This is a genomic window from Phenylobacterium sp. (genome assembly GCF_030645195.1).
In the GTDB taxonomy this organism is placed as follows: domain Bacteria; phylum Pseudomonadota; class Alphaproteobacteria; order Caulobacterales; family Caulobacteraceae; genus Phenylobacterium.
The window spans coordinates 1-54,739 of the sequence record NZ_JAUSLW010000204.1 but is presented as its reverse complement, the minus strand read 5'-3'; the positions used below and the strand labels follow the sequence as shown (position 1 = coordinate 54,739).

Annotated in this window: 56 protein-coding genes, 1 tRNA gene and 1 riboswitch; of the genes, 29 read left to right on the top strand and 28 right to left on the bottom strand. The window is 64.3% G+C overall.

The genetic code is table 11. The annotated features are described in order from the left end of the window. Positions 1-570 precede the first annotated feature (570 nt). The 3 genes from Q7T09_RS18765 (at position 571) to Q7T09_RS18755 (ending at position 2,199) form a co-directional block, all read left to right on the top strand. Complete coding sequence (locus tag Q7T09_RS18765; protein WP_304701725.1) at positions 571-792, top strand: hypothetical protein; 222 nt, start codon at positions 571-573, stop codon at positions 790-792. Then, positions 789-1,133 (top strand): DUF3768 domain-containing protein, encoded by a 345-nt coding sequence (locus Q7T09_RS18760; protein ID WP_304701724.1) that lies wholly within the window; start codon positions 789-791, stop codon positions 1,131-1,133. The genes Q7T09_RS18765 and Q7T09_RS18760 overlap by 4 nt, the downstream gene beginning before the upstream one ends. Positions 1,134-1,488: 355 nt before the next feature. Beyond that, on the top strand, positions 1,489-2,199 hold the full coding sequence (locus Q7T09_RS18755; RefSeq protein ID WP_304701723.1) for a hypothetical protein: 711 nt from the start codon (positions 1,489-1,491) through the stop codon (positions 2,197-2,199). Between the two features lies 1 nt (position 2,200). On the opposite strand, the gene Q7T09_RS18750 is transcribed toward Q7T09_RS18755, so the two are convergent. Then, positions 2,201-2,572 carry a hypothetical protein gene (locus tag Q7T09_RS18750; RefSeq protein ID WP_304701722.1) on the bottom strand — a complete coding sequence of 124 codons (372 nt, stop codon included), beginning with the start codon at positions 2,570-2,572 and terminating at the stop codon, positions 2,201-2,203. 214 nt (positions 2,573-2,786) lie between these two features. Between Q7T09_RS18750 and Q7T09_RS18745 the strand changes: the two genes are divergently transcribed. Further along, complete coding sequence (locus Q7T09_RS18745) at positions 2,787-3,374, top strand: tyrosine-type recombinase/integrase (RefSeq protein ID WP_304701721.1); 588 nt, start codon at positions 2,787-2,789, stop codon at positions 3,372-3,374. Here the strand turns inward: Q7T09_RS18745 and Q7T09_RS18740 are convergent. Genes Q7T09_RS18740 through Q7T09_RS18730 form a run of 3 tightly spaced genes read right to left on the bottom strand, consistent with a single transcriptional unit; the run spans position 3,357 to position 4,871 of the window. Continuing rightward, entirely contained in the window at positions 3,357-4,097 is a 741-nt protein-coding gene (locus Q7T09_RS18740; RefSeq protein WP_304701720.1) for a hypothetical protein, read from the bottom strand. The genes Q7T09_RS18745 and Q7T09_RS18740 overlap by 18 nt on opposite strands. Beyond that, on the bottom strand, positions 4,097-4,564 hold the full coding sequence (locus tag Q7T09_RS18735; RefSeq protein ID WP_304701719.1) for a hypothetical protein: 468 nt from the start codon (positions 4,562-4,564) through the stop codon (positions 4,097-4,099). The genes Q7T09_RS18740 and Q7T09_RS18735 overlap by 1 nt, the downstream gene beginning before the upstream one ends. Before the next feature lie 16 nt (positions 4,565-4,580). Next, positions 4,581-4,871 carry a hypothetical protein gene (locus Q7T09_RS18730; protein ID WP_304701718.1) on the bottom strand — a complete coding sequence of 97 codons (291 nt, stop codon included), beginning with the start codon at positions 4,869-4,871 and terminating at the stop codon, positions 4,581-4,583. 106 nt (positions 4,872-4,977) lie between these two features. Here Q7T09_RS18730 and Q7T09_RS18725 point away from each other — a divergent pair, with 106 nt between their 5' ends. The 3 genes from Q7T09_RS18725 (at position 4,978) to Q7T09_RS18715 (ending at position 7,172) form a co-directional block, all read left to right on the top strand. Beyond that, a complete protein-coding gene (locus Q7T09_RS18725; RefSeq protein WP_304701717.1) occupies positions 4,978-6,549 on the top strand; it encodes a type IV secretory system conjugative DNA transfer family protein in 1,572 nt (523 codons plus the stop codon). Next, a complete protein-coding gene (locus Q7T09_RS18720; RefSeq protein ID WP_304701716.1) occupies positions 6,546-7,118 on the top strand; it encodes a hypothetical protein in 573 nt (190 codons plus the stop codon). The genes Q7T09_RS18725 and Q7T09_RS18720 overlap by 4 nt, the downstream gene beginning before the upstream one ends. Further along, positions 7,098-7,172: transfer RNA gene (locus Q7T09_RS18715), tRNA-Thr, on the top strand. Before Q7T09_RS18720 ends, Q7T09_RS18715 begins: the two co-directional genes overlap by 21 nt. 80 nt (positions 7,173-7,252) lie before the next feature. Here the strand turns inward: Q7T09_RS18715 and Q7T09_RS18710 are convergent. The 5 genes from Q7T09_RS18710 to mobQ all read right to left on the bottom strand — a co-directional run bounded on the left by Q7T09_RS18710 (position 7,253) and on the right by mobQ (position 11,499). Further along, on the bottom strand, positions 7,253-8,035 hold the full coding sequence (locus Q7T09_RS18710) for a type II secretion system protein (RefSeq protein WP_304701715.1): 783 nt from the start codon (positions 8,033-8,035) through the stop codon (positions 7,253-7,255). Between the two features lie 361 nt (positions 8,036-8,396). Continuing rightward, the gene (locus Q7T09_RS18705; RefSeq protein ID WP_304701714.1) at positions 8,397-8,870 is read right to left on the bottom strand and encodes a DUF697 domain-containing protein; all 474 of its coding nucleotides are present in this window, start codon (positions 8,868-8,870) and stop codon (positions 8,397-8,399) included. Positions 8,871-8,971: 101 nt separating this feature from the next. Beyond that, positions 8,972-9,871: a hypothetical protein gene (locus Q7T09_RS18700; protein WP_304701713.1), complete on the bottom strand. Its 900-nt coding sequence runs from the start codon at positions 9,869-9,871 to the stop codon at positions 8,972-8,974. A 178-nt stretch (positions 9,872-10,049) separates the two neighbouring features. Continuing rightward, positions 10,050-10,523 (bottom strand): hypothetical protein, encoded by a 474-nt coding sequence (locus Q7T09_RS18695; protein WP_304701712.1) that lies wholly within the window; start codon positions 10,521-10,523, stop codon positions 10,050-10,052. Then, on the bottom strand, positions 10,513-11,499 hold the full coding sequence (gene mobQ / locus Q7T09_RS18690) for a MobQ family relaxase (protein ID WP_304701711.1): 987 nt from the start codon (positions 11,497-11,499) through the stop codon (positions 10,513-10,515). Before mobQ ends, Q7T09_RS18695 begins: the two co-directional genes overlap by 11 nt. A 497-nt stretch (positions 11,500-11,996) precedes the next feature. Between mobQ and Q7T09_RS18685 the strand changes: the two genes are divergently transcribed. Both Q7T09_RS18685 and Q7T09_RS18680 read left to right on the top strand, forming a co-directional pair. Then, on the top strand, positions 11,997-13,394 hold the full coding sequence (locus Q7T09_RS18685) for a Fic family protein (protein WP_304701710.1): 1,398 nt from the start codon (positions 11,997-11,999) through the stop codon (positions 13,392-13,394). Beyond that, positions 13,391-14,263, top strand: a complete 873-nt coding sequence (locus Q7T09_RS18680; RefSeq protein ID WP_304701709.1) for a restriction endonuclease — start codon at positions 13,391-13,393, stop codon at positions 14,261-14,263. Before Q7T09_RS18685 ends, Q7T09_RS18680 begins: the two co-directional genes overlap by 4 nt. Positions 14,264-14,295: 32 nt before the next feature. On the opposite strand, the gene Q7T09_RS18675 is transcribed toward Q7T09_RS18680, so the two are convergent. Then, entirely contained in the window at positions 14,296-15,792 is a 1,497-nt protein-coding gene (locus tag Q7T09_RS18675; RefSeq protein WP_304701708.1) for a TM0106 family RecB-like putative nuclease, read from the bottom strand. Between the two features lie 329 nt (positions 15,793-16,121). Between Q7T09_RS18675 and Q7T09_RS18670 the strand changes: the two genes are divergently transcribed. The 7 genes from Q7T09_RS18670 (at position 16,122) to Q7T09_RS18640 (ending at position 25,317) form a co-directional block, all read left to right on the top strand. Then, positions 16,122-17,027 carry an ArdC family protein gene (locus Q7T09_RS18670; protein WP_304701707.1) on the top strand — a complete coding sequence of 302 codons (906 nt, stop codon included), beginning with the start codon at positions 16,122-16,124 and terminating at the stop codon, positions 17,025-17,027. 95 nt (positions 17,028-17,122) lie between these two features. Beyond that, positions 17,123-17,728 carry a restriction endonuclease subunit S gene (locus tag Q7T09_RS18665; protein ID WP_304701706.1) on the top strand — a complete coding sequence of 202 codons (606 nt, stop codon included), beginning with the start codon at positions 17,123-17,125 and terminating at the stop codon, positions 17,726-17,728. Further along, entirely contained in the window at positions 17,725-19,242 is a 1,518-nt protein-coding gene (locus Q7T09_RS18660) for a type I restriction-modification system subunit M (RefSeq protein ID WP_304701705.1), read from the top strand. The genes Q7T09_RS18665 and Q7T09_RS18660 overlap by 4 nt, the downstream gene beginning before the upstream one ends. Next, on the top strand, positions 19,235-20,551 hold the full coding sequence (locus Q7T09_RS18655) for a restriction endonuclease subunit S (RefSeq protein ID WP_304701704.1): 1,317 nt from the start codon (positions 19,235-19,237) through the stop codon (positions 20,549-20,551). Before Q7T09_RS18660 ends, Q7T09_RS18655 begins: the two co-directional genes overlap by 8 nt. Continuing rightward, the gene (locus tag Q7T09_RS18650) at positions 20,544-21,389 is read left to right on the top strand and encodes an HAD family hydrolase (RefSeq protein ID WP_304701703.1); all 846 of its coding nucleotides are present in this window, start codon (positions 20,544-20,546) and stop codon (positions 21,387-21,389) included. The genes Q7T09_RS18655 and Q7T09_RS18650 overlap by 8 nt, the downstream gene beginning before the upstream one ends. Continuing rightward, the gene (locus tag Q7T09_RS18645) at positions 21,389-24,604 is read left to right on the top strand and encodes a type I restriction endonuclease subunit R (protein ID WP_304701702.1); all 3,216 of its coding nucleotides are present in this window, start codon (positions 21,389-21,391) and stop codon (positions 24,602-24,604) included. Before Q7T09_RS18650 ends, Q7T09_RS18645 begins: the two co-directional genes overlap by 1 nt. Continuing rightward, complete coding sequence (locus Q7T09_RS18640) at positions 24,601-25,317, top strand: M48 family metallopeptidase (protein ID WP_304701701.1); 717 nt, start codon at positions 24,601-24,603, stop codon at positions 25,315-25,317. Before Q7T09_RS18645 ends, Q7T09_RS18640 begins: the two co-directional genes overlap by 4 nt. A 228-nt stretch (positions 25,318-25,545) precedes the next feature. On the opposite strand, the gene Q7T09_RS18635 is transcribed toward Q7T09_RS18640, so the two are convergent. The 3 genes from Q7T09_RS18635 to Q7T09_RS18625 are packed head-to-tail and all read right to left on the bottom strand — an operon-like array spanning position 25,546 to position 27,843. Continuing rightward, on the bottom strand, positions 25,546-25,992 hold the full coding sequence (locus Q7T09_RS18635; protein ID WP_304701700.1) for a DUF6527 family protein: 447 nt from the start codon (positions 25,990-25,992) through the stop codon (positions 25,546-25,548). Continuing rightward, complete coding sequence (locus tag Q7T09_RS18630; RefSeq protein ID WP_304701699.1) at positions 25,989-27,143, bottom strand: ThiF family adenylyltransferase; 1,155 nt, start codon at positions 27,141-27,143, stop codon at positions 25,989-25,991. The genes Q7T09_RS18635 and Q7T09_RS18630 overlap by 4 nt, the downstream gene beginning before the upstream one ends. Positions 27,144-27,150: 7 nt before the next feature. Further along, on the bottom strand, positions 27,151-27,843 hold the full coding sequence (locus Q7T09_RS18625; RefSeq protein WP_304701698.1) for a multiubiquitin domain-containing protein: 693 nt from the start codon (positions 27,841-27,843) through the stop codon (positions 27,151-27,153). A gap of 124 nt (positions 27,844-27,967) precedes the next feature. On the opposite strand from Q7T09_RS18625, the gene Q7T09_RS18620 reads away from it, so the two are divergent. Further along, the gene (locus Q7T09_RS18620; RefSeq protein ID WP_304701697.1) at positions 27,968-28,303 is read left to right on the top strand and encodes a helix-turn-helix domain-containing protein; all 336 of its coding nucleotides are present in this window, start codon (positions 27,968-27,970) and stop codon (positions 28,301-28,303) included. Next, positions 28,287-29,204: an ImmA/IrrE family metallo-endopeptidase gene (locus Q7T09_RS18615; RefSeq protein WP_304701696.1), complete on the top strand. Its 918-nt coding sequence runs from the start codon at positions 28,287-28,289 to the stop codon at positions 29,202-29,204. The genes Q7T09_RS18620 and Q7T09_RS18615 overlap by 17 nt, the downstream gene beginning before the upstream one ends. Before the next feature lie 152 nt (positions 29,205-29,356). Here Q7T09_RS18615 and Q7T09_RS18610 read toward each other — a convergent pair whose 3' ends face one another. Together Q7T09_RS18610 and Q7T09_RS18605 are read right to left on the bottom strand one after the other, a co-directional pair. Next, positions 29,357-30,070: an HNH endonuclease gene (locus tag Q7T09_RS18610; protein WP_304701695.1), complete on the bottom strand. Its 714-nt coding sequence runs from the start codon at positions 30,068-30,070 to the stop codon at positions 29,357-29,359. Positions 30,071-30,424: 354 nt separating this feature from the next. After that, entirely contained in the window at positions 30,425-31,897 is a 1,473-nt protein-coding gene (locus Q7T09_RS18605) for a glycosyltransferase (protein ID WP_304701694.1), read from the bottom strand. Between the two features lie 183 nt (positions 31,898-32,080). Between Q7T09_RS18605 and Q7T09_RS18600 the strand changes: the two genes are divergently transcribed. Further along, positions 32,081-32,842: a hypothetical protein gene (locus tag Q7T09_RS18600; protein WP_304701693.1), complete on the top strand. Its 762-nt coding sequence runs from the start codon at positions 32,081-32,083 to the stop codon at positions 32,840-32,842. A gap of 12 nt (positions 32,843-32,854) precedes the next feature. Here the strand turns inward: Q7T09_RS18600 and Q7T09_RS18595 are convergent, their stop codons facing one another. The 4 genes from Q7T09_RS18595 to Q7T09_RS18580 all read right to left on the bottom strand — a co-directional run bounded on the left by Q7T09_RS18595 (position 32,855) and on the right by Q7T09_RS18580 (position 37,321). Beyond that, positions 32,855-33,541, bottom strand: a complete 687-nt coding sequence (locus tag Q7T09_RS18595) for a methyltransferase domain-containing protein (protein WP_304701692.1) — start codon at positions 33,539-33,541, stop codon at positions 32,855-32,857. A gap of 148 nt (positions 33,542-33,689) precedes the next feature. Further along, the gene (locus tag Q7T09_RS18590; RefSeq protein WP_304701691.1) at positions 33,690-34,712 is read right to left on the bottom strand and encodes a sterol desaturase family protein; all 1,023 of its coding nucleotides are present in this window, start codon (positions 34,710-34,712) and stop codon (positions 33,690-33,692) included. An 88-nt stretch (positions 34,713-34,800) separates the two neighbouring features. Then, complete coding sequence (locus tag Q7T09_RS18585) at positions 34,801-36,537, bottom strand: amidohydrolase family protein (protein WP_304701690.1); 1,737 nt, start codon at positions 36,535-36,537, stop codon at positions 34,801-34,803. Positions 36,538-36,670: 133 nt separating this feature from the next. Continuing rightward, positions 36,671-37,321, bottom strand: a complete 651-nt coding sequence (locus Q7T09_RS18580) for a hemolysin III family protein (protein WP_370689287.1) — start codon at positions 37,319-37,321, stop codon at positions 36,671-36,673. Between the two features lie 176 nt (positions 37,322-37,497). Here Q7T09_RS18580 and Q7T09_RS18575 point away from each other — a divergent pair, with 176 nt between their 5' ends. The 6 genes from Q7T09_RS18575 (at position 37,498) to Q7T09_RS18550 (ending at position 43,465) form a co-directional block, all read left to right on the top strand. Next, on the top strand, positions 37,498-38,451 hold the full coding sequence (locus Q7T09_RS18575) for a hypothetical protein (protein WP_304701688.1): 954 nt from the start codon (positions 37,498-37,500) through the stop codon (positions 38,449-38,451). 72 nt (positions 38,452-38,523) lie between these two features. Next, positions 38,524-39,426, top strand: a complete 903-nt coding sequence (locus Q7T09_RS18570) for a DMT family transporter (RefSeq protein WP_304701687.1) — start codon at positions 38,524-38,526, stop codon at positions 39,424-39,426. A 124-nt stretch (positions 39,427-39,550) separates the two neighbouring features. After that, positions 39,551-40,105, top strand: a complete 555-nt coding sequence (locus Q7T09_RS18565) for a hypothetical protein (RefSeq protein ID WP_304701686.1) — start codon at positions 39,551-39,553, stop codon at positions 40,103-40,105. Between the two features lie 33 nt (positions 40,106-40,138). Continuing rightward, on the top strand, positions 40,139-40,489 hold the full coding sequence (locus Q7T09_RS18560; protein WP_304701685.1) for a hypothetical protein: 351 nt from the start codon (positions 40,139-40,141) through the stop codon (positions 40,487-40,489). A gap of 105 nt (positions 40,490-40,594) precedes the next feature. Then, complete coding sequence (locus Q7T09_RS18555) at positions 40,595-42,541, top strand: S9 family peptidase (RefSeq protein ID WP_304701684.1); 1,947 nt, start codon at positions 40,595-40,597, stop codon at positions 42,539-42,541. 75 nt (positions 42,542-42,616) lie between these two features. Next, complete coding sequence (locus Q7T09_RS18550; RefSeq protein WP_304701683.1) at positions 42,617-43,465, top strand: neutral zinc metallopeptidase; 849 nt, start codon at positions 42,617-42,619, stop codon at positions 43,463-43,465. On the opposite strand, the gene Q7T09_RS18545 is transcribed toward Q7T09_RS18550, so the two are convergent. The 3 genes from Q7T09_RS18545 to Q7T09_RS18535 are packed head-to-tail and all read right to left on the bottom strand — an operon-like array spanning position 43,454 to position 45,592. After that, a complete protein-coding gene (locus Q7T09_RS18545; RefSeq protein WP_304701682.1) occupies positions 43,454-44,149 on the bottom strand; it encodes an aspartate/glutamate racemase family protein in 696 nt (231 codons plus the stop codon). The genes Q7T09_RS18550 and Q7T09_RS18545 overlap by 12 nt on opposite strands. Beyond that, positions 44,146-45,150 carry a D-cysteine desulfhydrase gene (locus tag Q7T09_RS18540; RefSeq protein ID WP_304701681.1) on the bottom strand — a complete coding sequence of 335 codons (1,005 nt, stop codon included), beginning with the start codon at positions 45,148-45,150 and terminating at the stop codon, positions 44,146-44,148. Before Q7T09_RS18540 ends, Q7T09_RS18545 begins: the two co-directional genes overlap by 4 nt. Before the next feature lie 55 nt (positions 45,151-45,205). Next, complete coding sequence (locus tag Q7T09_RS18535) at positions 45,206-45,592, bottom strand: DUF6491 family protein (RefSeq protein ID WP_304701680.1); 387 nt, start codon at positions 45,590-45,592, stop codon at positions 45,206-45,208. A gap of 71 nt (positions 45,593-45,663) precedes the next feature. Then, a riboswitch (TPP riboswitch) is annotated at positions 45,664-45,771 on the top strand. 55 nt (positions 45,772-45,826) lie between these two features. Between Q7T09_RS18535 and thiC the strand changes: the two genes are divergently transcribed. Next, positions 45,827-47,650 (top strand): phosphomethylpyrimidine synthase ThiC, encoded by a 1,824-nt coding sequence (thiC, locus tag Q7T09_RS18530; protein ID WP_304701679.1) that lies wholly within the window; start codon positions 45,827-45,829, stop codon positions 47,648-47,650. Positions 47,651-47,680: 30 nt separating this feature from the next. Further along, entirely contained in the window at positions 47,681-48,406 is a 726-nt protein-coding gene (locus Q7T09_RS18525; RefSeq protein WP_304701678.1) for a pentapeptide repeat-containing protein, read from the top strand. Here the strand turns inward: Q7T09_RS18525 and Q7T09_RS18520 are convergent. The 3 genes from Q7T09_RS18520 to Q7T09_RS18510 form a co-directional block, all read right to left on the bottom strand. After that, the gene (locus Q7T09_RS18520) at positions 48,403-48,624 is read right to left on the bottom strand and encodes a hypothetical protein (RefSeq protein ID WP_304701677.1); all 222 of its coding nucleotides are present in this window, start codon (positions 48,622-48,624) and stop codon (positions 48,403-48,405) included. The genes Q7T09_RS18525 and Q7T09_RS18520 overlap by 4 nt on opposite strands. Before the next feature lie 128 nt (positions 48,625-48,752). Further along, the gene (locus Q7T09_RS18515; protein WP_304701676.1) at positions 48,753-49,913 is read right to left on the bottom strand and encodes an IS30 family transposase; all 1,161 of its coding nucleotides are present in this window, start codon (positions 49,911-49,913) and stop codon (positions 48,753-48,755) included. A 70-nt stretch (positions 49,914-49,983) separates the two neighbouring features. Continuing rightward, positions 49,984-50,199 carry a hypothetical protein gene (locus Q7T09_RS18510; protein ID WP_304701675.1) on the bottom strand — a complete coding sequence of 72 codons (216 nt, stop codon included), beginning with the start codon at positions 50,197-50,199 and terminating at the stop codon, positions 49,984-49,986. 270 nt (positions 50,200-50,469) lie between these two features. Here Q7T09_RS18510 and katG point away from each other — a divergent pair, with 270 nt between their 5' ends. Continuing rightward, on the top strand, positions 50,470-52,680 hold the full coding sequence (gene katG / locus Q7T09_RS18505; protein WP_304701674.1) for a catalase/peroxidase HPI: 2,211 nt from the start codon (positions 50,470-50,472) through the stop codon (positions 52,678-52,680). Between the two features lie 259 nt (positions 52,681-52,939). After that, positions 52,940-53,479, top strand: coding sequence for a GNAT family N-acetyltransferase (locus tag Q7T09_RS18500; RefSeq protein WP_304701673.1), 540 nt, complete (start codon positions 52,940-52,942; stop codon positions 53,477-53,479). Positions 53,480-53,530: 51 nt separating this feature from the next. Here Q7T09_RS18500 and Q7T09_RS18495 read toward each other — a convergent pair whose 3' ends face one another. The 3 genes from Q7T09_RS18495 to Q7T09_RS18485 form a co-directional block, all read right to left on the bottom strand. Further along, positions 53,531-53,833 (bottom strand): hypothetical protein, encoded by a 303-nt coding sequence (locus tag Q7T09_RS18495; protein ID WP_304701672.1) that lies wholly within the window; start codon positions 53,831-53,833, stop codon positions 53,531-53,533. 293 nt (positions 53,834-54,126) lie between these two features. Continuing rightward, entirely contained in the window at positions 54,127-54,372 is a 246-nt protein-coding gene (locus Q7T09_RS18490; protein ID WP_304701671.1) for a type II toxin-antitoxin system Phd/YefM family antitoxin, read from the bottom strand. Beyond that, positions 54,369-54,739 (bottom strand): HtaA domain-containing protein (locus tag Q7T09_RS18485; RefSeq protein ID WP_304701670.1); only part of this gene is annotated, 371 nt, incomplete at its 5' end. The genes Q7T09_RS18485 and Q7T09_RS18490, both read right to left, overlap by 4 nt.

The following is a 54,739-nucleotide window of genomic DNA, read 5'->3' as shown; positions in this document are numbered from 1 at the left end:
TGAATGCGTGGCGGATGAGGAATTCCCGCCGGGCGCTGGACCGGTGCCGGAACAGGTCGCGCCAGCGCCGCTATGCGGGGCACAGCTGCACAAGCCATCGGTGCGGAAGCGAGCCGCCTTGCAGGTGCCGGACGGCCGGCGACACTCCCTCAGACGTTCGTATTTCTGTGAAGGGCTCAGCCTGGAGGCATGACCTGGGCGGATCACGCCGCTGATTCAGAGTGGCTGCCATTGTGGTGGTGCCTTCCTCGTAAGGTCTGGGCGCGGGGGCCTTGGGCTCTCGGCGCGGTGATAGTGGGTGGACCCCGCCTATCGGCTTGGTGGCGTTGGTCAACGGATCTCCAGCGATCCTTCGCAAGACCAACCACGGCTTCTGGATGTTGAGCGTTCTGGCGACGGCCCGGTGTCGATCAACCCTGTTCGCTTCCTTCGCGGCTCGCGCCGCTGCGTGCAGCTCCACACCCTTCGGGCGCGCTTCGCGCGGGGTGTGACCGTCGCCTCGATGGCCGTCGCCCCTGGCTCCCCATGAAGCCGCGGGATGGTCCCGCGGCGGAAATGAAGGAGACCATCATGACCAACACCACCACCAAACCTGTCGGCGCAAAACCGACCCACCGCCTCTACCGCGTCATCGGCGACGGCAAGGCCTCAAGCTGGACCCCCATCGGGGCGGCCTGGCCCAACAAGGACGGCGCAGGCTTCAACATCAACTGCGATGCCGTTCCGCTCCAGGGCCGCATCGTCATGCGCGCCATCACCGAGAAGGACGAGACGGTGGGAGGTCAGCAATGACCCCCGCCATCGCAACCCGAAACGCCATTCGCGATCTCAACGACGCGTTTCGCACATCCGGCTCATCGGCCAGAGGCCAGTGGATGCTGACCTGCGGCATCCAGGCCAAGGGGGCGGATTTCCTAAGCCTTGCAGTCAAGGCGGTGCGGGAGTTCGACGGCTTCACCGACGACAACGATCCGTATGGAGAGCACGATTTCGGCTCATTCAATCTCGCTGGTGAGACGCTGTTCTGGAAGATCGACTACTACGACCGCACCTTGTCGTTCGGGTCCGAAGACCCCGCCGATCCCGCCGTCACACGGCGCGTCATCACCATCATGCTGGCCTCGGAATACTGAGGCTGGCACCCCATGGCCTCCGGCTGGCGGCCCAGATGGGTCACCAGCCGGAGGCTCACCCACCTGGTCGTGACAGGCGGGTGAGCGGTGGTTTGGCGGCGTAAGCAGTTATGGTCAAGCCGGTTGCTTAAACAGTCGGACATATTAACGGAAAATTAGCAATTATTGCTGTAATATAGGTTCACAAACCCATCGATGTGAGTAATCTATAACGCGCAAAATTACAGATGAGCTTCTTCCATCGGGTCAGCGGACTCTTCCCGCTGACCCGGAGGCTAGCCTCCGCGCCGAACTTTCGGGGCAGATCGCGAATGCTCAGGCGGAGATTGAGACCCATCTTGCGGACCTTCGTCGGGTGGGTGATGGCGCGGGGCTTGCCGCTGCCGACAACCAACTCCAGGGTTTGAGCCGTCTTCAGCAGCGCATCGCTCAGGCCGGACCTGGCTCACTGGCTTCCATCCGCGCCGAGGTGACGGCCTATGTCGCGGCGGCTCAGGTTATCACCAATCAAGCCCTCGCATCCGCCGCTACGGCGCAGTCTGCCGAGGTCGCCCTGCATGCTGCCAGCGAAACGGCGCGGCGCGAGGTGACGTCGTTCGTCGATGACTTTTACGGCAAGAAGATCTTCGATCCTTACCTGCGCTTTGGTTCGGCCGAAGACGAAGAAGCCTACCGCAAGCGGGAGGCAGAACGCGAGCGCGCCATCAAGGAAGCGCTGGCGCTGGGCACGCCGGAAGGAACCCTACGCGCCGTGGAACTGTCCAAAGATCAGATGCGCGATGCGAAGGATCATGGGGCTGATCGCAGCGCGGAATACGCTCCTCGTTGGAATAGCCTCGAAACCTCTGAGCGCGAGCTGACGGCGGCTACGGCCACCACGAAGACCGCCAGCCGAAGTGATGCGCCGACGGTTGATCCGCTGGATGCGGTCGAGCCAACGGCTAACATCGCTCCAGACTTGATCGCTGCCTTCAAGCGGACCGGCGTCGTGGTCGCCGACCAATCCCAAGAAGGCCACGGCGTGGCCGTCCGGGATGCCAGCCCGCAGAAGCGCGGGCTCAGCTAGTTCACATCAATCCCAGCGCTTTGCAGTTGGCCACAATTTGCCGGAAATAGGCATCGTCACGAACCATCGCGGCTAGATGTTCGGCCTGGGCGGCGGCTGCGTCGCGCCCAACTTGCTGCTTGGAAAAGCCGAGGGCGGCTCCCAGCGCCTCCGCCACCCCGTAGGATTCGGCGGCCTTGCTCTCGTAATAGGCGGCCTTGGCGGTATCGCCCGCCCGCTCGCGCATCCCATGCGCTCGACCATTCGCTAGGAAGCACAGAAGCGCTGCGTCGTAGGGTGCGCGTCGGCTGGTCGGCGATGGTGATTGCGCGACGGCGCTTCCGGTAAACATCAGCGATGCGAATAGCACCGTGAGACCGTGACGAATATTCACCAGACGCCCCTGCGTTTACAATAAAATGAAGGGGAAATGTAACATTATGGGGGATTTTGTTGCCGTGAGGGCGGCGGATCGTCAGCATTACGCGCATGCGATACTGTTCTCACACATCAAGCCGAACTGCTTTCACAACGCTTGCTTTTCCCAGTGTTGGTCCGGGTTTGCGCCACGTTCCGTCTTGCAACCCTATCCCCCATACGGGTGCAGCATGAGCTACGGCGCTGCACCCGATGGCATGGCCGCGCTCTTCGACCGCGAAGGCGGGCGCAAGTATGTCTGCGGTGCGGAATGGGGGCGGTTCCTGGCCGTCGCCCGGCGTCGTGACGCTGCCTCAGACGCCTTCTGTCGGCTCCTGGCCTATACGGGCTGCCGCCTCAGCGAGGCGCTATCGCTCACGCCCGAGCGCCTCGATTCCGAGACAGGCCGCGTGATCTTCCGCACCCTCAAGCGCCGTCGGCGCGTGTTCCGCGCCGTGCCCGTGCCGCCGGAGCTGATGAAGGCGTTGCGCGCGCTGGCCCATGGCAAAGCGCCGGACGCGCCACTGTGGTCATGGTGCCGTCAGACCGGCTGGCGACGGGTCAAGTCCGTGATGGACGCTGCCGGCATCACCGGCCCGCAGGCCAGCCCGAAGGGCCTGCGCCATGGGTTCGGCATCGCCAATGCCGAGCAGAACGTGCCCGCCGCACTTACCCAGCGCTGGATGGGCCATGCACGTCTGGAAACCACGGCGATCTACCAACACGCTATCGGTCGCGAAGAGCGCGCCTTCGCCAAGCGACTATGGCGGCGTCACTGAGTCGGCGGTCAGGGCTTGTGATGGAGCGCTGGAAGGCGTCGCACCCGCCAGCGCGGCGCTCAGGACCTGCGCCTCCCCCGACCCATCGAGGGCGGATGTGGCAAGCCTGCCAAGCACGGACTCCAGGCTGAGCCGCACGCCGGTGTCGGCGGCGACAATGTCGGACAGCTGATCCAGAGGGTGCTTTGCGGTCAGGTCGCGCAGCGCTTGCGATGCGCCAAGGCGGATGTTGGCCATTCGAGACGGATCGCTCTCGTGAGCGAGCAGGTCGAGGAAGTCACCGACGGTGCCGAGTTTATGGATGAACTCGCCCCGGTCGAGAGACTGGCGGGCTTTGCTCGCGTCGCCCTCCACCTGCATCATCCGCTGTTCCCGCTCGCGTTGCTGGGCGAGCTGCGCCGCCGACCGCTGCTGCTCCTTCTGTCGCGCCGCGAGCGCCAAGTTGGACTCGACGCGCCAGCGCGCAAAATAGTGCGTCGCGACCAGAGCAAGCGGCGAGATCAACACCGCGGCCAAGACGCCGCCAGAGAAGGCGGACTCAATGGCCCCCTTGTTCCAGGCGCATTTTGCGCCGTTGATGAGGCCTTCGCAGTTCGTGAGCGTCGCCAGCGCCGCGCGCTTTGCGGCGTCGAGCGTCATCCACCGGTAGGCGATCCAGACGGTCGCCAGCACCAGGCCCCAGCCATTACGGATGCGGCGGTATTCCGCCTTGGAGTCCGCCATCATAGGTCGGCTCTCATGCGAGCTGGCGGCAACGCGAGCGGTCCCGCCAGGTCCGCGCCGAACCCGAGATCGACCCCGCCGATCAGGAGGATCACCTCGGTCATCTGCGCGTAGAGCAGATGCGCATCCGTGCGAATGCGGCCCAGCTCCATGTCGATGTCCTTGATGCGCTGGTTCAGCTCGATCCGCAGCAGCGGATCGGATGCGCCGAGTTGGGCATCCGAGAACCTGGCCTGCTGCGTCATGAAATGCCGCGCCTGCGCCGCATACTCGTCGAGGACCAGCTTGAACCCGTCCTTCACCGCATCCACGCGGCGGGTAATGAGTGCGTCGGTGATCTCGGTGAGTGCGCCGGCACGGAGTTCGAACATGGCCCGCTCGTGCTTCTGGCCATGGTGGCTCATCGCCACCTGGGCAGCGGTCGCAAGAGCACTCATGACCAGTTCCGTGTGAATGGCGGTGGTCATCGCGAAGCACCTTCACTCATCGGTCAACGCCGATGTCGTGCGACGGCGCACCAGGATCAGGTGCCGGATCACCGCGTTCGCACGGGGCCCATTGCTCTTCGAACGATGGGCTGGACGGCAGACGCCCCGGCGTCTCGTGGACCGACGGCCCGCTCCAGTCGCGGGCGAGATCCATGCCGCCGGGCGGCGCGGATCGTCGGCCAAACCAGCCTTCATCAACGAGCTTGCTGCGGATGTCCTGCACGGCATCGCGGAACTGCCCGAACAGGAAGTCAGCGATTCCAGAGCGATCAGCGGGATCGCGCATAGCCTGTCCTCTCCGAGGATTGCACCCTTGCAGGTAGTATTCAGTTGTAGGATGCAGGTTCCACTCTCTTATCCTCTCGGTTGAATTTCGGGGTGGGAGAGGGGCGATGAGCTATGTGAGCGATCTCGATACGCCGTTGCTGCGGCTATCGGCCCAGGACAACTTCACCCTCCGGGATGCATGCCAGGGCGTGCATGTGTTCGGCGGTATCGGGTCCGGGAAGACCTCCGGCTCGGGCAAGGCGCTGGCCTCCGCCTACCTGCGCGCCGGGATGGGCGGGCTGGTGCTCGCCGCCAAGCCCGACGAGGTCGAGCAGTGGGTGCGCTACGCCCACGAGAATGGCCGGGCCAACTCGGTCATCCTGTTCGGCGAGCGCGGCGGTGGGTTCAACTTCATCACTTATGAACTGGCCCGCCAGGGCATCGACGGCATGGGCAGTGTCGTTGAATGCCTCATGCGCATTCTCGATGCCGCGCGGCTCACCAACCCCAACGCCGGACGCGGCGGCGAGGCTTTCTGGGAAGACGCCACCCGGCAGGTGCTGCGCAACACCATCCCGATCCTGTTCGCGGCCACCGGTGCGGTGCAGATCCCCGACATCATCCGCTTCGTGGCCAGCGCACCCAACGGGCTCGACCAGCTCCGCGATCCGCAGTGGCAGGAACATTCGTTCATGTTCCACATGCTGGCGACGGCGCGTCGCCAGCCGGTCCACGACCTCTACCCCGGCGACTTCGACAAGATCGCCGGCTACTGGCGCGACGAATACGGCCAGCTCGACAACAAGACCCGCAGCAACATCGCGATCTCGCTCTCCACCGCGCTCGACCGCTTCAATCGCGGACGACTGAACCGGGCCTTCTGCACCGAGACGACACTGGTGCCCGAGCTGACCTTCCATGGCGCGATCATCATCATGGATATGTCGGCCCTGACCTGGAATGAGGACGGCATCATCGCCCAGCAGCTGTTCAAATATATGTGGCAGCGCGCCGTGCTGGCGAGGAATGGGCTTGAGGCCCGCCATCGGGATCGGCCCGTGTTCCTGTGGGCCGATGAGAGCCAGTATTTTGTGAATGCGTTCGACACCGACTTCCAGTCAGCCTGCCGGTCGGCGCGGGCCTGCACGGTGTTTCTCACCCAGTCCCTGCCGACCTACTACGCCAAGATGGGCGGCGAGCAGGCCAAGCACAAAGCCGACATGCTGCTCGCCAACTTCGTCACCAAGATCTTCCACAATTCGGCCGATCCGGAGACCAACCGCTGGGCCGCCGACACGATCGGCCGCTGCATCCAGCGGCGCGGCAGCTATAGCGAGGGCGGCAGCTCCGGCAACTCCATGGGCATGAGCGCCGGTGAGAACAGCAACTGGGGAACCAATTCCTCCTACGGCGGCTCGTCGGACGGCAAGGGCAACGGTTCCTCGTCCTGGAGTTCCGGCAGCAACCGCGGCGGTGGCGACAATTGGGGCCGCAATCGCGGCCTCAACACCAGTGACAGTTTCAGCGGCGGCTACAGCGAGGTCATGGATTACGAGATCGAGCCGGCGGACTTTGCCCGCCACCTCAAGACCGGCGGCCCGGCCAACGGCGGCGAAGTCACCGGCGTCTGGTTCCAGGCCGGCAAGTCCTTCGCCGATAGCGCCCGCAATTACCTGCATGTGCGGTTCCAGCAATGAGGCCCCCCGGCATCATCACGCGCCTCGTCGGCAACGGCCTCGTCATGGCGCTCCTCGGCGTTGGCGTGATCGTGTTTGGCGTCCAGTTCTTCACCACGGGCGAAGGGGGAATTCCAGCCCTCGCTTGCCTCGGGGTTGGCATCCTCAGCAAGCGCGCCAACGACCAGTTGCGGAGCTATCAGCTCTGGAAAATGGAGTGGGAGGCAATGGGCGGTGAAGCCCCCAAGGGCTTCTCCCTGCCGCACATCCCCGGCGCGCGCTATGTCCTGGGGGGCATTGTCTGGCTGTTCTTCGCGCAAGGTGCACTCGCCCTCGGCAAAGCGCCTGGCAATGAGTTGGTGATCGCCCTGTTCTGGCTGGGGAGCGCCATCATGGCGGGGGTCATCCTGTTCCGGGTGTTTCGGCGTTTTGGGGCGCTCATCGCCAAAGGCGCGAAAGGGAAGCGTGTCACGGTCGGCGTATGCCTTCCGGCTCCGCGTCAGTCACCGGCGCTGCAGGAAGCCTACAGCGCTCTCCCGGAGTATTGCTGGGGACTGTTTCGGCAGCCTGCGGCTGTAGCTCAGTGGTAAAGCACGTCATTGGTAATGACGGGGTCGGAAGTTCGATTCTTCTCAGCAGCACCAGTTTTTCTGCGGGTTTCTTAGCCGAGGGTCAAAGTTTGTCCGGGCCCGATTTGAGAAAAGTACGGTATAGGTATGGTTTTCTAAAATACGTTACGGAAAATCAACGCGCAACTTGTGCTGCTACTACTTAAGAGGTACTCAGCACTCTGCGTGTCGCTGCTTGCGCATGCGTTCATTGTGGTTTTCCAAGTGGCAACCTTGCCTGTCGCCGGCTTGCCGTCATCCATCTTTGTATCGATGTTCCACGCATCTGCTGCAGGCATAATTCCGGCAGAAGAAAAATGACCATTATTACCAATAAATAGATGCGTACCCCCGAGAGGATCAAACATCTGGGAGGTCACGTTATAGGTGAAGGCCGACCATCCCCCTTTGGGAAATTTAGAGGCAGGTACATTGACACCCGCTGCCGTGCGGTACCAATCGTTGCAAGTCGGGCAATAGCTTGCTGGGGCGGCGAGGCCGGTGTAGGTGCCCTCGACCAAACCTGCAGCCGAGAGTTGGCGCCAAAACTGGTGCATTTCGCCCGGTTCTTCTAACCCTGGAGATTGCGCAAGCAGGCCGTTGCCATTTCCATCGCAGACACCATCAGTAGTGGCTGACGCTACCCCGCTATTGCTTACGCAGTTTGTATTGGTAGTTTGCCGACCCCAAAAACGTGTCGCATCACGAAAATCTCCAGGTAAGCCGAAATACTTGTCGCGGAAAGAATAGGTCGCGGACACATATCGATTATATTCCGTAGTAACCGCCCGCAACTCACTCGCCCGGATCAGCGATTTTCCCGCCAGCACACCGCCGGTCAAAAGTCCGAGGATGACGAGGACGATAGAGAGCTCAACTAAGCTAAAGCCATTTTTCATATAGCTTTAGTGTATTGTGTAGGTGCCATTTATTCAACAAGCACGTTCAATATATTCATCTTTTACGACTGAATATTACTAAGTGCGGCCATTCAGTGCTTCCGGCCGCACCACCTCAATCCGCTCAATGATCGGCTCGCCAGACGGTGGAGCCGGCCAGACACGCGGATTGTGCCCCGCCAGCTCGTCGGTCACCAGTGTTGCAGGGGGGGGCTACAATGCCCTCCCGGAATATTGCTCGCCGCTGTTCCGGCGACGTTAGAACAAACCCCAAGACAAGAATGCCCCGCTCGCAAGAGCGGGGCATTCAATGACACTGGCGCATGGACATCTGCGGTCATTCACCGGGGAGTCATGCCTCTCATGAAGGGCGATGGCCCGACGGCAGAAAGAGACGGATGATCCCTCTAATCATCTGTTCGACAGTCGCACTGGCGTCTGACGTGAGGAATACGCGCGCGGCAGATCGCCCGATGATGTAGGTTACAAAGCCGTTGGTGCCAGCGTTGCAGATCATCGCCGGAATGGTTCCAACGCCCGTGTAGGCAAGCCAATTGTTGGCGACCTTGATGCCCATGGCCATTCCACCAATTCCCACGATCACGCCGGCAGCGACTTTGAGCGCCGCGTCTCGGCTCATTGCATTTCCCGCCTGACGGGCGAGTGTTACGAACATCGTCGCCCACGCCGCGACAATGACCGCGACGTCAGCGTGCGCTTGGAAGGCTCCGAAGAGTCCAACGAAGCCAAGGCCGAGCGCGGCCAAGATGACAGTGTTGTGCATTTCCGACGGGATAGGCGCACGCCATCCGTCGGCGTTTCCGCCGTTACTCATCTTCCAGTCCCTTGATTGCCCGCAACACCCATTGCTCGCGCGGCAAGGGAAACATGCGCTAAGCCTTACAGTCGGTCAACCACGTTCGTACTAATTAGGTATCACCTCTCGGGGGAGGCCTTGCCCCTTCTGGCGCGGCGACTCATGGCCATCCCCAAGCGGGCAAGATCCCGAGGCGCGGAGGGCATTGCCGCCAAGCCGTCTTGCTCCACTCGGTCAACCCATCGATCATTTTGCTCGCGCAAGGTTGGCAGATCCAGGTCGTCAGGCATCGAGTGCCTCTTCAGCCAGTTCGCGAGCGCCTCGTAGAGCTTCGGATCAAGACGACGTATGTCGGCGCGGGTCAGGCCTTCGCCGAGCCAAGGATCGTAGTGGCGCTTGATGAAGCTCGGCGGCGTCTCGCCGGCCAGCTTGTCACTAGCCCAACTAGCGGGAGCTGCGGTCGGCGGCTCCGGGCGCGCCTCTTGATTGGCCACTCTCGGGTTTAGCTCAGGAAACAGCGAAACTACGTGCCGGGAAATGGGCTGCCCCGGATGGCGCTGCGCGTGCGCATCTAGCCAAGCGAGCTTCTGCTCCAGACTGGCATTAGGGTCAAATGTATACTCTTCTTCTATAACAACTCTATTGTTTATAAAATATATCCGGCTTACCGACTCGGCAATATTAATAAGCTGCCTTATTGTATCAGCAATCTCATCTTCCGCAACAATATCATTGCTGGATGTATAACTTACATATTTCTCCAGGGTATTAAAATACCCTTGAATCGCGCCCCTTATATTTAAATGTCGAATACGCTCATTGGTGTCAAATGGATCTACCCGGTAAATATACTTGAAGTAATTATAGAATGCGCGATTGAGGTATTTCGCCGTTTCAAGGTCGATCAGTCGCTTGGAGCGAAGCCTTCGTATCACGTAGGCCCAAGTGCCGACGCGGCCAAAATCTTGCGTCAACGCGGACGGGCGCGCCGAAATGATTCCTTGGGCTGCATCGGGCATGGCCACATCATTTACTGGTGAGCATAGCGCCCACGATCGAGACGGGGGGTAATTGCATAGTGCGAAGCAAAGGATTTGTCATCGGGAACTTTGGGACTGAATGTCCCCGTTTCTCGCTACGGGGTAGTCTGCAAAAGACCGCTGCAAGCCACCTCCACAACCCTCACCAATAGGTCTGTTACCTTGTCCGAATGGGTGCTTCCACGGGCCGCAAGATTTCGATCCGCTCGACAATTGGCTCGCCGACTGGCGGAGCGGGCCAAACACGCGGGTTCCATTGCTGAATGAAGGTCACGATCTGACGGCCCAACTTCTCACGGAGCTCCCGCAGGCCCTTGCCGTCGATCACCACGATGCAGTCGGGCAGGAAGAGGCGGAGCTGCTCTTCACCCACAAAACGCGTGTGCATCAGAAACCGGTAGGGGAAGGAAATGCCCTCGGCGGTCTCCGTGCCGGCCACCCAACTGCGCACCTCGCAATGCTCGCCGACGTTGCCGGTCGGCAGGAACCCATAAGGCTTGTAGGGCCCCGATCCGGCGACACCCTCCTTGGGCATGCCATCGGGCAAGCCCTGCTCGCGGGCGAGGCGGTCGGTGAATGACGGGCGAGGCGTCGGCCGCGCCCCAAACACTTTGTCAAAGTCATCGGTCATGCGGCACCTCCGGGATGTCAGGTTGTTTGCGGAATGACGCCGCGAACCCCTCGGCCATGTCGGCCAGGCGCAGCACAAATTCGGCGAGCTTCACGGGGTCGCGGCGCTTGTAGTGCTCGACCTCCTCGTAGAGGTCGGCGCGATGCTTGATCGCCACCCACTGGGTGATGCGCTCCTTCAGGTATCCGTAGGCCTTCTCGATATGGCGGGCGATGCCGAGACTGATCTGCGGCGCGCGGAAGATCCCCTGCTTCTCCAGTGTCCGGTGATCGATCCGCGCCTCGGAGCCCACCGCCGCCAGGGCGCGGTTCGCATAGGCCGCCCATTCGGCACGCCAGACATTCACGTTGCGCAGCGCCTCGGCAGCTTCCAGCGCCGCCTTGTCGGAATCGAGCCCGGTGTTGTTGAACCGCTTACGCGCCTCGGCCACGAAGCGCGCAATGTCCTCGCGCTCGTTCCAGTCGCGCTCCTTGGTGGCGGAGAACCCGGTCGGCGACGCGGGGTCGAGCCGCCGCAGGGTCAGCAGCACATGCGCGTGGGGCTGCTCGCGGCCATCGGCGGCGTCGGGCACATGCACCGAGATGTCGGCCACCATGCCCTTGCTGACGAACTCCTCGGCGACGAACCGCCGGACCAGGTCGATCCTCTGCTCCGGTGTCAGCTCACGCGGCAAGGTCAGTTCGACCTCGCGGCAGAGCTGGGCGTCGAGGCGCTTCTCGCAGCGCTCAACGACGTTCCACAGCGTCTGCCGGTCCGACATCCATGCCGGCGCATCCGCGCTCGGCAGCATGATCTCGGTGTAGACGACATCGGGCTTGTCGAAGCTGAACCACTTGCCCTGGGAATCGTCGTAAAGGCGTTGGCCGGATCGGTACGCGGCGGCAGCGACCGCGGAGCGACGGGTAGCCCCGCCCGCCCGGGCAGCGCGCCCAAGGGAACGGGAATGCACCTTGAGTCTGAGGTGGTAGACCGCCAAACCCGACCGTCCTTTCGCCAGCCAAGACGTGAACCAAGACAGAAGAAAAGCGAGATGTGTGCACTTATACATCGCCAGCGATGTGCCCACGAAGTTGTTCACGCAAAGGTTGAGTATGTGGGGCTATTTACTCAACCGTTGAGTCTTGGCGGCAACAGTACGGCCGAGCCGGTCGGGGGCTAACACGCCGCCCCCACACCCCCGCGATCCACCGCTTAGGCTCCGCTACCAGCGGCAGAACGGGACCAGTCCCGAACCCTGGTCAGGGCGCTTCGCGCACGCCCCGACACCCCTGGCGCTTCGCCCCGATTCGACCTTCGATCCTTCGCATCGGGGTGGTTCCCATACATCGCGATGTATGGGGGGAGGCCCCCGGGCAGCTCCAACCACGGGCTGGATGCGGTGAATGCGCGCTCCATTCACCGCGCAGCGTGCGGGGATTATTCTTGCGTTTGCGGTGAATAATCGCCATAATCGCCGCACAAGGAGCGGTGATTATGGCGACTTATATCCATGAACTAGACGGCTGGCCCACGCTGACGTGGGACGCAAAGCGGCTGCAAGAGCAGCTCGCCGCCGTGCGTTTGCGGCAAGGCAAGCTGCTCGGCCGGATGGAAGCCCTCGGCTTCCAACATCGCGCCGAGGCCGTCCTCGAAACGCTCACTGAGGACGTTCTCAAGTCCAGCGAGATCGAAGGCGAACTCCTCGACAAGGAGCAGGTTCGTTCCTCGATCGCCCGCCGGCTTGGCATGGATATCGGCGCGCTCGCGCCCGCAGACCGCAACGTCGAAGGTGTCGTCGAAATGATGCTCGACGCCACCCAAAGCTATCAGATGCCACTCACCCAGGAGCGGCTCTTCGCCTGGCACGCGGCCCTGTTTCCAACCGGGCGCAGTGGCATGTCCAAGATCATCGTCGGCGGGTGGCGCGACGCCACCTCGGGTCCCATGCAAGTCGTCTCAGGACCGATAGGCCGTGAGCGCGTCCACTACGAAGCGCCAGCCGCGGACCGCCTCGCTCACGACATGCAAGCCTTCCTCGACTGGTTTGGCGGCGATGCGCCCATCGACCCCATCTTGAAGGCAGCCGTCGCGCATCTGTGGTTCGTCACCATTCACCCGTTCGATGACGGCAACGGGCGGATCGCGCGCGCTATCGCCGACCTGGCTCTCGCCCGTTCCGAGAACAGTCCGCAACGATTTTACAGCATGTCGGGCCAGATCCGTATCGAGCGGAGCGCCTACTACGACATTCTGGAAGCCACCCAAAAAGGCGACCTCGATATCACCGCCTGGCTTCAATGGTTCCTGGCCTGCCTGGACCGCGCCTTCGATGGCGCTGAGGCCATTCTCGCCAATGTCCTACGAAAGGGGCGCTTCTGGGAAACGCTGGCCGGCCAGCCTCTCAACGAGCGCCAGACGGCGGTCATCAACCGGCTGCTCGAAGGCTTTGAAGGCAAGATGACCACGTCCAAGTGGGCCAAGATCACGAAGACTTCCACCGACACCGCGCTCCGCGACATCGACGATCTCGTCCGCCGGCGCATCCTCGTCAGGGACAACGCCGGTGGGCGCAGCACCAACTATTTGCTCATCGTCACGGCAGCCGACGCCCTGCGTGCCATCAGCGCCAATACGCGCGCTCACTCCGCGATCTCCGTATGGGACGGTGCGCGGATGCCGAGCCCAGACGAAGCTGCTGCTCGACAGCGCACCATCGAAAGTCTCGCCGCTCAGATCGAGGGTTTGGCGCAGTTAAGCGAAACGGCTCCCGTCACCTATCGCGACTTCGAAGCGATCCTCGCTGCGCTCCATGCGGCCGGCTTCCATCCCGAAAATGAGCTGGTGTCGGCCGTTGCCTTCGCCCTTCATCGGGCAGACGGAGGAGGATCATGAGCAGCATCAAAACCATCGACCTGCTTCTGGTCACTGACCTGTTCGAGCCGAAAGGCAGCGCTGGCTACATCCTCAATTTCAATGACCGGACCTTTGCGCAATTCTTCGCTCAGGAACTGCATGTCGATATCGACGATCCGGCCTACGCCAAAAATGGCGGCTCCAAGGGAAAGCGCCTGCGCTGCTTTCTGCAAATCACTGATGACAAGACAGCAGTGCAGACCCTGCGCGCACTATGGGACTTCCGCGAGGCGCTGCGTATGCGTGCGCGCCAGGAGGAGGATGTGCCCAACGCCCATGCTCGACTCCTCGATCTCATCCAGCGCTTGGAGGGCGGCAAGCCCACCCCGAAGCCAACGCCACCACCACTGGCCGCCGACGCTGTACGGGTTGCCCAGCTTCGCGATGAACTGATCGCACTCTCGAAGCTCGACCCGCAACCCCGCGGCTATGCGTTCGAGAAATTCTTGAAAGCCATGTTCGACGCTTACGGGATGGATGGTCGCGAGCCGTTCCGCTTACGTGGTGAGCAGATCGACGGCAGCTTCCAGCTCGGGAGTGAAACCTACCTGGTCGAAGCGAAATGGCAGAGCAGTCCCATCGGCGTCACTGACCTTCACGCCTTCCATGGAAAGGTGGAGACCAAGGCCGCATGGACACGCGGCTTGTACATTAGCCAGAGCAGCTTTTCCGACGATGGCATCCACGCCTTCGGCAAAGGCAAACGTGTTGTCTGCATGGATGGCCTCGATCTCTACGAGACCCTGAATCGCGGCCTCTCATTCACCGACGTGCTCACCAAGAAGATCAGGCGCGCGGCGGAAACGGGTGCGCCCTTCGTGCGAGTGCGGGACCTGTTTCCAGGCTAACGACGCCCCCGTCTTCGCGGCGGCTTCGAGCCCTAGCCTTCAATCGTCAACGCGCGAATACCATCGAGCAGCACTCGAGTCGCTTTGCAGTCGTCCTCATTGTAGTCGAGGATTCGGGCCTTAACCGCCGGGTCGCGCTCCCGCACCCAACGGTCAAACCATTCGATGGAAGCGGCCCCGGACGGGTTCGAATCTCGCCATGCAAAGCCGAGATACTTCGCCAGCGTCTTGATCGAATGGTCGTGCGTTGGCCACTCCGTCGCCTTTGTCACCACGTCGTTGTAGAGGTCGATGGCTCGCTTGGGATCGAACAATGTTTCGATGTCCTGCGCCGAACAAACGTCCGGGTACCGTGCCTGAAGTTTCCGGTAGAGCGTCCGCTCGTATTTCGAATAGTACCAGATCGTCGCTGCTGGCTCGCTGTTGAGATAGGCGACCGATTTGGCGAACGCATCGCGTTCCGCATCGGCCGTTTCGTCGTCGGCGAAGAAGGCGACGAACCGCTCGTCGGCGCTGTCGCCGCCGCGTCGCTCGACGATGCCGTGCAGGTAGGTGAAATCGCGCAGCGGATCGACCTCGATGTCGAAGAACAATTCCACATCGGAGCGGGGCAGAGTGATCGGAGCCTTGAGGTAGGGCTTGGCCATCGGCTCAGTCAGCAGGACCGCCCGCGCGTGGAACACCATCAGACTCTTCTCGCCGACGCCTTTGAACTGCGTCTTATTCTTGGTGATCCAGCCTTCCGGATCGGTCGCGGCCAACGCCGCCACCGTCGGAAATGTCGGCGCCATCGCGTCCCGAATCTTGCGGCCGAGGCGCGGGATCAGCGTCAGATCATCCCCAGCCCGCAGCTCCTTCGTGCAGCTCGAATACCAGTGACAAAGTTTGCAGGAACTCGCCAACGCACCCCTGGGCGTTTGGCTACGTGCGACGATCTCGCGAGCGTTCGCGAGAACTGCTTGGTATTCCTGCCAGAGCGACAAGGGGACCTTTGGTCCGCGTGCCGAGGCCAAGTCGTACAGAACTTCGCGGGCATGCACATCCAGGATGATTCCGCGCCGCCCGGCGGAAAAGCCGAGCCGCTCCAAGACATCCACATAAAGCGCGAGCTGGACGGCGTAGTGCAGCTTCGGCTTGCCGGCATTGCCGTCGCCCTCATCATCTTCACCATCATCACCGCCACCGCCCTCTTTGCCGCGGCCTGATTTAATGTCGATGGGGACGTAGCCATTGCCCTGCCTCCGCAGGAGATCCGGCACGCCCAGAAGGTCGCCGTCGCAGATGCGACCACTGTAAATTAGTGGCTCTCCGCGCTGCATCGCCTCCAGCGTGAGACGCTCTTTTTCGTCGCCTTTGGCATGCGACAGGTCGAGTGCCACGAGGCCGCCGCCTTGCATCACCTGAGACTCATAAAGTGTGCCGCGCTGCCACAGCATCTCGACGAACGGACTCACTTCGTCCCTGACTGCCGGATCACCGAAAAGGTCTAGCTCCACACGCTTTGGGCATTGGACGAGGCTGTAGAGCATAGATGCTGTAATCGTTGGCGTCATTTCTGCTCTATATTTCGAATCTACCTGTGCTGAAAGGAGATGATGATCATGTTGATGGTCACCGTCACCGCCATGGTCGCCCCTTGCCCCGGTAAGGCACGTCATCGCGACCTCACTTCATGGGGCTTTGTGGCCGAACGCGGCTTAGCCTCAACGCGGCTCGCTTCCGCACTCCACTGACATTCCGTTCGTGCAGCTCCGCCCCGGCCCACCGGCCAAGGGCGTTTGAGCCCAAGCCTACCCCGTCCGGCCAGAGCCGCCCCATGAGGTCGCAATCACGCGGCCTCCCACACAGGGGCAAGGCCATGACGAAAGACCGGTTCGACATCCATCAGCACATCACCAACCAGATCATCACCTCCATCGAAAATGGCGCTGGCGACTTCCAGCTCCCCTGGCATCAGGGCGGCATGGTGTCCCGCCCGACCAACATCGCCTCCAAGAAGGCCTATCGAGGGGTGAACATCGTGGCCCTCTGGGCGGCCTCCCAAGCCTGCGGCTTCAGCTCCGGCGTCTGGGGCACCTACCGCCAATGGTCCGAAGCAGGCGCTCAGGTCCGCAAGGGCGAGAAATCCTCCTACGTTGTCTTCTATAAGGAACTCGAATTCGCCCGCGCCGAGGATGGGGCCGACTCCGAAGCCGAAACCCGACTGTTCGCCCGAGCCACCCCGGTCTTCGCTGCCGAGCAAGTCGAAGGCTTCAGTGCGGAGCCAACCAGCAACCGGCCCGACATCGAGCCGATTGACGCGGCCGAGGCCTTCATCCGGGCGACCGGGGCCGCCATCGCTCACGGAGGAAGTCGGGCCTACTATCGCCCCTCGACCGACAGCATCCAGCTTCCCGACCGCACGGCGTTCGTTGGCACCGCGACCAGCACCGCCCAGGAGGCTTACTACTCCACCCTGCTGCATGAGCTGACCCATTGGACCTCGCCGGAGCCCCGCTGCAACCGCACCCTCGGCAAGCGCTTCGGCGATGACGCCTACGCCATGGAGGAGTTGGTGGCGGAGCTTGGGGCCGCCTTCCTCTGCGCCGAGCTAGGCATTGCGCTGGAGCCGCGAGTCGATCACGCCCAGTACCTCGCATCCTGGCTGTCGGTGCTCAAAGCCGACAAGAAGGCCATCTTCGCAGCCGCCAGCGCGGCGTCGAAGGCGGTGGAGTTTCTCCGCCACAGCCCCGCTGACAGCCACCTTCAGACCGCCACGGGCTAGCGGCAAAATTCGCTGTAGAGCGACTACAGCGTTTTGCTACTTGACATGTTTGATCGAGTGGCAGATGCTGTACGCACACTACAGAGAATTATCGCATGAAGCTATCCAGCCTTTGCGCCCTCCAGATGGGCTACACCGCACGCTCCCGGCTCGAACCGGCGAGCGAGGGCGGCGTCCTGGCGCTTCAGTTGCGTGACATCTCCGCAGACGGGGATATCGGCTTTCAGACGCTCTCGCGTGTCCAGCTTCCCGAACTGTCGGAGCGCTACATGGTGGGCAGCGGAGATGTGGTCTTTCGCTCTCGTGGAGAGCGCACCACCGCCACCGCCATCGACGAGTCGATGAATGAACAGGCGGTCGCGATCCTGCCGTTGATCATCTTGCGGCCGAACCCGTCGATGATCGCGCCGCAGTTCTTGGCGTGGTCGATCAATCTTCCCGCCAACCAACGAAACCTCGATGCGTCCGCGCAGGGGTCGAGCATTCGTATGGTCCCCAAATCGGCGCTCGACGACCTGCGCATCGACGTTCCCGATCTCGCGACGCAGCGCCGCATCGTCGCCGCCGCAAATCTCGCCCGCCGTGAAGCGGCCCTTGCCGCCAGCCTCGCGGAAAAAAGCCTTTCCCTCACCACCCTCGCGCTCGCCGACGCCGCCAAACGCGCCAGCGAACGCCGCCCCTCAGAAAGGAGCAAGCCGTGACCGACACGCTCACTCAAACCCAAGTGAATCAAACCGCCTGGGCCGCATGCGACACGTTCCGTGGCGTCGTCGATGCCGGTCAGTACAAGGACTACATCCTGGTGATGCTGTTCCTGAAATACATCTCCGACCTCTGGAACGACCACGTCGAAGAGTATCGCAAGCAGTTCGGTGGTGACGACGCCCGCATCCGTCGCCGGCTTGAGCGCGAGCGGTTCGTGCTACCGGAGGGAGCCAGCTTCTATGACCTCTACGAAAAGCGGAACGAGCCCAACGTCGGTGAACTGATCAATATCGCCCTGGAGCGCATCGAAGACACGAACCGGGCCAAACTCGAAGGGGTCTTCCGCAACATCGATTTTAATTCCGAGGCCAATCTCGGCCGCGTGAAGGACCGCAATCGTCGCCTCAAGAACATGCTCGAAGATTTCGCGAAACCGGCGCTGGATCTTCGCCCGTCGCGCGTCACCGAGGACATCATCGGCGAGTGCTACATCTACCTGATCTCGCGCTTCGCCTCCGACGCCGGCAAGAAGGCGGGCGAGTTCTATACGCCGGGCGCGGTGTCCGGCCTGCTGGCCAAACTCGCGTCCCCGAAGCCGGGCGACACGATCTGTGATCCGGCCTGCGGCTCAGGCTCGCTTCTGATCCGCGCTGCGCAGGAAGTCGGGTCCGACAACTTCGCCCTTTACGGCCAGGAAGTGAACGGCGCGACCTGGGCGCTGGCTCGCATGAACATGTTCCTGCACTCCAAGGACGCCGCCCGTATCGAGTGGTGCGACACCCTCAACAGTCCCGCGCTGGTCGAGGGCGACCACTTGATGCGCTTCGACGTGGTTGTCGCCAATCCGCCCTTCAGTCTCGACAAGTGGGGCGCGGAAGACGCGGGGACCGATCCCTACAACCGCTATTGGCGCGGCATTCCGCCGAAGTCGAAGGCCGACTACGGCTTCATCACCCACATGATCGAGATCGCCAAGCGGCAGAGCGGACGCGTCGCGGTGATCGTTCCGCACGGCGTGCTGTTCCGGGGCGGTGCGGAAGGCAAAATTCGTCAGGCCCTGATCGAGGAAAACCTGCTCGACGCCGTGGTTGGCCTTCCGGCCAACCTCTTCACCACCACCGGCATTCCAGTCGCGATTCTCATCTTCGACCGATCACGCGAACAAGGCGGTGTGAACGAGGCCCGAAAGGACGTTCTCTTCATTGATGCCAGCAAGGAATTCAATCCCGGCAAGACGCAGAACGTCATGGACGATGCTCATATCGCCAAGGTGCTGGAGACCTATCGGTCAAGGGCGGAGATCGAGAAATACTCTCACCGCGCCAGCCCGGAAGAGATCGCTGAGAACGATTTCAATCTGAACATCCCCCGCTACGTGGACACGCTTGAGGCGGAGGACGAGATCGACGTCGCGGCCCTGCAAAAGGACATCCATCGCATCAACGCGGAACTCGCGGATGTGCGCGCCAAGATGGCAGGCTACCTCAAGGAGCTTGGCGTCGATGCTTAATTCAGACGAAGGCCATGTGTCGCTCAGCGGTGGCTATAAGGCCACAAAGATTGGAGCCGTGCCGTCGAACTGGGACGTCGTCAGGCTTGACGAAGTATCTGATCCGACCGCGCCGATCCGATACGGAGTTGTGCAGATCGGACCAGACACGCCGGGAGGCGTTCCTATTGTCCCGATCAAGCACGTTCGACGGATTGGCAAGGTACCGCTTCACCATGCATCCTCCGAGATCGAAGCGCCATACGCCGCAAGTCGAGTGAAGGGCGGCGACGTTCTCATTTCAGTCAAAGGGACGATCGGTGAAGTCGGAGTCGTTCCGGACGGCTTTGAAGGGAATATCGCTCGCGAGATAGCGCGAATTCGCCCCAAGCCGGACATCGACTCTGAGTTTCTTGCATTCCAACTTGATGCCGACCACACGCAACGACGTATCGAAAGCAAGATAGTTGGCTCGACGCGGCTTGAGTTTTCGATTCACGCTGTTCGGGATTTTCTGATCGCCGTTCCGAAATCCCAACTGGAGCAGCGCAAGATTGCCGCGATCCTGCGGAGCTGGGACGAGGCCCTCGAAAAGCTGGAGGCGCTACGCAACATAAAACAGAGCAGGCAGAGAGCATTGACCCGAGCGCTGGTCTTCGGGTCGCTCCGGCTCAGTGGATTCCGGCAAACCGATCAAGCGGTTTCCCACCGCTGGTTCACCCTTCCCGCAGACTGGTCTTGCAAGGCCATCGGCAAAGTCGCAGTCGAGGTGTCCGAACGACATGGCGACGCCGAAGCGGCGGAGGTCCTTTCTTGCTCAAAGTACGCCGGCTTCGTGAGATCTCTAGAGTACTTTAAGAAGCAAGTGTTCAGTACAAGTCTTGCTAACTACAAGCGCATCTGGCGGAATGATTTTGGTTTTCCGAGCAATCACGTCGAGGAGGGCTCAATTGGCCTTCAGGACGTGGTTGACGTGGGCGTTGTCAGCCCGATTTACACAGTGTTCCGATTTGCGCCAGACAAAGTGGACCCTCGCTACGCATACGCGGTCCTAAAGACTAGCCTCTATCGGCACATCTTTGAGGTCAGCACGAGCGCCTCTGTTGATCGCCGGGGCAGTCTGCGGTGGAGCGAGTTTTCGCAATTACCAATCCCGTTGCCCCCGCTTCCCGAGCAGAGGGCTATCGTGGAGGTCCTGCAGACCGCGAGCGCCGATATTGCTGGCCTGAGCGCAGAAATCAGAACCCTGACGCGCCAAAAGCGCGGCCTGATGCAGAAGCTGCTGACGGGCGAATGGCGGGTGAAACTCGACGGAGGTACGCATGGCTAAGAAGCATATCCCGATGGCCATTGCGTACGACTTCGATGGCACGCTCGCCGACGGCAACATGCAGGAACACCAGTTCCTGCCGGACATCGGCATGAAGCCCAAGGCCTTCTGGGAAGAGGTCAAGCGCCTGACCAAGGAGCACCAGGCCGACGAGGTGCTCGTCTACATGAACCTCATGCTTAGGAGGGCCGCGGCCGCCGGCGTTCCCGTGCGGCGAGAGGACTTCAAGGCGCGCGGGCAGACCATCGCCCTGTTCGAGGGGGTGGATGGCTGGTTCGACCGCATCACCGCCTACGGCAAGTCCAAGGGTGTCCGCATCGAGCATGTGCTGGTGTCGTCGGGCAATGCGGAGATCTTCGCCGGCACGCCCATCGCCTCGAAGTTTTCGCAAATCTATGCGTCGAAATTCATGTTCGATGAAAACGGCGTGGCCGCCTGGCCCGCGCTGGCGGTGAACTACACCACCAAGACGCAGTACCTCTTCCGCATCAACAAAGGTGCGCACGACCTGAGCGACAACGCCAAGGTCAACCAGTTCGTCGAGAAGAAGGCCCGCCCGGTTCCCTTCGAGAACATGGTGTTCATCGGCGATGGCTCGACGGACATTCCATGCTTCCGCCTGGTCAAGGAACAGGGCGGCCTGTCGGTCGCGGTCTTCAAGCCCCACACCAAGGGGGCCAAGAGCAAGGCCGAAAAATACATCGCCGACGACCGCGTGCACTGCGCTGCGCCCGCCAACTACTCCGAAGACGGAGACCTCGACCGCATCATCAAAGCGGCAATCGACGTGGTCGCCGCGCGCGCTGCCTTATCGTCCATGTTCGATGAGGCGAGCTGATGAGCTTCGACGCCGCAGAGTTATCCCAATCCCAGATTCCGGCGCTTCAGCTACTCGTCGCGCTTGGCTTCAAGCCGCTGGCGCAGGCTGATGCCTTGGCGTTGCGCGGTGGTCGCCTGCGCAATGTCGTGCTCGACGATGTGCTTGCCGACAGCCTGATGCGCATCAACAGGTTCACCTACAAGGGCCGCGAATATGGGTTTGATCTGTCCGACGCCCACGAGGCGATGCGTCGGCTGAAGCCCACTCCGGATCGGATGAAGGGCCTCAAGGGCACCAACCAGGATGTTTATGACACGCTGGTGCTCGGGACCACGATCACCAAGACCATCGACGGTGACTCCAAGAGCTATTCCTTCCGCTTCATCGACTGGGAGCACCCTGAGAACAACGTGTTCCATGTCACCGCTGAATATGCGGTGGAGCGAACCGGCACCACGCAGACCAAGCGCTGCGACATCGTCGGGTTCGTCAATGGCATCCCGTTCCTCATCATCGAGAACAAGCGCCCGACCGAGAGCCTCAAAAAGGCGGGGAGCCAGCTCGTCGGCTATCAGAACGAAGACAACATCCCGCAGCTATTCCACTTCGCCCAGCTACTCTTGACCATGAACCGCGTCGAAGCCCGCTATGCCACGGTCGGGACGCCGCAGAAGTTCTGGCAGACATGGCGAGACGAGGAAGATTCCGACGCGGCGATCTTCGCGGCAGCCAACCACACTCTGACGGCCGCCGATAAGGACGCCATCTTCTCCGGAGATTTCGCCGGTGCGCGGACCTATTTCGAGGCCATGCAGGCCGAGGGCGAGCGCGCCGTCAGTCCGCAGGATCGGACCACCTTCGCGCTTTGCCGCCCCGAGCGCATGCTCGATCTGGTGCGTCGCTTCACCGTGTTCGACGGCGGCGTGCGCAAGATCGCGCGTCACCAGCAGTTCTTCGGTATCCGCAAAGCGGTGGAGCGCGTGCGTCAGTTCGATATGAACGGCATCCGCAAAGGCGGGGTCATCTGGCACACCCAGGGGTCCGGCAAGTCGCTGACCATGGTGATGCTCGGGCGCTCGCTAGCCCTTGATAAGGGCATCTCCAATCCCCGGATCATCATCGTCACCGACCGTGATGACCTCGACAAACAGATCAAGGGCACTTTCAAATCCTGCGAGATGGAGCCCCGAAGGGCGACCAGCGGTGCCGATCTGATCGAGCTGGTCCGCAACAAAGCGCCGCTCATCACCACCATCATCAACAAGTTCGACACGGCTCTGCGCGGCAATGAGATTGGCGAGAACGACGCCAACATCTTCGTGCTGGTGGACGAAAGCCACCGCACCCAGACCGGGCGCTATGGCGGGCACAGCCAGTTCGCCACCAAGATGCGCCGCCTCCTGCCGAAGGCCTGCTATCTTGGCTTCACCGGCACCCCGCTGCTCAAGAAGGACAAGAACACCCTGTCCACCTTCGGCGGCCTGATCCACAAATACGCCATCGACGAAGCGGTGGCGGATGGGGCGGTCGTCCCGCTGCTCTATGAAGGCCGCCTGGTCGAACAGCAGATCACCGGCAATGTCATCGACCGCTGGTTCGAGAAGATCAGCGAGGGGCTGACCGACAAACAGAAGGCCGACCTCAAGCGCAAATTCTCACGCATGGACGCCCTCGGCAAAACCGGCCAGGCGATCCGTGCCAAGGCCTTCGACATCTCCGAACATTTCCGCCAGCACTGGCAGGGGACGGGGTTCAAGGCTCAGTTGGTGGCCCCGTCGAAAGCTGCCGCTGTCCGCTTCAAAGAAGTGCTCGACGAGATCGGGCACGTCACCAGCGCTATCGTCATTTCGCCTCCCGACGACAACGAGGGCAACGAGGAGGTCGATAAGGACTCGAAGGATCTGGTCCGCGTTTTCTGGGACCGGATGATGGTCATCTATAAGACCGAGGACGAGTACAACCGTCAGATCATCGATGCCTTCAAAGGCTCTGGTGACCCGGAAATTCTCATCGTTGTTTCCAAACTGCTGACTGGCTTCGACGCGCCGCGCAACACCGTGCTCTATGTCTGCAAACCCCTACGCGAGCACAATTTGCTGCAAGCGATCGCGCGGGTGAATCGTCTCTACGAAGGCGACGGCGCGGAAAAGCAGTTCGGCTTCATCATCGACTATGAAGGCCTCCTCGGTGAGCTGGACAAGGCGCTCACCGCCTACAGCGCTTTCGAGGGATACGAGTCCTCAGATCTTGCCGGCACCGTCCATGACGTGCGCGAGGAGATCAAGAAGCTGCCGCAGCTCCATGAGCAGCTTTGGGATCTGTTCAAGCCCATCAAGAACAAGAAGGACATGGAGCAGTTCGAGCAGTTCCTGTCCGACGAAGCCATCCGGCAGGACTTCTATGAACGCCTGCGCGCGTTCAGCCGATGCCTTCACATTTCCATGTCTTCCGACAAGCTCCTCGACGTGTTCGACGAGGATCGTATCGACGGCATGAAGCGTGACTGGAAACGGTTCTCCGAGCTGAAGCGGTCCGTTCAACTCCGCTACCAGGAGACGGTGGACCTGAAGGAGTTCGAGCCAAAAATCCAAAAGCTCCTCGACGACCATGTCGTCGCGTTGCCCGCTGAAACCATCATCGCCCTCGTCAACATCAATGACGCCGATGCGCTGAAGGCCGTGGTCGATGAGACAGGCGTGTCAGACGCGTCGAAGGCGGATCGGATCGCCAGCGCGACACGGCGGGTCATCACCGAGAAAATGGAAGAGGACCCGAGCTTCTATAAGCAGTTTTCCGAACTGCTTGAGGAGACCATCAGGGACTATCGGCAAAAGCGCCTGTCGGAGCGCGACTACCTGCAGAGCATCATCGACCTGGCCAGCAAGGTGGCCCGCAAGGAACGCGGACAATCCGTGCCTGCCGCCGTGGAGGCCAACGAAGACGGCCAGGCTTTCTACGGCCTTCTTGCGGGCAAGTTGGTGACGGCAGACGGCGAGGTGGTCGGCGCGGATCAGACCGCCGCCATCGCCCTGGCCGTGATCGAGATCATCCAACAGCACCACATTGTTGATGTCTGGTCGAACGACGTGGCGCAGAACAACATGCACAACGCCATCGACGACTACTTCTTCGACGTGCTCCGCGATGAAATGGGGATCGAGGTGCCGGTCGATGCACTCGACGAGCTGGAGGCCAGGATCATGAGCCTCGCGCGGGCGAGGTTTCCGGGATGAGCGTCGAACATCTCATCGTCCAGTACGGCGAGCATGAGATCGACGTCAGCTTGTTTCGCCGTGACCGCAAAACCTTGGAAATTGCCGTTGAGCCGGACGCAACCGTCAGTGTGACCGCGCCGCTCGACGCGACGCTAGGTGCGATTGAGGGCAAGGTCAGAAGGCGCGCCGCGTGGATACGGCGGCAACAGCGCTACTTCATGCAGTTCCTGCCCCGGACGCCCGACCGCCAGTTCATTGCGGGTGAGACATTTCGCTACCTCGGCCGCCACTACCGACTCAAGGTGGTGCCCCACGTCCAGGCCAGTGTGAAATTGCGGGGAGGCCATCTCGTTGTGCAGGCGCATCGCCCGCAATGCGCGGAGGCTACCCAGGAGCTGGTCGAGCGCTGGTACCGCGAACGTGCTGCGGTGAAATTCGCCGAACGCCTCGAACATAATTTGCAGCGCTTCGCAGATCCCGAGGCATTTCGCCCGACCGCGATCATCCTCCGCACGCTCAATCAGCGTTGGGGTTCCATGAGCAAGGCGTCACGCCTCCTGCTGAATGCGCGGCTGATCGAGGCTCCTACGGACGCCATCGACTACGTCATCACCCACGAGCTTTGCCACATCGCCGAAGCTCATCACGGGCCCAAATTTATTGCGCTGTTGGATCAAGTCCTACCAGACTGGCGGCGGCGGAAGGCGCGGCTTGAAATGGCGATGTCCTGACCGAGCTGCACTTTTCCTCGGCTCGGGTTAGTCATAATTCTGGCAGGGCGATCCCTTGATCATCTGGTGGCCACCTCCACCCCCGCTCCCTAGGCTGTTCAAACTCACCCTTGGCGCAATGCACGAGCAAGGATTTCATCCCGAGACGTAGCTCGTTTCGGCGGTCGCATTTGCGCTTGAACGATTCCAGTAGGACGAACCGTCCAAGGTAGAAAACTAGCCCCCGGCTTAGCGGAACAGGTCAGCCAGCCAGGCGAAGAACCCGCGGGGCTTCGACGGGAGAGTTACTTCGACCTTGGGGGGCTCGACCACTTTGGCGGGGGCTTCGTACGCACCGTAGTGGCGCACGCGGTCGAAATCGTCCCGACGACGGACGCCGGCAATCTCCTCGGCCGTCATCCCCGGCGCCCACTCCACCATGTCGCGGCGAATCCAGTAGTGCGACTGGCAGGGCAGACTCCAGCTTCCGACGGAGGGAGAGAGCGAGACCGTTTCACCATCGAAGGTTAGCTGCCAGCCCACCGGGCTGATCGGCGTAACCACTTCCGCGCCGCAGCCGCAGAAGCAGCGATGCGAGGCCGTCGCGAATTCGATGGAGATGTAGAGCGTCCGCTCCTCCAGCACATCAGGCATGAAGTCCACGAACGCGTGCTCGATGGCGAAGTTTGCCCTCATTCGCAATCCTCGTTGGTCATCTCGTTGCCATCAATGGTGTAGGTGCTGTGATGTTCGCGTTCGAGGTCGATGTAGAAGCCCCATAATTTCTTCCACTTCATGACCGCCATGATCGCGTTGAGCGCGTTTAGGTCGGCCACTTGGATGTTCCGTTCGTACTCGTTCTCGCCCTCATCCTTGGAAAGGGAGATGCGCTTTCCGTCGCGAACATGGTCACGCATCGTGGGCGTGCTGGTCGTGGTGCGTAGAATGCCTCCCAGCGCGCCGTCCTCCAGGAAGAGACCCATGCCGGCGTCAACGAAGCTGACGCCGAACTCCTCCAACTTAGCGATGATGAGGCCCTTAGACGGCCCATCATCAATGCAGAGAAAGACGAAATCCGCATCGCGCAGTTCTTCGATGTTGGATGCCCCTACGCGCTCTGGATGGGCAACAATCCCGCGCCGCATTTTGCAGTAGATGCCGGCCAGATACGCCACCTTTGTGGAGTTGGCCGATAGTTCGTCACCCGAGGCGGCACCCGGCGCGCGGAAGGCGTTGTGCTGTTCGAAGGTGTCGTCATCGTAGAGATGGACCTCTTCGACGGGGGTCTTAGCGACGAAATCCAGCACATAGCAGCCCGTGCCGCCAAGCCCGACAATTACGACCTTCTTGCGCTCAAGTTTGGCGGTGACGGCGGTGATCTCGGCGCGCGGGGAGGCGGTGTCGAGATACAGGAAGACGGAGTCGTCGTCTTCCTCGGCCGGGATAAAGCCGCCGGGGTTTGGCTTCACACCAGGATCGATGGTTTGCGCCGGCCCGCTCAACAGCGCCGCGTAGGTCACGATCTTATGGTGGAAGTCGTCGTATTTGCCGGAAGGTTGGGGCTTGGCCGAAAAGCGATGGTCCGTAGTGAGATTCCCGATGCTGGTCCGCTCCGGGCCGTTGCGAATGGCCTCGATGGGCTGGCCGTTCGCGTCGCACGGATATTCGCCCACGAAGTAGATGGTGTGATCGTCCGGCGGGAGAGTGACGTCGTTTTGCAGGCGCAATACGGTGACAAGCATCCCGTATTTGATCTGCCTTTCAGCATTCACGTACGGGATGCGTTTGACCACCAAGTGGTTGGCCTGGATGGAAATGTCGTAGCCCTCAGCGAGGAGCTGCGACAAATCCGGGCTACGAGCGATTGGTCTGCGTGACAACGAAGATCATCCCGTTCTTGATGGTGACCGTTCCACCCTCGGGCAGGGTTCCCTTGGGGTTAGCCGGCGGCCCCTTGCGATAGGTGACCGTGAAGATCACGTCCGGCCCCGTCGGGACCGGGTTGAAAGCCAGCGCAACCACCTGGGCGTAGGTGAGGTCCCGCGAGGTCACTTTGACCTTCCGCGCATTCACGACGATTTCGTATTCGCGTTGCTCGGTGCGGATGTGCTCGGTGCCGCTCCCATCCAGATCGACCGAGGTTCCCGGCTCGATCATATGATCCGGCTGATCCGTACGCTCCAAGATCAGCGCCTTGTTCTCTGGCGTGTCGGAGATGGCGCGCAGTTCATCCTCGGTGATCGTCGGCGCACCCCACTCGTAGCCGCGCTCGTCGATGGTGAAGTTGAACGTCCGGTCGGACCGGAAGGCGCGGAACTCCTCGCGGCCGGGTTGGCTGAGATCGACTTCTTCATCCAGTCCGACCGAGGTCGCACCGGGGTGTTTCAGTTCGATCAGCACGTGTTCGCTGGCGGGGTTGAAGCCCGCCTTCTGCAACAGGTCCCGGCCTTCTTTGACGGGATCGTTGGTCGCGTAGCGCACCCCATTCACGGTGAAGGCGTAGCGTTCGTTGCCGGAAATCTCCGGCGAGGCGTCATCTAGGGGCATCCCAAATCTCCTTGCCAAGTCGCCGATCATCCGGCATGTATAGATTAATCGAACGCCGCGTTGGGGTCAAGCCCGAATGAACGTGACGTTCGATTGGTCTTTACGACGCTGCCGGGGAGGGTCCATGCCGATAGGAGACAAGATCAAGGAAATGCGGGTCAGGAAGGGCCAGTCCCTTCAGGGAGTCGCTGACGCAATCGGCGCATCCAAAGCCCATATCTGGGAACTTGAAAGCAATCGCAGTAAGAACCCGTCGCTGGATCTCCTGCAGAAACTGGCCTCGCATTTCGGGACGACGGTCGCGTACTTGATCGAGGAGCCCGAAGGCGATCTCAGCCGAGCCGACCAGTTCTATCGACGCAACAGTGAGAAGTTCGCCGCCATGGGCGACAAGGACTTCGACGTGCTCGAACAACTTCTCGATATGATCGCAAAGCGCGAAGATGGCCGCGGAACCTGAGATCGAGATCGATATGATGGAGCTGGCCGATATCGGCCAGCCGATGAAGCTCGCCCTCGAAATCCATCGACAGCTTCGCGCCCAATTCGATCAGGTTCCGACACAACTTCCTTTGGCCAGCTTGGCGAAGGCCGTCGGCATCGTGGGCATCAAGGAAATCGCCACGGACGATTTTGAAGGCACGTTGGTCGTTCAGGATGGGTTCGGCGCGATAGGGCTTCGCAAGGGCCTGCGCTCCGGGCGCCGCAACTTCACCATCGGCCATGAGATCGGACATTTTGTCATTCCGAACCATCGGTTCGGCCGTGACAAATTCCAATGTGCGATAGTCGATATGGGGAGGGAGCGTTCAGGCGGTAATTGGGATTCCCGGCCGCCACTTGAGCGCATTGAAGTGGAGGCCAACGAATTCTCCGCAGCGCTTCTCGTACCTGTCCCTGAGTTTCAAAAGGAACGCCGCCGGCTTGGCACCGCCTGCGATATCGTCCACATCCGGCAGCTGGCGGAGACATTCGACGTCTCCCAGGAGATGATGGCTAAGATCTACGTCAACGCTTCCGACGAGAGCGCCGCCATCATTACATCCCACCGGGGTCTGGTTCGGCGCGTGATCCCCAAGTCCGGCTTTCCGTATCTGGGCCTCCGGCGTGATGCCCCGATCCCCGCGACCGCACTGACTTCGACTTTTCGACCCGGTGGGGGCCAGTCTTCCATTTCCGATCTTTGTGAAGTCGCCACCCACACCTGGCTAGATCGCAAGGGGAGCGTCTCCGCTCTCTACGAACAGGTCTTCGTTCAGGAAGACGGATGGGCGATGACGCTGCTCATCGCCGACGAGGAAGACAGCGACGACGAGGATGATGACCGCGATTGGAATCGTCGATCTGATCGGCAGATGTAGGGTCACTTAGGGCTCCGCCCTCAGCGCACTTCGAGCGGCTTCCGCCCAGCTTCGGTCGCTGACGCTCCCTGCAGCCGGTTCCCCGCGAAGCCGCTGCTCCGCTTGCACACCCGCTATTCGCCATGAGGCAGGGTTGCTGGCGCGCCCCTTCTCTATTCATCGAAGATATTCAGGAGGGGCTGGCGCGAGGTCATCGCCCAGATGCGGGGCGTTGCCTCCGCATTCTCGCGCGGGTCCCCTCCAAGGGTAATTCCCCCATAGGCCCGGAAGCACCAGATGCTCAGCAGTGGGTCGTCCAACGCTTGCAGCCCGTTGTACTCAAACGCGCCTCCGCCGATCGAGGCCGTGGCACGGGCCCGGCCATTCCCGGCCAGCATAGGCGCAAGAAGTGCCTCGCCCGCTTCGGTCAGAAGGCCAGCGCTGGCGTTATGGGTCGGAGGCACATGTACCCCCCAATGGTGGGTCATCAGCCCCTTCATGATCAGTGTGAAGAGCTGCCGAAATTGATTGGCATCGATGGGGATGGTCATAGTCGGAAGGATGACGCCGCCTCGGTTGATCCAGGCGCGCGACTGCCCTTCGGAAAGGGCGTTGTGGAGCCTCACATTCTTCGCCAGGCGCGGCGGCACCATGCTGTTGAGCATGTGGCTCGCATCCGGGTGCCTGCCACCAAAGGGAAGGACCGCCGTCAGGTAGTGCTCAAGCTTGGACTTGTCGTTGTTGCAGGCCTGACAGGCCGCCACCTTGGGCAGGTTACTGCGCTTGTTCAGGGGGAAGAACTCGCGGGCGAAGACGTGGTCGCCCGTGGTCGAAGCGCCCTCGGTCGCGCAGTAGGCGCAGGTCAGACCCTTGAAGCGCTTGCTCATCGCTCCAGAATTTGGGGCTTTCCAGTCGCGCGGCAAGTCGCTGTGGCCAGAAGCGTGGCGGCAAATGCGCCCGTCAGGGGAATCTGATATCCATTCCGCACCTACCCCCCGGTGTGTTTAGCACACAAGCTAGCACACTAGCCCACCGACTAACAAAATAATCTAATTAATACAATGTCTTACGTGTTCTCGGATTAGACTCAAAATCTGTTGCCGAGAGGCGTGTTGGTTCGAGTCCGACCTGGGGCACCATTTTCCTGTTCGCCGACGTGCGCGGACAGGTACAAACATCAAGAAAATCAGGTATGTATTTGAGCGATAGGGTCGCTCATTTGCTCTGCCGATGAGACAGATTCAGGCCAAGGCCTGGGCCAGGCCGGGGAGGCGGGCGATAACCCCGGCGTTCAGCTCTTCCCGCCGATCCCAGAGCTCGCGGTACCAGGCGCGGCGGTCGGCGCTTTGGTGGGCGAACATCCGTTCGGCGCGGACATAGTCCCAAGCCCGCCGCGCCATGGCCTGGCGGGCGGTCTCGTCGCGCAGGGCGCCGGTCAGCAGGGGCGCCCAATCCGTCAACCGGTGAGCGATCAGGCCGGTCAGACCGTGGACGATGGTCTCAGCATAGATGGTGGGGGAGGCCAGGGTCACCACGCCGCGGGCCGCGGCGTCCAGGAACTTGGCGTCGCTCTTGGTGTCCTCGTAGAGCCGTCCCTCTACCGGCGAGAGGGAGACCGCGCAGGTCGCCATCAGGTCGAGATAGGCATTATAGGGCAGGTAGTCGTGGAAGCTCTTCCGGGCGGTGGGCAGGGCTTCGAATACCGCCCGGTCGCCCACCACCACAAACTCGACCTCGGGATACTCCTCGCTGACGGGGCCAAGAGAGGCGGCCACGCGGGCGGCGAGCCTGCCTCGTGACAGGGCACCGTAGAAGACCCGCCGCGGGGCCGGCGCGGTGGGGAAGGGGTGCAGGTCGAACACGGCGTTGGGGAAGACCTTGACCACCGGATTGTACCTGGAAAACGCCGTGGCCAGCCGCTCGGTGGAGGTCTGGATGGCGTGGGGGAAGCCGTAGGTCAGCCAGTCGGCAGGCGTCAGCTTGCGCCCGGCGACGGCGGCCAGCAGGGCCGGATGGTCATCGATCTCCAGCACGGGGACCCAGCCGCGGCGGATGCTGTTGGCGGTGGCCGCGCGCCAGGTCTCCACGGACGGAAGGGCCGGGCGTTGCAGCACCAGGATCTTGGGGGTCTCGGGGGGCAGGGGCAGGAGCTGAACCGGCGCCGCGCCATAGGCCACGATCAACTCTGGATCGCCGCGCAGGCCATGGGCCGGCAGGCGGGTGCGGATGTCCATCAGGCGCGGAGCAAAGGCGGCGCTCTGCACCACCAGGGGCTCGGGCGGCGGGGGCCCGGCGCCGCGCTTCTGGACCACCAGCAGGAGGTCGCGGTCGGAGACCTGGTCGATGCTGGCCGGGTCGCGGCGTGGGGCGAGGTCGTTGAAGTGATCGTCGCCGGGGACCAGGACCTGCAGCTTGGCGATCCGGAAGCCATCCCCCAGGGCCGCCAGCACCGCCGCCACGTGAGGACCGGATCGCGAGGCCGCCACCAGATAGCCGCCCGTTTCGATCGCCTCGGCGGCGGAGAGGACGTCCCGCGGGGGCGTCGCGTCAAGATCGGCCAGGACCAGGACCTCGACGGATTCGCCTGGCCCGGCGAAGGTCGCCTGTGGGTTGCGGGCCAGGTAGTCGTCCGCAAAGCCCTCGCGGCCGGGTCCCACAAAGGCCAGCCGCCGGACGGTCAGCGGCGTGCGACCGGCGAGCAGCTGAAAGAACATGGACACCCCAGGGCGGACGGCGCCCCTTGCCGCGCCGTGGAAGTCTAGAAGACTTTGGCGGGGTCGGGCAACGGCGCGCCACACTTGATCGCCCTACCGTTAGAGCCTGGAAGTACGCTCGAACATCTCCCGGGTATGGTATGGGATCCCATCAACGGACGAGGAAATCGAGCAGCAAGGATCATGAGCGAAGAGATCAGCAGCAGTCCGCCGACGCCTAAGCGCAAATCCCTTATTGGGCCAACCTACATCGCCTATATCCACGAGCTGCTCCGCAAGCGGAACGCCCGCAACTATATGGAAGTGGGCGTGCGCGCGGGCCTCTGCCTGGCCGGGGTCGAGTGCCCTGCCATAGGGATCGATCCGAACTTCATCTTCGACCGCAACCCGATGGGCAAGAAGCGCGCCCTTCACCTGTTCCAGATGACCAGCGACGAATTCTTCGCTGAGCACGATCCCACGCGGATCTTTGGCGCAGCTGTGGACGTGGCGTTTCTCGATGGTCTGCATCAGTTCGAGTATCTGTTGCGCGATTTCATCAACACTGAAAAGCACTGCGGGCGAAACTCGCTCGTGCTACTCGACGACTGTCTTCCGATCAACATCGAGATGACCGAGCGTCTCCACAACCCCACAGCCCGCGTCGACCGCGAGATCGCCGAGTGGTGGACCGGTGACGTCTGGAAAGTGGTCAGCATCCTGCGCGAGTACCGGCCCGATTTGCGGGTCGTGCCGGTTGATGTCCGGCCGACTGGCAGCATGGGCATCTCCAATCTCGATCCGACATCCACCGTGCTCGAAGACCGCTATTTCGAGATCGTCGACCGCTACCACGAGGTGGTCATGGACGCGCCGGAGTTCGAGGCATATTGGGCTGCGAATAAGCCGTTGAACGGGCTCGAAATCCTCAAGGATTTCGAGATGTCGCGCTACTTCAAAGTCTGATCGTACAGCGTTTCAGACGGGCTTCAGGCGGTTCTGCAGATAGCGTTGCAGCGCCTGCAACGCTCTCTGATCCTCGGTGACCTGCTGCTTGTTCAGGACATCGGCGTTTCCATAGACGTAGCCGTTCCCCATAGCCTTAAATGTGGTCAAGATGCGGTTGGGGTGTTTCTCGACCTGGGTGCTATCCTTCAAGAAGACCGCCACGAAATCGTTGAAATAGCCCTCTTCCTGTTCGGACGTATAGGATTCCAACAGCACCACGTCGTAGCCTTGATGGACCGCCCAGCGCGCGAGCGCGCGCCCGCTGTCGGGATAGAAGCGCCAGCAGTCGACCGGATAGCCATGCACCGGACCATTCGACGGCGCGTTAAGGTAGAATAGACCGCCCGGCCGCAGGATGCGGATCACCTCGAGGAAGCTCAGCCAGAAGAATTCGGAGTGCTCGTAGCAGGAGCTTGAGACCACCACGTCCGTGCTGGCGTCCGGAAACGGCAGCTTGTACGGGTCCTCCAGCACCACATCGACGCCGCGCGCCGCCACGAAGTCGACCCCGGTGTAGCGGTTGTTCGGGCCCAGGGACGCTCGAATTCCACCGTTGACGTCCTGGGATCCAATCTCGACGATGGACACATCCCCCAGCCGCGCGACATAGGCGTCGTAGAATCGCTTGGCGTTGCTGATCGCCGTTCTGTGAACCATCGGTCCTACAAATCTCCTGGTCGAACGACGCGCCGATCCGGACCGCGCCGGGCCGAGGATAGAACTTGCGCTAGCATGCTATGATGCGGCCGGCCAGGAAAGCGGCGCTCCATCCGTCTGGCGCAGGCCGACCTAGGCGGCCGGCGAGCTACTCGCTGCGCCGCACGACGAAACCCGACCAGAAATGCCAGTAGTCGCGCAGCAGGTCGGGGACGATCCAGAAGCCGTGGCGATAGGGCTGGCTGACGCCGATCACCAGGTTGGGCTCCGCCCCGCCGTACCAGGTGCCGAACAGGCGGTCCCAGATCGGGGCCATGGCGAAGTGGCCGGTGGGGTGGGTCATGTCGAGCTTGTGGTGCAGCCGGTGGTGCAGGGGCGACTGGATCACCCAGCGGCCGACCCAACCCCAGTCTGACTGCAGTTGCGAGTGGATCAGGAAGCCCACCGTGGTCACCACCACGCTGACGAAGATCATCACCGCCGGAGTCGCCCCCAGGATCGCCAGGGGCAGGTTGATCACAAAGATGGCGCTGAAGGCGGCCGGATGCTGCCGCGCCGAGGTGACGACGCAGAAGTCCTCCGCGGAGTGGTGATAGCGGTGCAGGGGCCAGAAGAACCGGCTGTGGTCCAGCCGGTGGGTCCAGTAGTCGAAGAAGGTGTAGACGTAGAAGTAGATCGGCACCTGAAGCGCCAGCGGCAGGCCGCTGGGATCGACCGCGAAGCCGGTCCGGGCCTGGATCCAGTCGCGGATGGCGATGCCCGAGATCATCGAGGCGCCCAGCATCATCACCTTGCCCGCCAGTTCCAGCACATGGCCCTGGCCCAGCACCAGGACCGTTAGGTCGGTGCGCATCGACGGGGTGGGGCCAAGGATCAGGCGGCGGGTTGAGCAGCGCTCCCAGCCCACCGCCAGGCACTCGATCCAGAGCGCGGTGGGCAGGATGGCGGCCACCAGGCCGATGCCGGTGACGATGCGGTTGTGGAGGTCGCTGACCGTCTTGGACTTGCCGAAGGCCTGCAGGGTGATCTGGTCGGGGAGCAGGTTGACGACCGCCCACCAGGCCCCGCCCAGCAAGGCGGCATAGACCAGGAGGCCAAGGACGATGGCGGCGCGCCCCATGATGGCGCGGCGGTCGCCCTCCAGCGTCAATGAGGTCTCGGCAAGCGCCATTGGTCATCACTCCAGTCGGGCGGGCGGCCCAATAGAGCGAAGCGGCGTTGAATGGCCGTTAACGGGGTGGGGGCGCAGTGCGCCTCGCCTACTCCGCCGCCTGGGCCATGGGTTCGTGTTGCGGGCCGCGGATCAGCTTGCCGGGCATTTCGCCGGTGGCCTCGCCGTTCTCGAAGGTGACCACGCCGCCGACGATGGTGGCGACATAGCCCAGGGCGCGCTGGATCAGGCGGCGGCCCTCGGCGGGCAGGTCGAAGGCCATCTCCGGCGCCAGGATCGCCAGCTTCTCGAAGTCGATGAGGTTGAGGTCGGCCTTCATGCCGGGCGCCAGCGTGCCGCGGTCATTCAGGCCGTAGAGCCGTGCGGTGTCGCGAGTCTGCATGGAGACCACCTTCTCCAGCGACAGGCGTTCGCCGCGCGAGCGGTCGCGGACCCAGTGGGTGAGCATGTAGGTGGGGAAGCTGGCGTCGCAGATCACCCCGCAGTGGGCCCCGCCGTCCGACAGGCTGAGCACCGTGTTGGGGTGGTTCATCATCTCGTGGATATGGTCGAAGTTGAACTCGGCATAGTTCAGCAGCGGCAGGTAGATGTAGCCGCGGCCGTCCTTCTCCATGAGCATGTCGTAGACGATGGCGTCGGGCGCCTGGCCGGTGGTCTTGGCCAGGGCGGCGATGGAGTCCTCGGCGCGGGGCTCGTAGTCCAGGCCGCTGGCGTGCTCCAGGCGGAACATCCGGTCGAAACCCTGGGTCAGGATCATGCCGATGGCGCCCATGGGCCGCGACGGCTCGGCCAGGATCTGGGCGCGGACGGCGGGATCGCGCAACTGCACGATCCGCTCGGCGAAGGGCAGGGCCGCCAGCTTGCGGTATGTGTCGCGGCCGATGAAGGGATGCACCGTGCTCTGCCAGCCCAGCACCATGCCGGTGGGGCGGCAGGCGATCTGGGCGGTGATCTGGGCGCCCTGCGCCCGCGCCTCCTCCGTCAGCTTCAGCAGCCGGCGCCAGCCGTCAGCCTTCACCGGGGATTGTAGCAAGCCATAAGTAACTGGCACGCCCGTCTCGGCCGACAGGGACCGCATCCAGTTGAACTCGTCCTCGGCTGGCGCCATGTCCGAGGCCATCTCGAAGACCCCGTGGCCGGCCTGCCCCATGGCCCGGCCGATGCCCAGCAGTTCGTCCTCGGCGGCGAAGGTGCCCGGCACCGGCTCGCCGTCCTTGGCCAGGTGCAGCATGGTCCGCGAGGTGGAGAAGCCGAGCGCGCCGGCCGCCACGCCCTCGCCGACGATGCGCGACATCTCGGCGATGTCGGCGGCGGTGGCGGGCTCGTTGCGCGCGCCGCGGTCACCCATCACATAGGCCCGCACCGCGCCGTGCGGCACCTGGGTGGCCACATCGATCACCCGGGGCTGGCCCTCCAGGCTGTCGAGATATTGCGGGAAGGTCTCCCAGGTCCACTTGATGCCTTCGGAGAGGGCCGCGCCGGGAATGTCCTCGACACCCTCCATCAGCTCGATCAGCCAGGCGTGGCGGTCGGGACGGACCGGGGCGAAGCCGACCCCGCAATTGCCCATCACCGCCGTGGTGACCCCGTGCCAGCTCGACGGCGCCAGATAGGGGTCCCAGGTCACCTGGCCGTCATAGTGGGTGTGGATGTCGACCCAGCCGGGGGTGACGATCAGGCCCGCGGCGTCGATCTCGCGCCGCCCCGCCCGGGTGATCTTTCCAATGGCCGTGATCTTGCCGTTGTCGATGGCGATGTCGGCCGTGAAGGCCGGGGTCTCGGCGCCATCCACCACGCGCCCGTTACGGATCACCAGATCATGCATCGTCCGCCCTCCGTCGAGGTTCCACGCAGACGTCATTCACGGTCGCGCCTGCGGACCCAACTTCGGAGAGCATGGACCCAAGATGCGCGCCCGAACAGCATGACCCGGCGTCAGGCTACCATGCTCGCAGGTTTCAGTGCTGAGCCAGGACCACGCCCATCAGCACCGCGACGTACTGCAGGACCGCGCCGCCCACCACATGGCCGTGCCAGATGGCGCGGCGGAACTTCAGACGCTCCAGCAGATAGAAGACCGCGCCGGTGGAATAGATGGCGCCGCCCAGGGCCAGCAGCAGCAGGGCCACCCAGGACAGGCCCTCCACCATCGGCTTGATGGCCACCAGCACCAGCCAGCCCAAGGCCAGGTAGAGCCCGACCCAGAAGCGGCGGCCCAGGCCCGGCAGGAACAGTTTTCCGAAGATGCCCAGCGCCGCCAGGCTCCAGACCGCCGTGGTCATGGCGATGGACCAGGCGCCGGTCAGGTTCTGGGTGGTGAAGGGGGTGTAGGAGCCGGCGATCATCAGGAAGATGCCGGCGTGATCGAAGCGGCGCAGCAGGGGCCGCCAGGCGGGCTTGGCGAAGTTGTAGGCCGTGGACAGGGCCAGCATGGCCACCATCGCCAGGCTGTAGACCCCCACCGCGGCCACCTGGCCCAGGGTGCCGATCTTCACCGAGAGTCCCAGCAGGACGCCGCCCCCGATGAGGGCGAAGGTCAGGCCGGCGACGTGCACGACCAGATCGGCGCACTTGGCGGCGGGCGTGGGGTAGTGTCTCGGCGGGAACATGAAAGGCACCATAGCGCCAGCTTGTGGCGGGCGCATGACTGAATCCGTCGGCGCCGGGCACGACAATTCTCTTTGCCGACGCGCGGGGCAAGAGCATCCGCGGAGCCTGGTTTTACGTAAGGTCAGGAATCTCGATAGCCTCGGTCCGCGAGCCAAGGCGCGTAATCAGGACCTAGATGCCCGACCCGGACGCCCTTCCCAGCGACGTCAGCCGCCATGTCATGAGTCTTGGCGGCGATTTCTTCGTGAACGCCAGCCAGATCATCACCACCTCCATCGACTCCGATCTGGTGACCGGCATGCTCTTCCTGGCCATCGTGCGGGCCAATGTGCGGCACCTGCTGGCGGAGCCGGACCTGGCGGCGGTCTATTTCGAGCCCGGGGACCTGCCGCCCGAAGCCCTCCGCCGGCCGGTGAGCGTCTACGCCATCGCCCGGGAGCTGCATCTTCCCTACGAGACCGCGCGGCGCCATATCGGCAAGCTGCTGGCGTCGGGTCTGTGCGTCCGGGGCGGCGACGGTGGGGTCGTGGCGCCCGCCGAGGTGAACCATCGCGAGGACGTCCGCGCCGCGGTGCGTACCAATTTCGAGGCCACCCTGCGCTTCGTCCAGGCCCTGGCCGACGCGGGCGTGACGCCCACCGGCGGACCGGCGCCCGGGGCCGCCGCAAAGTCGGCGTATCTCCCGCGCGAGGTGGTGCGGCTGTCCAGCGACTATTTCCTCAACGGGGTCGAGCTGCTCATGACCAACATGAACCTGCAGCTGGCGGAGGGCCTGATGTTCCTGGCCATCGTCGGGGCCAACACCCGGCATGCGACGCGCGACCCGGCCCTGGCCGACACCTTCGGCGGCGTCGATGAGAGTCCCGACGACGGGCCGCGCCGAACCGTGAGCATCTACAACCTGGCCCGTGACCTGCGCCTGCCCTACGAGACCACGCGCCGCCATGTGCACAAGCTCATCAGCGTCGGGATCTGCCGAAGGAGCCCCGACCGTGGGCTCGTGGCGCCCGCCGAGGTCTATGCGCGCGAGGACTTCAAGCGCGGGGTGGTGCAGACCTTCGACATGACCCAGGCCTTTGTGAACGACCTGGCCGCGGCGGGCCTGGTGGTTGCGCCCACCCGCCCCTGACCCTGATGCGATCGGGCGTCCCGTCGTCGCACGGGATGGCGCGGTCAAGCCGAACCGCATATGGCCTGGGACATGACCGCCAGCCCTCCGCCCGCGCACATGACCGTCCAGCGCAATGGCCTGGGGATCGCCCTGCGGGTGGCGGCGATGGTCTGCATGGCGGGCCTGGCGGCGCTGGTGAAGTGGTGCTCCAGCCGCGGCGTGCCGGTCCTGGAGATCATCTTCTTCCGCAACGCCTTCGCCTTCGTCCCGGTCCTGCTCTACATCTCCCGCACCAGCGGCTTCTCGGTGCTGAAGACCAAGCGGCCGCTGGGCCACCTGATGCGCTCCACCGTCGGCCTGACCGGCATGGTCTGCGGGTTCACGGCGGTTAGCCTGCTGCCGCTGACGGAATCCACGGCGCTCTCCTTCTCGGCCCCTCTGTTCATGACGGCGCTGTCTGCGCTGATCCTGAAGGAAACGGTGGGCCTGCACCGTTGGGGAGCCGTCATCGTCGGCCTGGCCGGCGTGTTGATCATGATCCACCCCGATCCGGCCCAGATGGCGGTGAAGGGGACGATCTTCGCCCTGGTGGCCGCCGTCGGCTCGGCCGGCGCCATGATCGCCATCCGCGAGATCGGCCGCACCGAGCCCGGCGCCACGATCGTCTTCTACTTCACCCTGGCGGGCATGGTGCTGGGGCTGGCGAGCCTGCCCTTCGGCTGGGTGATCCCGGACCTGCAGACCCTGGGCCTGCTGATCCTCGCGGGCCTGCTGGGCGGGGTGGGGCAGCTGTTCCTGACCGAGGCGATCCGCCGGGCGCCGGTGGCCGTGGTGGCGCCCTTCGACTACACCCAGCTGGTCTGGGCCAGCCTCATCGGATTCCTGGTCTGGGGCGAGACCCCCCGGCTCGCGACCCTGGCCGGCGCCCTCGTGGTGGCCGGCAGCAGCGTCTACATCCTGCTGCGCGAAACCCGCCGTTTCCGCCGCACCTGACCGCCCGCGGCTTGCAGAAAGCCTGCGTTGACAGACCCCCGTTACGGGAAGAATCTGGCGGTGAAGTCAGGTTCCGCGAGGGCCTCGCGCGCTCCGGGCCGGCTCCAGGCGATGGAGGCCAGGCATGTTCAGGACAGTATCGATGGCGGGCGCCCTGGCGCTGGCCTGTGCGGCGGGCTCGGCACAGGCCGCGGTCACCGTGATCGGCGGAGGCCTGGCCCAGGCCTGCTCGCAGGCCGCGATCGGCGGCGAGAGCGACGTCAAGTTCCAGCAGCTCTGCACAGAGGCCCTGGACACCGAGTTTCTGAACGCCCGCGACCGGGCCGGAACCCTGATCAACCGCGGGGTCCTGAAGCTGCGGCGCGGCGCCTATCCCGAGGCCACCCGCGACTTCGACCAGGCCGTAAGGCTCAAGTCCGACATGGGCGAGGCCTATGTGAACCGCGGCGCGGCCTCCATCGGCCAGCGGCGCTATGCCGAGAGCCTGCCCGACATCAACAGGGGGCTGGAGCTGGGGGTGCAGGAACCGGCCAAGGCCTACTACAACCGCGCGCTCGCCTATGAGGGCCTGGACGACGCCAAGTCGGCCTATTTCGACTATCAGAAGGCTCTGGAGATGCAGCCCGAATGGGCCGCCCCCCGCGAGCAGCTCACCCGTTTCAGCGTCTCCCGGCGGTAGGGGCCGGGACCCGGCCCGGTCCTGCGCGTTATGATGGGTATGCGTCTCCTGCTTTCAGCTGTCGCCCTCTCCGCCGTCTTCGCCACAGCCACCTCGGCGCAGGACCCCGGCTGGGCCGCCCGGGACTTCGATCTCTGGCAGCAGCAGCAGCTGGCCAATCAGCGAGCGGTGGCGCTGGAGAACCAGCTCAACGCCCTGGAGGCCCGCCAGCAGACCGAAGCGCGTCTGCGCGAGCTGGACTCCCAACGCGCGACGATCCGGCTGCCCGCCGACGACGCCCGCCCGACGCCCAACCCGGCGGCCAGCCTGCTGCCCTCCAACATCGAGGCCTGGATGGCCGCCTCCAACGCCCGCGTCCGCGCCGCGGCCGAAAACCGTCGGTAGAGTCCGCAAGCTTCACAATTGAGACTTGCCCGGTGGGCGTGCGCCGGGAATATTGCGTGACCACCTGGGGTCGTTGGTGGCGTTTCGGTTCCGGGGGGAACTCTCATGTTTCGAATGGTCGTGGCCGCCCTGTGTGCGGCCCTGTTCGCCTTGCCCGCCGCCGCCGCGCCGCCGCTGGAGGTCTTTGGCCGCCTCCCGACCCTGGAGCAGGTGGAGGTCTCGCCCGACGGCACGAAGCTCGCCTACGTCCGCCCCGAGGGCGAGAGCCGCAAGATCATGGTGCAGAGCCTGGCGGACGGGAAGATGCTGGCCGCCGTCGGCGTGGGCGTCGAAAAGCTGCGGGATCTGTTCTGGGTGGGCGATGGACGCATCGCCTTCTCCACCTCCACGACCTCCAGGATCCGCAGCAACAGCTCGTCGGTGGAGTTCACGGGCCGCAGCGAAATCTTGCAGACCCGCGTCTACGACCTTGAGACGCGGACCTTCCAGCTGGTCCTCGACAAGACCCCGGGCGTCGGCAACTTCACCAATGGCGGTGTCCATGTGCGCGTGGCCGAGGGCGTGCCCAGCATCTATGCGGTCGGCCTGAGAATCAGCGGCGTGGACAGCCTTCAGAGCCTCTACCGGGTGGACGTCGCCGGTGGTCCCACGCGTCTGCTAGATTCGGGGCCGAGCATCGGCGACATCTCCACCGATTGGGTGTTGGACGGCTCCGGCGCGGCGATCGCTAAGACCGAATACGACCGCAAGGACGGGGACTGGCGGCTGCTCGTCCGGGTGGGCTCCAAATGGTATCCGGTGCTGGCCGAGACCGCGCCGCTGGATGAGCCCTCGGTGGTCGCTCTTGGGCCCGCGCCCGACACCCTGCTGCTGGCCCGCCTTGAGGACGGCCATCAGGTCTTCAAGCCCGTCTCCCTCAAGACCGGCAAGCTCGGGGAGCCCCTGGAGCTGAAGAACGGCGTGCTGGAGTTCCTGTTGGACGGGGTGACCCGGCGGATCATTGGCGTCGTGGAGAACGACGACGCCCATACGATGACCTTCTTCGCCCCCGAGGATCAGGCCGGCTGGAACAAGATCAAGCGCGCCTTCCCCGGCGAGCGGGTGACGCTGGAGAGCTGGTCCGACAACCGCAAGCAGGTGGTGGTCAAGGTGCAGGGCCCCAAGACCGGGGCGGCCTACATGTTCGTCGACCTCGCCGTCGGCCGCGCCTCCATGGTGGACGACATCCAGACCGGCCTGGGGCCGGACGAGATCTCCACCGCCACCCTGATCACCTACAAGGCCGCCGACGGACTGGAGATTCCCGCGGTCCTGACCCTGCCCAAGGGGCGGGATCCCAAGAACCTGCCCCTTGTGGTCATGCCGCATGGCGGGCCCCAATCCTTCGACACCCTGGATTTCGACTGGTGGAGTCAGGCGCTCGCGTCCCGCGGCTATGCGGTGCTGCAGCCCAATTTCCGCGGCTCCGACGGTTACGGCCCGGCCTTCACCGCCGCCGGCTACGGCGAGTGGGGCCGCAAGATGCAGACAGACCTCTCCGACGGGGTGAAGCACCTCGCGGGCCAGGGGATGATCGATCCCAAGCGGGTCTGTATCGCCGGCGCCAGCTATGGCGGCTACGCGGCCCTCGCCGGGGTCGCCCTGCAGCCAGGGATCTACCGCTGCGCGGTGGCGGTCTCCGGCATCTCCGACCTCCATCGGTTCCTGATGTGGAAGCGGGGAAATCTCGGCGGCGGCCGGAACGACACCCTGCGTTTCTGGCGTCGCTTCATGGGCGTGGAAGGCGAGGACGAGAGCGGGCTCGGCGCCTACTCCCCGGCGCTCCAGGTCGCGGCGATCAAGGCGCCGGTCCTGCTGATCCACGGCAAGGACGACCTGGTGGTGCCCTATGAGCAGAGCCAGTTGATGGCCGACGCCATGACGGCGGCGGCCAAGCCGGTGGAGTTGGTGACCCTGAAGGCCGAGGATCACGGGCTGTCGCGCGGTGCGACCCGCACCCAGATGCTGCAGGCGACCGTGGACTTCCTGGAGAAGAACAATCCCCCCCGCTAGCTGACAGCGGCCCCGTTCCGCCGCATCCTCGGCGGTGTTGGCGCGTTGAGGGCGCTTGGGTTTCAGGAGATGGCCATGCGTTGGCAAGGCGGACGGCGCGGCGGGAACATCGAGGATCGCCGCGGGCTCGGCCCGGTGGCGGGCGGGGTCGGGATCGGCGGGCTGGTCCTGGCGGCCATCGGCTATTTCGTCTTCGGCATCGATCCCTCGACGACGCTGAGCGTGGTCAATCAGGCCGGCGGCGGGGCCGAGCAGCAGGAGGGCGTGCGTGGCACGCCCCAGGACGCCGACGCCCAGTTCGTCGATGTCATCGAGACCTCCACCAGCGACGTCTGGGGCCAGGTCTTCAAGGCCTCCAATCGCAGCTACGATCCGCCGGCCGGGGTGGTGATCTATGACCGCGCCACCGGCACCGGCTGCGGCATGGGCCAGTCGGCCATGGGGCCGTTCTATTGCCCGCAGGACCGCAAGGTCTATCTGGACCTGGCCTTCTGGCAGGAGCTCTCGGGCCGCTTCGGCGCCCAGGGTGACGCGGCGCGGGCCTATGTCATCGCCCACGAGATCGGCCACCACGTCCAGAACCTCACCGGCCAGATGGAGCGCTCCAAGCAATATGGCGCGCGTGGCGAGGATTCCGGCTCGGTGCGGTTGGAGCTACAGGCCGATTGCTATGCCGGGGTCTGGGCCGCGCGGGCCTCCGAGACCTCGGGCGGCCAGGTGGCGCTGGACCCCAAGGACGTGGAGGACGGCCTGCGCGCCGCCGCCGCGGTGGGCGACGACACCCTGCAGAAGCAGTCCCAAGGCCGGGTCATGCCCGACGCCTTCACCCACGGCACCAGCGAGCAGCGCATGCGCTGGTTCCGGGCCGGGGTGCAGAACGGCGACCCGGCGTCCTGCGATACGTTCAGCGCGTCACGACTCTAGAACAGGCACGGGCTCGTAGCCCAGGCAGACATCGACACAGCGCTTGGCGAGCAATTCGCCGGCGTCCAGCAGCGGCTTGCGGACGTCCTTGGGGGAGAGCACCAGGGGAACCTCGGTGCAGCCGGCGATGATGGCCTCCGCGCCCTCGGCCACCAGGATCTGGGCCAGGTCAGCCATGCCCTGGCGGACCTCCGGACCCAGGTCGCCGGCCTTGATCTTGGCCAGCAGGGCCATGAAGCCTTCCTGGGCCTCGGCCGGCAGGGTCACGAGGCCCATGCCCTGGGCGGCGAGGTATTCGCGATAGAGCCGGATGGCCTGCTTGGTGCCAAGGACCCCGGCCCGCCGGGCGCCGGTGTCGCGCGCGGCATGCGAGGCTGTGGCGATCATGTCGACCAGCGGGAGGCCCGAGGCCCGGGTGATCAGGTCGGCATGGGCATGCGCCGTGTTGCAGGCGATGGCCAGGACCTCGGCCCCCGCGCCGTGCAGGGCGCCGGCCATCTCGGCCAGGACCGGTCCGGGCTTGGCGAAGGGGTCGTTGCGGTCGGGGACCTGGGGATTGATGTCGACGATGACCCGGATGTGGTCCTTCTCCGACTTCACCGGCGTGAAGGCCTGGAGCTTGGCGAGGAAGTCGAGGGTGGCGGCCGGACCCATGCCGCCGAGGACGCCGAGGACGAGGCTCATTCGAGGTTTCCTTCCAGTTCCGAGGCGTAGCCGAACAGGCCCTGGGCGCCGCCGGTGTGCAGGAAGACCACCGTCTCGTCCTGGAAGGCGCCGGCCTTGGTGAGCGCGATCAGGCCCTTCATGGCCTTGCCGGTATAGACCGGATCCAGCAGCAGGGCCTCGGTGCGGGCCACCAGCTTCAGACCCTCGATCACCGCCTCGTCGATCAGGCCGTAGCCCGCGCCGACATAGTCGCAATCGGCCACGGTCATCTCGCGGCTGACGCGGTCGGGGTGGCCCAGCAGGGCCGCGGTCTCCACCGCCAGCTTGTGGACATTGGCCTCCTGCACGTCCCGGGGCGCGCGGACCCCGAAGCCGAGGATCGGGATATCGGCCCCGATCAGGGCCAGGCCCGCCACCAGTCCGGCGTGGGTGCCGGCGCTGCCGGTGGCCGTGACGATGCGGTCGATGACGATCCCCTGCTCATCGGCCTGGCGCACCAGCTCGATAGCGCAGTCGACATAGCCCAGCGCGCCGATGGCGTTAGAGCCGCCGCCAGGGATGATGTAGGGGATTCCGCCGCCGGCGCGGACCTCCTCGGCCACCTCCGCCAGGGCGGCGTTCATGTCGGTTCCGGCCGGCACATTGCGCAGCTTTCCCCCCAGCAGGCGGTCCAGCAGGACGTTGCCCGAGGTGTTGTAATCCACAGCCTTGGAGCCGGTCCGCTCCTCCAGGATGATCTCGCAGGCCAGGCCGAAATGGGCGGCGGCGGCGGCGGTCTGGCGCACGTGGTTGGACTGCACCGCGCCTTGCGTCACCAGGGTGTCGCAGCCCTGGTCGAGGGCGTCCCCCAGCAGGAATTCCAGCTTGCGGGTCTTGTTGCCGCCGCCGGCCAGGCCGGTGCAGTCGTCGCGCTTGACCCACAGCTCGGGGCCGCCCAGGGCCGCGCTGAGGCGGGGCATGGGCTCCAGCGGCGTGGGCAGGTGCGCGAAGCGGGCGCGGGGAAAGCGGGCCAGGTGCATGGAGGTCTCCTCGAGCCTCCTGCCTAGCACGGCCGGCGCGGGCTTCGCGAGACGCTTAGGGCTTCAGCTTGGGCGGCAGGGCGGCGATCTGCGCCGGGGTCAGCTTGGTGATCTTGCTGACGATGCAGGGCGACAGGCCGATGGTCCCGGCCACCTTCAGGTCCAGGTCGATGGGCTGGCAGATGAAGTCATTGCCCCGGCTCTCGATCACCAAGGGATCGCCGAAATTGGCGCCGGCCAGACAGGCCCCGGCCATGTCGATCCGGTAGACCTCCTTGCGGGCCACCCCGACATAGAGGGTCTTGGGGTCGGCGACGGTGTGGCCGTTCATCTGGCTGACGCGGAAGCATTGCCGCGCCGGGGCGGGATCGGCCGCCAGGGCCGGGGCGGCGCGGGCGCTCAGGGCCGCGGCGGCCAGGAGAAGGGGGAGGAGACGGGTCATGGGGTGATCCTTGCGGGTGACGGAAGATCAGCGCCCCAGGATGGCATTTGTCGGGCGCCTCAGCTAGCGTGAGGGCTTCTCCGGGGAGTCGCCGCAGCGGCTGAGAGGCGGGTTCGTCCCCGCGACCCGCCGAACCTGATCCGGGTCATGCCGGCGAAGGGAGGGAACGCGGGCCACCGCACGACCACTCTGCGCGACACGTCCGGGTCTCCCTATCAAGGCCGGAGCCCGCGCATGAATGTCCAGACCCCCGTCCCCAGCAATGGCGCCATCCCCACCGGGGAGCGGCCCGGCTCGCGCAAGGTCTACGAGGCCGGCGTGTTGTGGCCCGACATCCGGGTGCCGTTCCGCGAGGTGGCCGTCCACCCCAGCGCCAACGAGCCGCCGGTGACCATCTATGATCCGTCCGGCCCCTATACCGACCCTACCGCGACCATCGACATCGAGCAGGGCCTGGCCCGGACCCGCGAGCCCTGGGTGGTCTCACGCGGCGATGTGGAGGTGGTGACCAACCCCCGCGCCGTGAAGCCCGAGGACAACGGCGGGGCCAGCGGCCAGCATCTGGCGCCGGCCTTCACCGCGCCGCGCCGTGTCTACCGGGCCAAGGGGGCGGGATGCGTCACCCAGATGGACTACGCCCGGCGCGGGATCATCACCCGGGAGATGGAGTACGTGTCCATCCGCGAGAACCTGCGCCGCCGGGAAGGCGACGGCTTCATCCGCGACGGGGAGGACTTCGGGGCCGAGATTCCCGACGTCTGCACCCCGGAGTTCGTGCGCTCCGAGGTGGCCCGGGGCCGGGCGATCATCCCGGCCAACATCAACCACACCGAGCTGGAGCCGATGGCCATCGGCCGGAATTTCCTGGTCAAGATCAACGCCAATATCGGCAACTCCGCGGTGCTCTCCACCGTGGCCGACGAGGTGGACAAGATGGTCTGGGCGATCCGCTGGGGGGCCGACACGGTCATGGACCTATCCACAGGCCGCAACATCCACAACATCCGCGACTGGATCATCAGGAACAGCCCCGTTCCGATCGGGACCGTGCCGATCTACCAGGCCCTGGAGAAGGTCGACGGGGTCGCCGAGGACCTGACCTGGGAGGTGTTCCGCGACACCCTGATCGAGCAGGCCGAGCAGGGGGTGGACTACTTCACCATCCATGCCGGGGTGCGGCTGTCCTATGTGCCGCTGACGGCAAAACGGGTGACGGGGATCGTCTCGCGGGGCGGGTCGATCATGGCCAAGTGGTGCCTGGCCCACCACAAGGAGAACTTCCTCTACGAGCACTTCGAGGACATCTGCCAGATCATGCGGGCCTATGACGTCTCGTTCAGCCTGGGGGACGGCCTGCGCCCGGGCTCCATCGCCGACGCCAATGACGCAGCCCAGTTCGCCGAGCTGGAGACGCTGGGGGAGCTGACCCAGGTGGCCTGGAAGCACGGGGTCCAGACCATGATCGAGGGCCCCGGCCACGTGCCGATGCACAAGATCAAGGCCAATATGGACAAGCAGCTGAAGGTCTGCGGCGAGGCGCCCTTCTACACCCTGGGCCCGCTGACGACGGACATCGCGCCGGGCTACGACCACATCACCAGCGGCATCGGGGCGGCCATGATCGGCTGGTTCGGGACGGCCATGCTCTGCTACGTGACCCCCAAGGAGCACCTGGGTCTGCCCGACCGGGAGGACGTCAAGCAGGGGGTGATCACCTACAAGATCGCCGCCCACGCCGCCGACCTCGCCAAGGGCCATCCCACCGCCCGGGCCTGGGACGACGCGCTCAGCCGGGCCCGGTTCGAGTTCCGCTGGGAGGACCAGTTCAACCTGGGCCTCGATCCGGAGACGGCGCGGGAATACCACGACGAGAGCCTGCCCAAGGAGGCCTTCAAGACCGCCCACTTCTGCTCCATGTGCGGGCCCAAGTTCTGCTCCATGAAGATCAGCCAGGAGATCCGGGAGACCGCGGCCAAGCAGAACGACGTGGCGGCGGGGATGGCCGAGATGAGCGCCAAATTCCGGGCCGCGGGGAGCGAGATTCAGGTCAAGCTCTAGGCACATGTCGGTCGCCACGGATGGAAGAAGATGGCTTTTGCAGGCGGGGCGACCGACGAAGACCTGTCGAACGCCGACTGGACCGACGCCGACTGCACCGACGCGGTGTTCGTGGGCTGCACGATCACGGGCGCGCAGTTCTCGGGGACGGTGCTGGAAGGCAGTAAATTCAAGGGCTGCCGCATCCTGGGCGCCCGGTTCGCCAGCGCCAATCTGCGCGACGCGCACTTCGAGGCCTGCGTGTTCGCGCAAGGCCAACAAGGGCCGACATTTGCCCATTGCGGTCTCGATGAAGTGCGCTTCACCCGCTGCGACCTGTCCTTCGCGCGGTTCGAACGGTCGAGCCTGTATGGCGCGCGGTTCGAGACCTGCAACCTGCGGGGCGCGGCCTTCGTGGGGGCGGACTTCAGCCGGTCGTTCGGCCGCAAGGTGATCCGCACCCAGGTGTCGTTCTCCGGCTGCAGCCTGGAACTGGCCGACCTCGCCCAGGCGCGGCTGGCGGGCGCCGACCTGACCAATGTCTCGCTGCGGGAGACCGACCTGCGGGAAGCCGACCTGACGGGGGCGGACATGCGCAGGTGCGATCTGTTCCAGGCGCTGACCGGCGGGGCGAAGTTCGCCGACGCCGACCTGCGGGGCGCAGAGGTCAGCGGCCTGAATCTTTCAGGGCTGGCGAACTGCGAGGGGATGAAGATCGACGTCGGCCAGCAGTACCGTCTCCTGACGGCGCTGGGCATCGACGTCCACCCAGACTAGTCCTCGCGGCGGGCGCGGACCTTGACCGGTTCGGGCTTGGGCCAGGTGCGGACCATCACCACCAGCATCGAGGAGCCGAGGATCGCGGCCAGGCCCGAGAGGCCCTGGGCGGTGTCCATGCCAAGCGCCGCCTGGCGGCCCACCAGGGCGCTGGCCAGGATGACGAGGGCCATGGCGGCGCGCTCGGCGGAAAGACGGGCGGTGATCGACTTGAGCATGGGGTCTCCTATGCCCTCCAATTGACGTGCGATTTCAGGGTCGTGGATCAGGGTAAATTTGGAATGTGGTCGGCCTGCGGCGAGTGGTCACGCTTGAGGCGGTCGGGAGACCGGTTTGCCGGGTGGGCTCAACTGATCGCTGCAACACACTCGGCAAAGGTCTCGGCTGGCGTCCGATAGAGCAAGGTCTTTCTGGGCCGTTCGTTGAGCTGTCGAGCGATGGCGCTCAGCTGGACTTGGCTGTGCAGTGATAGGTCGGTCCCGTGGGGCAAGTATTGGCGCAGGAGCCGGTTGGTGTTTTCGTTCGAGCCTCGTTGCCAAGGTGATCGAGGGTCGCAGAAGTAGACATCGACGTCGGCGGCTATCGCCAGTCGCTTGTGATCGGCGAGCTCCTTGCCCCGATCCCAGGTCAGGGACTGGTAGAGTTCGCTGGGCAGTTTCTTCGACTGTTTGATCAGGGCCGAGACGACGCTTTCGGTGTCCTTGTTGGCGACCTTGACCAGCATGACGTAGCGCGAGTGGCGTTCGACCAGTGTCGCGACGTAGCTGTTCCTGGATCCGCCGACCAGGTCACCCTCCCAGTGGCCGGGCACGGCCCGGTCCTCGACGGACGCAGGTCGTTCGCGGATAGAAACTGCATCCTTGATCTGACCCAAGCCATTCCGTTTCAGGCTGGCGTGCCTTGAGCGCCGAATGGTCCGCCGGGCCCTCAGGTGCTCCAGCAGCTCCTTCTTCAGTACGCCTCGGGTCTGGATGAACAGGCTGCGATAGATGGTTTCATGCGACACCTGATTCTGCGGCTCCCCAGGCCAGGTGCGCTTGAGCCAGCCGGCGATCTGCTCGGGCGACCATTTCCGCCGCAGCTTAGCCGATACTGTCCGGGCCAGCGCAGGTCGGCAAGCTAGCTTGCAGCGCTTCGGACGCAGAGCCCGGTTCCAGGCCGCCTGATCCGAACCTGTCGCCCGATACCGTTCCGGCCCGCCGTTGCGCAGAACCTCGCGACTGATCGTGGACGGAGATCGACCCAGCCGGCGAGCGATCCCCCGCAGCGAACAGCGCGTGCTGAGCCCTCGCGATATCTCCTCGCGCTCGCCGAGACTGAGCGCCCGAGAACTCCGCGTCCGATCCGGAGGCCGGATGCCACCCGTCGGCGAAAGCACCGAAAACACCGACGAGGACTCCCGGTCGAACCGCCGCCCGATCGAACTCATCGACTCGCCGGCCTTCCAGCGATCCCAAATCTCAGCCCGTTGGGCCGCCGAGTAGTAGATCCGCCGCCGCTGCTTCATCACCCACGCTCCATCTCCGAAGAAAAGTTAGCGTGTTGCGTTCACCCGTTGAGCCCACCCGTCTTTGCGGTCAGTCGTCCTGGCGGGCGGTGATCTTGGCGGCGACGGGCGCGGTGCGCACCCAGACGGCCACCGTCACCGAACCCAGCACCGCGGTGGCCGCGCCGGCCCACTGGACCAGGTCCATGCCCTGGGCCGCGTAGCGGCCGGCCAGCAGGCTGACCACGAAGACCAGGGCCGCGGAGGCCCATTCGGCTCCGGTGCGCGAAAACAGCGTTTTGAGCATGGGGTCCCTTGGCGGGCGGGATGTTGGCGAAGGCCTTACAGGACCACGGATCCGGCCATATTGCGATGTGGCATTGGAGCGCGCCGCCTTGGCGGCGTTCGGCGCCGACCGCCAATAGACAAAGTCTATTCAAATGAGAAAATCAATCAATTGGACCTATCGAAAGCTTGACGCCTATCAATGCGGGAGCGTCAGGCACAGCCATTGTTGATCAGGTTGGTGGCGCTCGGAGGGCGCCGTCAGGTCGCCCAGCCAGGATCGGAGAGAGACATGGACGGGAATGATGCCGGAAACGCGGGCAAGTGCCCAGTGATGCACGGGGTTCTCCCCAAGGCGACTCTGGGGGGCAGGTCCAACCGTGACTGGTGGCCGAACCAGTTGAACCTCAAGATTCTGCATCAGAACGCCCCCCCGTCCGATCCCATGGGCAAGGATTTCAACTATGCCGAGGCGTTCAAGACACTCGATCTCGAGGCTCTGAAGACGGACCTCTACGCGCTGATGACCGACTCGCAGGACTGGTGGCCGGCCGACTACGGTCATTACGGGCCGCTCTTCGTCCGGATGGCGTGGCACAGCGCCGGCACCTACCGCACCGGCGACGGCCGCGGCGGCGCGTCTTCGGGCACGCAACGTTTCGCGCCGCTCAACAGCTGGCCGGACAATGCGAACCTCGACAAGGCGCGCCGGCTGCTCTGGCCGATCAAGCAGAAGTACGGCGCCCAGATCTCCTGGGCCGACCTCATGGTTCTCGCAGGCAACTGCGCTCTGGAGTCGATGGGGTTCAAGACCTTCGGCTTCGGCGGCGGGCGGGCGGACGTCTGGGAGCCCGAAGAGGACATCTACTGGGGGAATGAAGACACCTGGCTCGGCGACAAGCGCTACAGCGGCGACCGGGACCTCGCCAATCCCCTGGCCGCGGTGCAGATGGGCTTGATCTACGTGAACCCGGAAGGGCCCAACGGCATTCCAGATCCGCTCGCCGCCGCGAAGGACATCCGCGAGACCTTCGCGCGCATGGCCATGGATGACGAGGAGACCGTCGCGCTGATCGCCGGCGGTCACACCTTCGGCAAGACCCATGGCGCCGGCGATGCGTCGCTGGTGGGCCCGGAGCCGGAAGCCGCCGGCATCGAGGAGCAGGGCCTCGGCTGGAAGAGCCGCTTCGGCACGGGCAAGGGCGGCGACACGATCACCAGCGGCCTGGAGGTCGTCTGGACCACGACGCCAACCAAGTGGAGCAACAACTTCTTCTGGAACCTGTTCGGCTACGAATGGGAACTGACAAAGAGCCCAGCCGGCGCGCATCAGTGGAGACCGACGCATGGCGCGGGCGCCAATTCCGTGCCCGATGCGCACGACCCGTCAAAGCGTCACGCGCCGGCCATGCTGACCACGGACCTCGCCCTGCGGTTCGACCCGGCCTACGAAAAGATCTCGAGACGCTTCCACGAGAACCCCGATCAGTTCGCCGAGGCCTTCGCCCGGGCGTGGTTCAAGCTGACGCACCGCGACATGGGCCCGCGCGCGCGCTATCTCGGCCCGGAGGTCCCCGCCGAAGAGCTTCTGTGGCAGGACCCCGTTCCGGCCGTCGATCACCCGCTGATCGATGCGCAGGACGTCGACGCCCTCAAGGCGATGATCCTTGCCTCGGGACTGTCCAACTCGGAACTGGTCTCGACCGCGTGGGCGTCGGCGGCGACGTTCCGCGGCTCCGACAAGCGCGGCGGCGCCAACGGCGCCCGCATCCGCCTTGCGCCGCAGAAGGATTGGGAGGCCAACCAGCCGGCCCAACTGGCCAAGGTGCTCGAAACCCTTGAGGGCATCCAGACCACGTTCAACGCCGCGCAGACCGGAGGGAAGAGGGTCTCGCTGGCCGACCTGATCGTCCTCGGCGGCGGCGCCGCCGTCGAGCAGGCTGCGAAGACCGCCGGGCATGTCGTGCAGGTTCCCTTCACGCCGGGCCGCGCGGATGCATCGCAGGCGCAGACCGACGTCGAGGCCTTCGCGGTGCTCGAACCCGCCGCGGACGGGTTCCGCAACTACCTGAAGACCGAATACGCCGTCTCGGCGGAGGCGATGTTGCTTGATCGCGCGCAGCTCATGACACTGACCGCCCCTGAGATGACGGTGCTGGTCGGCGGCATGCGCGTCCTGGACGCGAACGTCGGACAGTCTCAGCACGGCGTCTTCACAAAGCGCCCTGGGACGCTCACCAGCGACTTCTTCGTGAACCTGCTCGACATGGGCACGACCTGGAAGGCGCTCTCGGACGCCGAAGACGTGTTCGAAGGCCGCGACCGCGCAACGGGCGAACCGAAGTGGACCGCAACCCGAGTCGACCTCGTCTTCGGTTCGAACTCCCAGCTGCGGGCCCTTGCGGAGGTCTATGCGTGCGGCGACGCGCAGGAGAAGTTCGTCCAGGACTTCGTGGCGGCGTGGACCAAGGTGATGAACCTCGACCGCTTCGACCTCGCCTGACCCTGGGGGAAGGGCGTCCAAACGTCAGGTTCCGGGCAGACTGGGCGCGCTGTCGGGCCGCAATCCCGACAGCCAGCAACGGATGGCGGCCAACTTCACCGACGCCGCCGCCGACTACAGAGCGCGGGTGGCGGCCGGGCTCGGGGCGAAGGCGGCGGCGGAGTAGGGGCGGGGTGGCCCTTAGGTGAGAGGCCGCCCCATCCAGCCCCGGCGCGCGCCGGGGCTGGATGGCGCTCGCGCGCGGGCCTAGCCTGACCCGATGACCGACCTCGACATACGCCCCGAGCGGACCGACGACGCGGTGGGCGTGCGCAACCTGGTGACGACGGCGTTCGGCTCCGACGACGACACCGCCGATTTCGTGCAGGCGGTATGGGAACGCGCCGAGGTCTGCCTGGCGCAGGTCGCGGTGGCGGGCGACGCCATCGTCGGGCACGCCCAATGGTGCGCGGCGCCCCTTATCGTCGACGGGCGCCCGGTGCGCGGCGCCTACCTCACCTGCCTCTCGGCGGCGCCGGACCTTCAGAGGCGCGGCGTTGGATCACGTCTGGTGACGGGCGGCCTGGACCGTCTCCGGGAGATGGGGTTTCAAGTCGCCAGCCTCCTGGGTGACCCGGCCTACTACGGGCGCTTCGGCTTTTCCTCTGACCTGGCGGCCCGTATCGACGCGCCCCATCGGTCGCGAGGGGTGGGGTTTCAGGCCGTCGAACTCGTGACTGGAGCACTGGACGGTGAGGTGGTGCGCGGCGACTTCCCGGCGGTGATCGCGCCGGGGGACCCGGGTGATGCGCCGCCTTAGATGAGGCGCGCGAACGCAACCCGAGCGTCGCGACCCATGCCGGCGAGATGGTCACGAACGGGCTTCGCCGTCCCCGGACATCACGTGCGGAAAGTATTCCCGGTCCCAGTGGTCCGGTCGAAACGACACCTTGCCGTTGAGCAGGACCCGATCGTCGGGCCTGTAGGGGATGGCGGACAGCGGCGCCTCGGTGGCGTCGGCCATCTCGGGGTCATCCCAGTGATCCAGGTGAAAGTGATCCCAGCGCTCGCTCAGGTGCTGGAGTTCCTTGACCAGCAGTTCCCGGCCCGCCTCGTTCACGTGGATGTCGAAGCTGCCGTCGGGTTGGACGCTGACGGTGATCCTTGGTTTCATGGCGGCCGTCAGGTTGGAGGTTGGGGCATTCAGCGGAATAGGGACACGCGCAATTCGCTCCGCGCAACCCCCATGGCCAGCCCCGGTGGCGCTCCCTCTCAATCAAGCCCCGTCATCCCGGGCGACCGCAGGGCGACCCGGGACCCAGGGGATTGATTGCGGCCCCTGGGTCGTGGCTCTCCGCCTCGCTGCGGCCGGGATGACGGAGTGGGTTAGCTGTCCCTATCCCAGGTTTGGATCGCGGCCCGGCGTCGCCGGTAGCTCCGTCCGGGCGCCCAGCTCGGTGGCGGCGCTCACCGTCCGTCGTAGAGTTGGTCGAGCAACTCCACCGAGGTCAGGTCCACGCCCCTGCGCCTCAGGCGGCGCGCCTTCAGCCACGCATAGCTGGCTTGCGAGGCCTTGTGGTCACTCATGGCGATGGGACGCAGCTCGGCCAAGGCCCTGCCGTGCCGGGAGATGGTGACCGTCTCGCCCGCCAGCGCGCGGTCGATCAGGCGGGACAGGCCCTTCCTGGCGTCGGTGATGCTGTAGGTGGTCAAGGCGGGCCCCCCACCGTCAACCGCACCGGGTCGAGCGCCGCGCCGGCCGGGTAGTGGTCGCCGAGCCATTGGCTGCCGAACATCATCAGGGCCGCCGGGAGGATGAGGCCGCCGGAGGGGTCGGGGGCCGTGGCGGCGAGGTCGAGCTTCGCGGCCTCCAGGCGGTAGGTGCGGGTGGGGTGGTCGGCGACGGTGAGGACGGCGCCGGCCTCGGTGATCTCCAGGATGGGATCGACCATCCAGACCTTGAGCATGCCGCCGTGGGCCTCGAAGTGAACGATGCCGGTGAAGGTCCCGCGTCCGGTCAGCCTGCCGGCCTCGTCGATGGCCAGGGTGCTGTCGGGGCCGGCTGGGAAGACGAAGCCGC

What these genes read in the sequence shown, in the direction of transcription:
- Q7T09_RS18765 (WP_304701725.1), top strand. Translation starts at nt 571, where the DNA reads ATGACCAACACCACCACCAAACCTGTCGGCGCAAAACCGACCCACCGC.
- Q7T09_RS18760 (WP_304701724.1), top strand. Translation starts at nt 789, where the DNA reads ATGACCCCCGCCATCGCAACCCGAAACGCCATTCGCGATCTCAACGAC.
- Q7T09_RS18745 (WP_304701721.1), top strand. Translation starts at nt 2,787, where the DNA reads ATGAGCTACGGCGCTGCACCCGATGGCATGGCCGCGCTCTTCGACCGC.
- Q7T09_RS18740 (WP_304701720.1), bottom strand. Translation starts at nt 4,097, where the DNA reads ATGGCGGACTCCAAGGCGGAATACCGCCGCATCCGTAATGGCTGGGGC.
- Q7T09_RS18735 (WP_304701719.1), bottom strand. Translation starts at nt 4,564, where the DNA reads ATGACCACCGCCATTCACACGGAACTGGTCATGAGTGCTCTTGCGACC.
- Q7T09_RS18730 (WP_304701718.1), bottom strand. Translation starts at nt 4,871, where the DNA reads ATGCGCGATCCCGCTGATCGCTCTGGAATCGCTGACTTCCTGTTCGGG.
- Q7T09_RS18725 (WP_304701717.1), top strand. Translation starts at nt 4,978, where the DNA reads ATGAGCTATGTGAGCGATCTCGATACGCCGTTGCTGCGGCTATCGGCC.
- Q7T09_RS18720 (WP_304701716.1), top strand. Translation starts at nt 6,546, where the DNA reads ATGAGGCCCCCCGGCATCATCACGCGCCTCGTCGGCAACGGCCTCGTC.
- Q7T09_RS18710 (WP_304701715.1), bottom strand. Translation starts at nt 8,035, where the DNA reads ATGAAAAATGGCTTTAGCTTAGTTGAGCTCTCTATCGTCCTCGTCATC.
- Q7T09_RS18705 (WP_304701714.1), bottom strand. Translation starts at nt 8,870, where the DNA reads ATGAGTAACGGCGGAAACGCCGACGGATGGCGTGCGCCTATCCCGTCG.
- Q7T09_RS18700 (WP_304701713.1), bottom strand. Translation starts at nt 9,871, where the DNA reads ATGCCCGATGCAGCCCAAGGAATCATTTCGGCGCGCCCGTCCGCGTTG.
- Q7T09_RS18695 (WP_304701712.1), bottom strand. Translation starts at nt 10,523, where the DNA reads ATGACCGATGACTTTGACAAAGTGTTTGGGGCGCGGCCGACGCCTCGC.
- Q7T09_RS18685 (WP_304701710.1), top strand. Translation starts at nt 11,997, where the DNA reads ATGGCGACTTATATCCATGAACTAGACGGCTGGCCCACGCTGACGTGG.
- Q7T09_RS18680 (WP_304701709.1), top strand. Translation starts at nt 13,391, where the DNA reads ATGAGCAGCATCAAAACCATCGACCTGCTTCTGGTCACTGACCTGTTC.
- Q7T09_RS18675 (WP_304701708.1), bottom strand. Translation starts at nt 15,792, where the DNA reads ATGCTCTACAGCCTCGTCCAATGCCCAAAGCGTGTGGAGCTAGACCTT.
- Q7T09_RS18670 (WP_304701707.1), top strand. Translation starts at nt 16,122, where the DNA reads ATGACGAAAGACCGGTTCGACATCCATCAGCACATCACCAACCAGATC.
- Q7T09_RS18665 (WP_304701706.1), top strand. Translation starts at nt 17,123, where the DNA reads ATGAAGCTATCCAGCCTTTGCGCCCTCCAGATGGGCTACACCGCACGC.
- Q7T09_RS18655 (WP_304701704.1), top strand. Translation starts at nt 19,235, where the DNA reads ATGCTTAATTCAGACGAAGGCCATGTGTCGCTCAGCGGTGGCTATAAG.
- Q7T09_RS18650 (WP_304701703.1), top strand. Translation starts at nt 20,544, where the DNA reads ATGGCTAAGAAGCATATCCCGATGGCCATTGCGTACGACTTCGATGGC.
- Q7T09_RS18645 (WP_304701702.1), top strand. Translation starts at nt 21,389, where the DNA reads ATGAGCTTCGACGCCGCAGAGTTATCCCAATCCCAGATTCCGGCGCTT.
- Q7T09_RS18640 (WP_304701701.1), top strand. Translation starts at nt 24,601, where the DNA reads ATGAGCGTCGAACATCTCATCGTCCAGTACGGCGAGCATGAGATCGAC.
- Q7T09_RS18635 (WP_304701700.1), bottom strand. Translation starts at nt 25,992, where the DNA reads ATGAGGGCAAACTTCGCCATCGAGCACGCGTTCGTGGACTTCATGCCT.
- Q7T09_RS18625 (WP_304701698.1), bottom strand. Translation starts at nt 27,843, where the DNA reads ATGCCCCTAGATGACGCCTCGCCGGAGATTTCCGGCAACGAACGCTAC.
- Q7T09_RS18620 (WP_304701697.1), top strand. Translation starts at nt 27,968, where the DNA reads ATGCCGATAGGAGACAAGATCAAGGAAATGCGGGTCAGGAAGGGCCAG.
- Q7T09_RS18615 (WP_304701696.1), top strand. Translation starts at nt 28,287, where the DNA reads ATGGCCGCGGAACCTGAGATCGAGATCGATATGATGGAGCTGGCCGAT.
- Q7T09_RS18610 (WP_304701695.1), bottom strand. Translation starts at nt 30,070, where the DNA reads ATGAGCAAGCGCTTCAAGGGTCTGACCTGCGCCTACTGCGCGACCGAG.
- Q7T09_RS18605 (WP_304701694.1), bottom strand. Translation starts at nt 31,897, where the DNA reads ATGTTCTTTCAGCTGCTCGCCGGTCGCACGCCGCTGACCGTCCGGCGG.
- Q7T09_RS18600 (WP_304701693.1), top strand. Translation starts at nt 32,081, where the DNA reads ATGAGCGAAGAGATCAGCAGCAGTCCGCCGACGCCTAAGCGCAAATCC.
- Q7T09_RS18595 (WP_304701692.1), bottom strand. Translation starts at nt 33,541, where the DNA reads ATGGTTCACAGAACGGCGATCAGCAACGCCAAGCGATTCTACGACGCC.
- Q7T09_RS18590 (WP_304701691.1), bottom strand. Translation starts at nt 34,712, where the DNA reads ATGGCGCTTGCCGAGACCTCATTGACGCTGGAGGGCGACCGCCGCGCC.
- Q7T09_RS18585 (WP_304701690.1), bottom strand. Translation starts at nt 36,537, where the DNA reads ATGCATGATCTGGTGATCCGTAACGGGCGCGTGGTGGATGGCGCCGAG.
- Q7T09_RS18580 (WP_370689287.1), bottom strand. Translation starts at nt 37,321, where the DNA reads ATGTTCCCGCCGAGACACTACCCCACGCCCGCCGCCAAGTGCGCCGAT.
- Q7T09_RS18575 (WP_304701688.1), top strand. Translation starts at nt 37,498, where the DNA reads ATGCCCGACCCGGACGCCCTTCCCAGCGACGTCAGCCGCCATGTCATG.
- Q7T09_RS18570 (WP_304701687.1), top strand. Translation starts at nt 38,524, where the DNA reads ATGACCGCCAGCCCTCCGCCCGCGCACATGACCGTCCAGCGCAATGGC.
- Q7T09_RS18565 (WP_304701686.1), top strand. Translation starts at nt 39,551, where the DNA reads ATGTTCAGGACAGTATCGATGGCGGGCGCCCTGGCGCTGGCCTGTGCG.
- Q7T09_RS18560 (WP_304701685.1), top strand. Translation starts at nt 40,139, where the DNA reads ATGGGTATGCGTCTCCTGCTTTCAGCTGTCGCCCTCTCCGCCGTCTTC.
- Q7T09_RS18555 (WP_304701684.1), top strand. Translation starts at nt 40,595, where the DNA reads ATGTTTCGAATGGTCGTGGCCGCCCTGTGTGCGGCCCTGTTCGCCTTG.
- Q7T09_RS18550 (WP_304701683.1), top strand. Translation starts at nt 42,617, where the DNA reads ATGCGTTGGCAAGGCGGACGGCGCGGCGGGAACATCGAGGATCGCCGC.
- Q7T09_RS18545 (WP_304701682.1), bottom strand. Translation starts at nt 44,149, where the DNA reads ATGAGCCTCGTCCTCGGCGTCCTCGGCGGCATGGGTCCGGCCGCCACC.
- Q7T09_RS18540 (WP_304701681.1), bottom strand. Translation starts at nt 45,150, where the DNA reads ATGCACCTGGCCCGCTTTCCCCGCGCCCGCTTCGCGCACCTGCCCACG.
- Q7T09_RS18535 (WP_304701680.1), bottom strand. Translation starts at nt 45,592, where the DNA reads ATGACCCGTCTCCTCCCCCTTCTCCTGGCCGCCGCGGCCCTGAGCGCC.
- thiC (WP_304701679.1), top strand. Translation starts at nt 45,827, where the DNA reads ATGAATGTCCAGACCCCCGTCCCCAGCAATGGCGCCATCCCCACCGGG.
- Q7T09_RS18525 (WP_304701678.1), top strand. Translation starts at nt 47,681, where the DNA reads ATGGCTTTTGCAGGCGGGGCGACCGACGAAGACCTGTCGAACGCCGAC.
- Q7T09_RS18520 (WP_304701677.1), bottom strand. Translation starts at nt 48,624, where the DNA reads ATGCTCAAGTCGATCACCGCCCGTCTTTCCGCCGAGCGCGCCGCCATG.
- Q7T09_RS18515 (WP_304701676.1), bottom strand. Translation starts at nt 49,913, where the DNA reads ATGAAGCAGCGGCGGCGGATCTACTACTCGGCGGCCCAACGGGCTGAG.
- Q7T09_RS18510 (WP_304701675.1), bottom strand. Translation starts at nt 50,199, where the DNA reads ATGCTCAAAACGCTGTTTTCGCGCACCGGAGCCGAATGGGCCTCCGCG.
- katG (WP_304701674.1), top strand. Translation starts at nt 50,470, where the DNA reads ATGGACGGGAATGATGCCGGAAACGCGGGCAAGTGCCCAGTGATGCAC.
- Q7T09_RS18500 (WP_304701673.1), top strand. Translation starts at nt 52,940, where the DNA reads ATGACCGACCTCGACATACGCCCCGAGCGGACCGACGACGCGGTGGGC.
- Q7T09_RS18495 (WP_304701672.1), bottom strand. Translation starts at nt 53,833, where the DNA reads ATGAAACCAAGGATCACCGTCAGCGTCCAACCCGACGGCAGCTTCGAC.